Consider the following 56176-nt stretch of genomic DNA (forward strand, 5'->3'; position numbering starts at 1 on the left):
CGATATACAACACGATGAGACCGCACCTGAGTTTAAATATGGAAACGCCCAATCAGGTGCATAATAGAAAAGGCCAGCTACTGGAGCTGGCCTAAAAACCGTCAACCTATTTTAGGACGGGTCATGCTATTTGGCTTTAATCTACCTTATGTTGAAACAAGCTGGTTTGATTACGCCCGTTATGCTTGCTTTGATACAAGGCTTGGTCGGTATTTGCTAACCAATCTTTCGCACTTGCAGTTTGGTCGTCAAGTTCTGCGATACCAAGGCTAACGGTAAAGGGAATCTCAGTGCCACCAACAACCGGTTTTAAATCCTCTATTGCGGAACGTATTCGCTCGCAAAATATCTTGGCGTGCTCAGCGTCGGTGTCAGTTAATATTACCCCGAATTCCTCTCCGCCGTAGCGGCCGGCTATATCGGTTTTACGCATTACTTTTCGTAAGGTATCACCCACTAAGGTAATAATTTTGTCGCCAGCAGGGTGGCCATAGGTATCGTTAACTTTTTTAAAGTGGTCGATATCAAACATGACTAACGAACTTGGTGCTGTGCTGCGAACAAAGCGATTAAACTCTTGGTCCAACCTGTCTTGCCAATAGCCTCTATTATATAGCTGCGTGAGTTTGTCGGTGCGACTGAGCACTTTCAGCTCTTCGTTTACTTTATGTGCCTCAAGTTTATTCACTGCGTTATCGGTCACATCGTAAATAATCAAACTAATGTGAGTCACAATGCCGGTTAACGAGGTTAGCGGAATAATGGTGATGTTCTGGTACATGAAATCAACGGTACCAGTGATTGGCCGATAGTTTTTAAATGGAAATACGTGGGGGCGTTGCTCCCAAGTGGTAAAGGCTCTGTTTTTTAGAAAAAACACCGAGTCCATTTTATGGCGTAACCAATCTTCAGGCAGGTTGGGGAATAGGGTAAACAACTCTTTCCCCTGAGCTTGGTCGGGGCGCAAACCACTATGGGTTTCCATAAAGTTGTTCCAAACCTGCACATTGTAATCTTTATCAAGCACCACCAAGCCGACATCGATAGTTTGTATCATGTCGAGCATCCAGTGGAACTCGTTCATCTCATTTTGGTGTTGGCTCATGATGCTCAAATAAATATGAAATTTTGTTATTAAGGGTCGGCAACGAATCTTCGGTAATCAGTAATAGCAGATCACATTGAATGTTATGCTTTTCAATAGTGTAGTTGATTTCTATTGCTAAAGTTTTTTGCCAACGATGGGTATTGTTACTAATTAAATCGCCAATATTACAGTGCTGACCTAACACTACCGGATGGCCTTGAGAAAAGCCTACATCTAGCTGATCAGACACGCCTTTTAAGCAAGCGCCGATTAAGATATTGGCAATGTCCATTAATACTTCTAACTGGCCGTTGTCATCCATCTCACCTTTGTACTTCATCAACTTAGACATATCGGCAAAGCTGGAATCGTGAAATAACAATAACGCTTCGCCGGCAATGCCTGAGCCTATAAAACCTTGGCAGACGGCAGACATTTCCTCGTTCTCTTCTACCGAGCTTAAGGCCATATGCAATTCACTGGTTTCCAGAATATTAACATTGGGGATCGGTAGTACGATGAAGGTATCAAGTAAGCGTGCCAGTAAATCTGCCGCACGACCCATTGCCACATTGGCAATCTCTTGATAATGGTCGCGAAAATCGACAATTTTAGGCGATAAAGTATCGTTAGCGGGCGCTGGCATTTTATCTAGCGCAGCTAAATCATTTTCTAATTCGAGCAGTTGTTGAGACTCAACAATGCCATAGGCCACTAATATCTCGCCAATTTTGGCTTTGTTGGTGGGTTTTTTAATGAAATCCAGAGCGCCAAGTTGTTTTACACGGTTGTAAGCTTCGGGCTGAACGTCTCCAGATACAACTATGATTAACGCGGGTAGATCATTCTTCTGAACTTCTTCTAGTACTTCATAACCATCCATCACTGGCATATTGAGATCGAGAAATACCACATCCCCTTTACCTGCGCGGATTAAGTCCACGCCCTCTTGGCCATTTTTAGCAAAGCTGATTTCTACGTCCCATCCGGGAGGGAGGCTGCGAGCCATTTGTTTTCTTGCGAGGTTAGAGTCATCGCAAATAAGAATTGGTAACGACATAATTTACTATTAACTCTCCTTGTTCGCTGACAGTATGAAGCCAAATGGCTGGCTTGCTAAGCAGGAAATGATAAAAATTACAATTAAGCTTGCGGCACTTTGAGGTGTTTCACAAAAACCACTTCGCTATCAGCTGTAAAGATAAGTTTAGTCGAGAAGTAATTGATTATTCGTTAAAGTTTCAAAATAGTACGCGTAGTCTGATAAGCTGTAATGTCAAACTAGAAAGCGAATAAAAATTTGCTTAGTTGCTAAAAAAACGGAAATGGACGATTTAGAGGATCTAAAGTGGAACTAGCTAGATGGATCAGGCAAGGAGTAGTGGCTGCCTGCGTACTGTTTTCGGTATGCGCTCAGTCTGCCTCGGTGCAGAGTAGAATAGAATATTATGATGTTAGCGCTCACGACTTAAATCAGCTGCGTAGTCAAATACAAGCACAAGGCCCTAAAAAACGGGGGAATCGATACAGCATTGCTGCGGAATATCACCTTAGTTGGACGCCAAAAGTACAGATTCGTAATGATCGCTGTGAAGCGTTGCAGCCAGATTTACAGTTGAGTGCCGATTTAGTGATGCCTCGTTGGATTAGTCAAAGTAAAGCTGACTTTGCTGTACAGCAATCTTGGATCAGCTATATTGCTGCTGCTCAGCAATACCATCAAAAAATCACCTTATTAATTGAGCAAAGCGTTGATCGCTTTGTACAACAGACACGAGGTTTAAACGCGGCCGAGTGCGATAAGCTAGAAGCGCTAATTAATGCCAAGGGCAGGGCGGCACTGGCGAGTGCTCAGCAAAAAGTGCGAACCTACCAGCGCCAAACCCGTTATGGTGAATCTTTAGGGCTAACGATACCTTAATTCTAATGGGCGCTTTTTCACTAAGCGCCTATTCCAAAAGCGATGCGGATGTAAACTACTCAAAGTGGATTGCTTAAGTGGCAGAGGTTCACCGCAAAGCTGAGCTGCCAATATTTCGCTGGCAAAAGGTGCGCTGGTGATCCCTCTTGAGCCGAAACCTACTGCCATAAAACAACGTTGGTAATAAGGTGGCGTTTGTTGCTGCCAGTTTTGTTGATAACCCTCCCTGTATATTTCCTCTATTTTGGGCACTTGCCCTAGAATTGGAAAGTGATCTCTAACGGCACAGCGAGTGGCGGCTCGACCTGGTAACTCAGCCAGTTGCATCTCGTTATTCCAAGCCTGAGGCTGACATTTACGCAGCGCGGCTAAGTTGTCTTCGGCTTCCTTGGCATCCATTTCAACATTTAGATTGTTACGCACATAACTCGCTCCAATACAGTGTTGATGGTGGCTAGCCGGGGTGAGATAACCTTCATAGCATAATACGGTAGTGAGTTTACTTAATTGCGAATTGGTGTTGATATGACTTACTTGGCCACGTACTGGCGTTAGCGGAAGTTGCTCGGTTTGCGGCAAGTTAAGTAGGCGGTGAGAGTGGCAAAAAGCGATGTTGTCGTGAATTTTATTTACGTCGCCAAAACTTAACACACAGCATTTATCATCTTGCTTAAATGCAGTTAGTTCATGGTCATAATGAATAGTTAATAAACCCGACTGCTCGGCAGACTCTAGCAAGGTTTGCACGCACTGCTTGGCATTTATCCAGCCCGCTAAAGGGTAATACAAGGCTTCGCTCTCGAGGTTTACCCCTGCTATGGTTGAGGCTTGCTCAGCTGACACCGGGTAAACCAGCTCTTTAGGATAATTTGCTTGGATAATATTGTGGTTTTTCTTCAGTGATTTTTCATCGTAGCCTAGTTGAATTAACCCACAGTATTCATGCTCTACGGTTAAACCTTGCTGGTCTAATTGCCCCATTATCTGACTATGGTAGTTAAAAGCATGCTGAAAAAAGTCACTCACGTTTGGCTGGTTTGGGCTTAATAAGGGATACACCGCACCTTGTCGGTTGCCTGACGCCTCTAATGCAGCTGCACCATTTTTTTCGTAGAGGCTGACTTTTACACCGCGCTTAACCAAGGCATAAGCTAGACTTGCGCCGGCAATACCCGCGCCGATAATGGCCATATCTTCGCCACGGCTGATACTTTGTCGTGAATATAAATGACTTTGCTGCTCATACTCCGGGGCAGTAGCTTGATAGCTCCCCACTAACATATCACGCTTTCGGCCGAAGCCTTTGGCTTTTTCGGTGGCAAAACCGGCGTCAATTAAGCCCCTGCGAACAAAGCCTGCCGCGGTAAAAGTAGCCAAGCTGGCATTGTCGGCCGAAATTCTGGCCATGCCATTAAACAATTGCTGAGACCACATATCGGGATTTTTACTTGGTGCGAAGCCATCTAAAAACCAGCTATGTACTAAACCACCTTTTACGTTCGGGACTTCTGGCAAGTTAGCGTGTACATCACCAATCCAAATATCTAAGGTGATGGGCACTGGAGTGCTAAACTCAATACGATGACATCCAGGCGTCATAATCTTTGGATAGCGTAACAGCAGTTGCTGGCTAAAAGGCATAAGCTCAGTCCACTGAGAGAGGGCTTGGCTTAGATCCCTTAGTGCTAAAGGGTGCTTTTCAAAGCTAATAAAATGTAGTCGTTTTAGTTCGGTATCAGCGTGTTCGACTAAAAATTGTTGGTAGTGTTGCCAAGTAGCTAAAAAGTTTAAGCCAGTACCAAAGCCCGTTTCGGCAATAACGTAGCTGGCTTGCTTATGGCTATTCCAGCGCTCAGAGAGTTGATTTTGTTCAATAAATACATAACGTGTTTCAGCTAAACCGTTATCTACGGAGAAATAAACGTCATCATAATTGGTCGCTACTGGCGTACCTTCGGGATTCCAATGAACGGTGGCGGTTGTGGTGTTATTCACATTATCCGATGAAGACAAAATTTAACCTCGAGTTTTACTAGAAAATTTAAGCGTACACGTGTACTCTCATCCGACCAGATTAGGCTGCAAAATCGGTAACATAGCAGCAAATACAACCCGTGAGACCATCTGATGAAAAGAGCAGTTATCACCGGGCTAGGCATTATATCTAGTATCGGTAACAATAAAGAAGAAGTATTAGCATCCTTACAAGCAGGTAAATCGGGAATTACCCATTCACCTGAATTTGCCGAGCTAAATCTACGCAGCCAAGTATGGGGTGATTTAAAAATGACCCCTGCTGAACATGTTGATCGCAAAACAATGCGCTTCATGGGCGATGCTGCGGCATTTTCTTACCTTTCGATGCAGCAAGCTATTGAAGATGCAAAACTTGCAGAAGACCTAGTATCAAACGAACGTACCGGTTTGGTGGTAGGTTCAGGTGGTGCTTCTTCAAAGAACCAAGTTGAAGCCGCAGATATTTTACGCGCTAAAGGCGTTCGTCGCGTGGGACCGTATATGGTGCCAAGAACAATGTCGAGCACTACCTCAGCATGTTTAGCCACACCGTTTAAAATTAAGGGTGTTAACTATTCTATTAGCAGTGCTTGTGCAACCAGTGCTCATTGTATTGGTCATGCTTTAGAGCTAATTCAACTAGGCAAGCAAGATGTGGTATTTGCAGGTGGCGGTGAAGAACTTCACTGGACATTGGCAATGGAATTTGACGCTATGGGTGCTTTGTCGACTAAATACAACGACAACCCTGAACTCGCTTCGCGTACCTACGATGCAGACCGAGATGGTTTTGTTATTTCTGGCGGCGGCGGCATGGTAGTGGTTGAAGAACTAGAACATGCTTTGGCTCGCGGTGCAAAAATCTACGGTGAAATCGTAGGTTATGGTGCGACGTCTGATGGCTACGATATGGTTGCTCCGTCAGGCGAGGGCGCTGTACGTTGTATGCGCCAAGCTATGCAAGGCCTTAACGGTGACATTGATTACGTGAATACTCACGGTACTTCTACGCCAGTAGGCGACGTAAAAGAGCTAGGCGCTATTCAAGAAGTATTTGGTGGCAACAGCCCGCTAATTAGTGCGACCAAGGCGATGACTGGCCATGCACTAGGCGCGGCGGGTGTACATGAGGCGATCTACTCATTATTAATGATGGAAAACGACTTTGTAGCCCCAAGCATTAACATCAATAACTTAGATGAAAAAGCAGAAGGCTTGAACATTGTTGCCAATGAAGCGAAAAGCGCTAAGTTGAACCGTGTAATGTCTAATAGCTTTGGTTTTGGTGGCACAAATGCCACGCTTGTAATCGAGCGTTTCCAAGACTAAGTCAATTTTGTTTGAAAAAAGCTGCCTTTGGGCAGCTTTTTTTTTATGGAATTTATTACGCGTGTTAAGATTGCCGACCTTAAAAGTCAGCAGATTACCAATAGCGCAATCAATGAAAATAGTGGTAGACGAAAATATTCCCTTTGCTCAAGAGATCTTAAGCCAGCATGGGGATGTGATAGCGGTAGATGGCCGGACCATGCAAGCTGAGCAACTGATTAACGTAGATGCCCTGTTAGTGCGCTCTGTCACCAAGGTAAGCCCTCAATTATTAGCAAAAGCGAATCAGCTCAAGTTTGTAGGTACTGCGACTATCGGCACCGAACATATCGACCAAGATTATTTGCGCCAGCAGAAGATTGCCTTTGCTAGTGCGCCGGGCTGTAATGCTATTGCGGTTGGTGAATACGTAGTCACTGCCCTATTAGCCGCTGCTGAACATCAGCAACAACAACTAGCAGGTAAAACTATTGCTATTGTTGGTGCGGGAAACACCGGTAGCCAAGTAGCAAAGCGAGCGGCAGCTATAGGCATGCAGGTAATGCTTTATGATCCGCCGTTAGCCGAGCAGGGTTTATGTGAGGAATCGGTAAGCTTTGAGCAAGTACTGCAAGCCGATGTGATTAGCTTGCATGTGCCTTCGACTAAAATCGGTAAACACCCTAGTTACCATATGTTCAATTCATCGGTATTAGCCAAGCTAAAACCAGAGCAAGTATTACTCAATGCCTGCCGTGGTGAGGTAATAGATAACCAAGCATTACTAAAGCAAGCAGAGCAAGGGAAAGCCCCACTGCTGATTTTAGATGTATGGGAAGGTGAGCCAACTATTTTAACGCCTTTGGTAAAATATGCTTTTATTGCCACCCCGCATATTGCAGGTTATAGCCTAGAAGGGAAAATGCGTGGTACCAGCATGGTTTATCATGCAATGTGCCAAGCCTTAGCGCTAAAAGAAAATGATTTAAGCGAGCACTTACTACCCGAGGCTGAGTTTTCAAAAATCAGCCTTAATGGAGAAGTAAGTCAACCTCAGCTCACCAAGCTTACTCAGGTGGTTTACGATATTTTTGCTGATGACCGCCGATTTCGATTACATGGTTCAACCCCACAGGGCTTTGACCAACTTAGAAAGTTTTACCCGCAACGCCGTGAATTTAGGGTATTGCAGGTACTTAATCAACATAATCAAGCAGTGCTTAGCCAGCTTGGTTTTAACCTTTAAGAGAATACATAATGCAACAGTTTCATAATGTGGCAATCATTGGCGCAGAGAGCGAGCAAAGCCAACAATTGTTAACCTTGCTTGAGCAACGCGAGTTTCCTGCCGCACAAATATTCCCAGTGAATATTAATGCCCAAGATGATGAGGACAGCGATGAAGATCAAGAGGGAAGCTTAAAGTGGCAGGGTGAAACCCTTGATGTTGCGGAAGTAGACATGCTCAACTGGTCTGAGATTAGTGTCGCTTGGCTACTGTCTACTGATGAAAGTGCATTAGACATCGCAGAGCAAGCTCGCCAGTTAGGCTGTGTGATTATTGACATGGTAAACGCGAATGTTAATGCCTTAAGCTGGGTACACGCTGCCATCAACCCAGAGCAAATTGCCGAAGGTTTAACCGAACGTTGGTTAAATTGTCCAATCAGCTTGGCAGGTCAGTTATCTTTATTACTGCATATTATTCAACAAGATGTAGAATTAGAGCGGGTCGAAGTTACCGCCATGCTTAGTGCAGCCAATAAAGGCAAACCGGGTGTAGATGAGCTGGCAGGCCAAACAGCACGTTTGCTAAATGGTTTGCCGGTAGAACCAAAGCTATTTAGTCAGCAACTGGCCTTTAATGTTTTGCCAGAAGAAGCTGGCGAAGGACTAAATGGTGTCAGTAAGTTTGAAGCTGATTTAAACGAGCAATGCAAAGCGTTGTTACAAACGCCTGAACTTAACTTAAATGTGAGTGCTCAGCATGTGCCTGTTTTTTATGGCGACAGCTTAGCGCTGCATCTTTATGGAACTTACTCATTAGATTTACTGAGTATAAAAGAATGGTTGGGTCAGCATGACGCCTTCGAACTCGTTGAAGACGAAATCGTGACACCCGTGAGCAATATCGCCAATAACGATACTGTTGTATTGAGCCGTTTACGCCAAAACCCGAATACGGAAAGCGGTGTAAACCTAAGCTTAATGGCTAACAATCCTTTATCTGGAGTGGTAGCAAACGCGGCTCAAATCGCAGAAACGTTAATAAAACAATACATTTAAGCCAATTAGCGGTTTAGATTATTACCTAAGCGCCGATAACTCTAGTTGAGGAAAAGCGCAGTAAAATGCGATCTATGTGTAAACTGTTGCCTGTTTAGCTAGATCGCTGATTGTTAGCTGGTTATATTAAAACAATAACAATGGATTGAAGCTATTCAGTCTAAAGGAAGAACACAAGGAAAAACTATGGGGCGGAAGATTTCCCTCGTTGCATTGTCGGCTGTTTTATCGTTCACAACTTTCAATCCGGCCTTAGCTCAAGACAGCGGAACATTTTATGTTGAGCTAGTAGGGCCAGATGAAGTAGTTGGTGAACCAGAGCAACAAGTCTATGGACCCGTTCGCAGTAACGATACGCTGTGGGCCATTGCTAGTTTAAATCGACCATCCCGCTCTATTAGCGTCTATCAAATGATGTTCGCTATCTTAGAGAAGAATCCTCAAGCTTTTAATAACGGGAATATCAACTCGATTATTAATGGCAGTTTCTTGACCTTACCTACCACTCAAGAAGCTCAAGCCATAAATCACCAAACAGCGGTTAGAGCCTTAGCGCCTAAAAAGACAGTTACCGCAACGGTTGCTCAACCTGCGGCTGCAACAACCACAACCACCACCACAAAAGTACTTACGCCAAAGCCAGCTGCACCAGCACGAGCAGCGCTAAATTCAGAAGCCTTAGAGAAAACTCAGCAAGATCTAGACTCTCTACGCGATCGTTTAGAAACGCGGATTGACGAACTTGAGCAGCTTAAGCGCCAAGAGTTTGATGTTCTAAAAGAGCAAATGGATGAATCTAGCCAGCAAATGGTTGGCTTAGCTGAAGTTAATCACCGCATGAAAATGCGTATTCAAGAACTTAGTGATGAACTTGCCAGTATTCGCGAAGAACTAAATGAAAACCGCCGTAACCAAACTCAGATTTTGCAACTGCTTGAGAAACCTAAAGTAGAAGCCAGTGAGATGGAAAAAGACGGAGCGTCAGATTTTTTCTCTTCACCGCTTAACATTGGCTTAGCGATTTTCATTCCTATTTTGTTAATTGCTTTAGTGATTACCTTGTTATTCAGGCGCAAAGCTAAACGTGAGCTGGAAGAACAAGATAAAGAAATGGCTGAATCAACCGTCAGCTTAATGGATGATGAAAACGATGAGTTTTCTCAGCTCTTTAGTGACAATTTAGATCCAGAAGATGAGCAAGCGCCGGACTTAAACAGCGACTTTGAAGACGAACCAGATTTAAGTGTTGATGACATTGCTCCTGAGCCTGAAGTATTTGAAGATGATATTGATGACTTAGAACCGGAGATTGAAGAAGCTAGCTTCGAAGACTTTGCTGCAGCCCAAGAAGAACAAGCAAGTGAAATCTCGCTAGATGATAGTGAAATGGCGGCCTTAGACGCTTTTGAATCTGATGACTTAGTGCCTTCTATTGAAGAAGACGAGCCTGCTCAAGAAGATCCTGACGCCATCATTAGTGCAGACGATTTAGCTGCTGCGCTTAGTATGGAAGATGATCAAGATTTGTTTGACGTTAACGACGCCGAGCAGCTTGACGAGGCCGCAGAGTTATCTTTCGAGGATGCATTAAAACAGCAGCAAGAAATGGAAGCTGAGCTTTCAGAGGTTAGCGAGAAGGAAAAACTTGATTTAGACAATATTGATTTGTCGGGTGATTTAGATGAAGACCCGATTGCTGATTTAAGTGAAGAACCCGATGTTGTGGTTGAAGAGGAGCTTACTGCTTTAGATGAAAGTGTCGCGGATATTGATGAAGCAACCGCTGAACTAGAAGCGTTAAGTGAGTTAGAAGAGCCTGAATTAGCCGCTGAAGAGCCTGAAACAGACTCTGAGTTAGATGATTTTAATCTTGATGATGACTTAGTTGACCTCGGCGATTTAGATCTCGAAGACCCCACTTTAGTTGATGATGCAGAACCAGAAATAGACGAGCTTGCTGCGTTAAGTGCCGAAGCAGATAAGCTTGATGCTGAGCTGCCTGAACTTGAATTGGAACCGATTGTTGAAGTTAATGAACCTGCAGAAAGTACTGATTCAGATGAGCAGGAAGATGAAGTCTCAGATGATGACATCGATAATATGTTTGCTAGCTTTGGGTCTGAAGCGTTTAACGAAAATGCAGAACCAAGTGATGCTGAAGATTTACCTTCGCGCAGCGATATTGAAGAACGTGAGTTTGTTGACATTGATATGCTACTCAACGATGCCGATGAAGACGCTAACGATGAAGCCGATCCTTATGACAGCCCAAGCTTAGATGTAGAGTTGGATTCGTTCCCTGATGTATTGCCGCAAGATAAGCCGGTAGATGTAGACATTAACGCTGAACTTGCATCAAAACTTGATTTAGCCCGTGCTTACTTGGAGATAGACGACCAAGACGGCGCTAAAAAAATTCTCCAAGAAGTGATGGTGAGTGATGACCAAAGCTTGAAACAAGAGGCTGAGGAGTTGTTAGCGCGTTTTAGCTAACCCACGCAGTGTATTTTAAGCTTAAAAGGCAGTGACGAGAGTCACTGCCTTTTTGTTTGCTTGAATAAAATGAGACTGGCTTTGATTAGGCGGTGACAAGCAGGTCAGCTTTTTTTATCATACGCCGTTATTGTAATTATCTATGGTAGTTTATGCGCATCGCCTTAGGCATCGAATATGATGGTGCCGGTTATTTTGGTTGGCAACGTCAACGAGAAGTTCAGTCTATTCAACAAGAGCTAGAAGCTAGCTTGTCTATTGTGGCAAATAGTCCTATTCAAGTGCAGTGCGCAGGTAGAACCGATGCCGGTGTTCATGCTACGGGGCAAGTGGTGCACTTTGATTCGCCGGTTGAGCGTAAAATGGCCGCTTGGACACTGGGCGTAAATGCCAATATGCCTAATAACATTGCAGTTCGTTGGGCCAAACCAGTGAGTGATGAGTTTCACGCTAGGTTTAGCGCTACCGCCCGTCGTTATCGTTACATTATTTATAATGGCGGATTTAGGCCGGCTATTCTGGCGCAAGGCTTAAGTTTTTATCATCAAGAATTAGACATATCGTTGATGGAGCAAGCAGGGCAATCGTTCGTTGGCGAACAGGACTTTACTTCTTTTCGCGCGCTACATTGCCAAAGTAAAAGCCCGGTACGCAAAATCGAGCACTTAACCGTGACTCGATATAATGACTATGTTGTGGTTGACGTAAAGGCTAATGCTTTTCTTCACCATATGGTACGTAATATTGTGGGCAGTTTGCTTAAAGTTGGACAAAAAGAGCGTCCAGTTGAATGGATTGCCGAATTATTGGCGGTAAAAGATCGCGCGAAAGCGGCAGCAACGGCGAAAGCGGGTGGTTTGTATATGGTGCAAGTAGACTACCCTAGTGAATTTGAGATACCGCAGTTGCCAATTGGCCCTTTATTTTTGCCGGCAAGTTAAAAAAAACTGTACGATAATGAAGGGTTAGACCAGTTTTATCTAAAACATTGAGGCTAATTGTGGTTTAATTGCGGCCATTCAATGCATTCTGTTATCAAGGCGGATTTACCGCCTATTGAGAAGTAAGGTTCCCGATGAGTTGGTTAGAGAAAATTCTTCCGAAAAGTAAAAGTGCTTCTGGTAAGCGACGTAATATTCCAGAAGGTGTGTGGACTAAGTGTGCTTCATGTGAGCAAACCTTGTACCGCGCAGAGGTAGAACGTAACCATAATGTTTGCCCTAAGTGTGATCATCACATGCGTATTGCCGCTCGTGACCGCTTAGAAGCCTTCTTAGACCAAGATGGTCGCGAAGAGCTAGCGGCAGATTTAGAACCGCGCGACAAACTCAAGTTTAGAGACAGCAAAAAATATAAAGACCGCATTGCTAGTGCGCAGCGTAACACTGGTGAAAAAGATGCGTTAATCGTAATGAAAGGCGAGCTAAAGGGTTTACCTGTGGTAGCTTGTGCCTTTGAATTTGCTTTTATGGGCGGTTCTATGGGCTCGGTTGTTGGTGCTCGTTTTGTTGCTGCCGTTGAAAAATGTTTAGCTGAGAAGCGTGCCTTGATTTGTTTCTCTGCCAGTGGCGGTGCGCGTATGCAAGAAGCCTTATTCTCGCTAATGCAAATGGCTAAGACTTCTGCAGCACTTGCTAAAATGCGTGAGCAAGGCTTACCTTATTTTTCTGTATTAACTGACCCTACCATGGGCGGTGTATCGGCCAGTTTCGCTATGCTTGGTGATGTGAACATTGCTGAGCCTAAAGCCTTGATTGGTTTTGCTGGTCCGCGCGTTATTGAGCAAACGGTACGTGAAAAGTTGCCTGAAGGTTTCCAGCGTAGCGAATTTCTGCTCGAAAAAGGTGCCATCGACATTATTATTGACCGCCGCAACATGCGTGACCGTATTGCTGGCATGGCGTCTAAGATGATGGGCATTGTTACAACGGAAGTGGAAGTTGTAGTTGAACCTGTGGATTCGGATGAAGACTTAGGGGCTGCCATTTCGGCTAACGACAAAGACTAGCATGGCAACTGTCAAACCTTCTCAAAGCCGGTCTCTTGCAGACTGGCTTTGTTATTTAGAAAACCAGCACCATAGCGCGATAGACCTAGGACTAGAGCGAGTCGCTAAAGTGGCGCAAACCGGTCAGCTTACCCAGCTAAATGCGAACGTTATTACCGTGGCTGGTACGAATGGCAAAGGCTCTACTTGTGCCTTGCTTGAGCAAATTTTGTTAGCACTGGGCTATAAGGTGGGCGTGTATAGTTCACCACATATTCTAGATTATCGCGAACGTGTAAGAATTAATGGAGAACTTCCCCCTGCTAGTGATTTTTGTGATTCTTTTGCAGCTATCGAGGAACTACGTGCTGAAACCAGTTTAAGTTATTTTGAATTTGGCACTTTAGCAGCCATTTGGTTGTTTGCTCAACGCTCTTTAGATTATGTCATTCTAGAAGTGGGCTTGGGTGGAAGGTTAGACGCCACCAATATCGTAGAGCCTGATGTTAGCGTTGTTACAACTGTTGCTGTTGATCATGTTGATTGGTTAGGCAGTGATATTCAGCAAATAGGCCGTGAAAAAGCGGGCATTTTTCGCAACAATGGTAAAGCAGTCATTGGGGACCCCGCTATAGTAAGTAGCGTATTGGAATGCTCTAAGCAGCTTAATTGCCAACAACTTGCCGCGGGGCATGAATACTCTATATTACGTTCACAAAACACCTGGAGTTTTGAAGGTCAACGTTTGGTGTATTCCGCACTGCCGTATCCCCGTTTACCTTTATCTAATGCCGCAACTGTAATTGCAGTGCTAGAGCAGCTTGAGCTTAGCCCTGAGCCTAGCTTATTGGCTGATGCTATTAGCAGCTGGCAGCTGGCTGGGCGTTTGCAAACACTGTCGCAGCAACCGCTAGTCATTGCCGATGTTGCCCACAATCCACAATCTGCTGAATATTTAGCATCGCAGCTTCCCGAGTTAGCTCAAGGACGAAAAGTTGTCGCTCTATGTGCCATGTTAGGAGATAAAGATATGGCATCAACGGTACAACCTCTTTTAGCCTTGGTGGATACTTGGCATATTAGCGGTTTGAGCGGTCCTCGAGGCAATGATGGCAGCGCCCTGGCTCAGAGCCTATCAGTTGCAAAGGGGGTTTATAAGTACCCAACGTTAGCAGAAGCATATACAAGCGCACATAACAGTTTAGACGATGACTCGATGTTAATTGTCTTTGGTTCTTTTTTTACAGTTGCAGAGACATTAGAATTGTCAGCATCTCATCAGTAGCAGAGACTCAACATTGACCGCACAGTTTAAAAACCGCTTAGTGGGCACCATTATTTTGGTCGCTTTAGGTGTGATTATCATTCCCGACATTCTCGATGGTAAAAAAACGCGAGTAGAAGAAGAGTTCAACTCTATTCCGTTTGCGCCTAAGGTTGATTCTTTGCCTCCCTTACTTCTAGAGCTGCCTACTGATCAAGAAGCAGTAGATGTTGCTGACCTTGATGCTGGTGATGATGAGATTCCCAAAGAAGTTACTACTCCTTCAGAGCCTGTACCAACAAAGCAAGCTCTGGAATTTGATAAACCCGCTTACGTAGTGCAGCTAGGCACCTTTAAAAACGCCAATAATGTTACCCGCCTTGTAGCCAAACTGCGAGCTGCAGGCTTTCAAGCCCACTCTTTCCCAGAGCCAGCGGTAGAAGGAGAGTTAAATAGGGTATTTGTAGGACCTAATGTGTCTAAAAAAACGCTAGAGCAGCAGCAAGAAAAACTCAAAGAGTTAACCGGTTTGAGCGGCGCGATTCGCCAGTTCGACCCTTTATTTAAGTAGTATGAAAAAATACATAGACGCAATTTATATTTGTTTCTGGTAGAATTCGCAGCGTTTTTCAACAAGTAGAAAAATTTATGGCTTGGGTAGACTACGTCATTATTGGCGTAATAGTATTGTCGGCATTAATTAGCTTGGTTCGCGGCTTCGTTAAAGAAGCCCTGTCGCTGGTCTCTTGGGTAGCGGCTTTTTTCATCGCCAGTCAGTTTTATCACGACCTATCTAGTTATTTTACTCTTATCGAAAACCCCTATTATCGCAGTGGCGTGGCCATTGTTCTGCTGTTTGTCGCCACCTTAGTGCTTGGCGCTTTAGTCAACTATTTGTTTAGTCACCTGGTTAATTCCACCGGCCTTACTGGTACCGATAGGGTGCTGGGTATTTGCTTTGGTGCGATACGAGGGGCTTTAGTGGTAAGCGCTATGCTATTTGTATTGTCGTTTACTGGATTTCCGGAATCTTCGTGGTGGAAGGGCTCATTATTGATTCCCGAGTTCACCGTGATTGTTCAGTGGTTTTTTGAGTTTTTAAAAGATTCTTCTAGTTTTTTAGATAACTACCAATCTTAATAAGGAAAAGCTTCATGTGTGGTATTGTCGGCATTGTCGGTGCTAGTCCCGTTAACCAGGCGATTTATGATGCGCTAACTGTTATACAGCATCGTGGTCAAGACGCCGCGGGTATCGTTACTATTACCGAAGGCATGTTTAAACAACGCAAAGCCAACGGATTGGTAAGAGATGTGTTTGAAGTAAAACACATGCAGCGTTTACGTGGCAACTTAGGTATTGGCCATGTGCGTTATCCAACTGCCGGTAGCTCTAGCGCTGCCGAGGCACAACCTTTCTACGTAAACTCTCCATTTGGTTTAGCTCTCGCGCATAACGGTAACTTAACCAATGCAAAAGAGTTGCGTGAGCAAATGGCTAAACGCGCTCGTCGCCACATTAACACCACTTCGGATTCTGAAGTGTTGCTTAATGTATTAGCGCACGAGTTAGACCTTATCGTACAAGATGAGCTTTGCGAGAAACAAGTATTCACTGCTATCTCTGAAGTGCACAAGAAAGTTCGCGGTGCTTATGCTGTGGCAGCCTTGATCATTGGCCAAGGTTTAGTGGCATTTCGTGACCCGAACGGTATTCGCCCTTTGGTATTAGGCAAGAAAGTGAGCGACGACGATGCCTCTAAAATGGAGTACATGGTTGCTTCTGAGAGTGTTGCTTTAGATGCTGTTGGTTTTGAGTTTGTACGCAGCGTTGCGCCAGGCGAAGCTGTTTATATTACTGAAGATGGCCAGCTATTCACTCAACAATGTGCTGAAAATCCTGCTCATAACCCATGTATTTTTGAATATGTGTATTTTGCTCGTCCAGATTCTATTATCGATAAAATCTCGGTATATGGTGCGCGAGTTAATATGGGTACCAAGCTTGGTGAGAAAATTTCGCGCGAATGGGACGACCTAGATATCGATGTAGTGATTCCAATTCCAGAAACTTCATGTGACACAGCGTTGCAAATTGCTATGCACTTAGATTTACCCTATCGCCAAGGTTTTGTTAAAAACCGTTATATTGGCCGTACGTTCATTATGCCAGGGCAGACCCAGCGCCGTAAGTCAGTGCGCCGCAAGCTTAATGCTATTGACGTAGAGTTCAGAGGCAAAAATGTATTGCTGGTTGATGACTCCATCGTACGTGGTACTACATCTGAGCAGATTATTGAAATGGCCCGTGATTCTGGCGCAAACAAAGTCTATTTTGCTTCTGCTTCACCAGAGATTCGTTTTCCTAATGTTTATGGTATTGATATGCCATCAGCAAACGAGTTAGTGGCTCATGGTCGTGAAGTAGATGAGATTTGTCAGCTAATTGGCGCTGATGGTTTGATCTTCCAAGATTTGGATGATTTGATTGAAGCTTGCCGTCAAAGTAACCCTGAAATCCAAACCTTCGAAACCTCGGTATTCAATGGCAAATACGTAACAAACGACATTGACCAAGATTACTTGGATTACTTGGACCAGCTGCGCAACAATGATGCGCAAGCGATACAGGCTCAAGAAGAAGTGGCGAGTTTAGAGTTGCATAACGAAGACAGTTAACTCGAACTAGTTGCTGTTTGGATGATAAAAAAGCACCCCTTGGGGTGCTTTTTTGATAATTAGAATCTACTGACGTTTAGCGAGAAAATTCTTTCTTACTAAATTCGACTCGCTCGTCTGCGGTGCGGTTTATACCTTCGCTGATTTGCTGTTCTACCAACTTTAGGCGTGGCAATATACCTTCACCATTCGCAATTTGAATGGCTAATCCCGGTCGAGCATTTAGCTCTAGCAGCATAGGGCCGTTAGATTTATCTAACACCATGTCTGTGCCCAAGTAGCCCATTCCAGACATCTCGTAGCAACTCGACGCCAACTCTAACAAACGCTGCCAATGAGGCACAATTAACTCTTTAAGCGGGCGATCTGTATCAGGGTGTTTTTCTATCGGTCGGTCAAATTGTACAGCATGTAAAGCTTGCCCGGTTCCAATGTCTATGCCAACTCCCACAGCGCCTTGGTGGAGGTTAGCTTTACCGTCTGAAGCGGCAGTAGACAGGCGCATCATTGCCATTACTGGATAGCCTTGGAATACGATTACTCGTACATCAGGTACGCCTTCAAAGCTAAAACCTTCAAAGCAGGCATCAAATTCTATTAAGGCTTCAATAACCGCTACATCAGGGCTACCACCTAAAGAAAACAAACCTGCCAATATATTAGAGCAATGGCGTTTTACGTCTTCTTCATGAGTGGGGGCGCCGCTAGGTTTAAAAAACACCCCAGACTCTTGTTTAGTAATAACTAAAATGCCTTTACCACCAGAGCCTTTAGCCGGTTTAATAACAAAACCGGAGTGCTTTTGTAGCAACGGAATAATTGATTGAATATCGTGCTGAGTGCGTACCACACCAATTAAGGCTGGAATGGTGACATTATCGCGCTGGGCAATAATTTTGGTTTTAAGTTTGTTATCCACCAAAGGGTAGAGTTTACGCGGGTTGTACCGGCTAATGTAGCCGGTATTGCGCTGGTTCATCCCCATGATGCCCTTGCGGGCCAGCTTAAAAGGACTGGTGAATTGATTAAACATCAGTCCTCCTTATTCGCTAATGGTTGAAAGCGACGAAGTTCTAGTAAGCGGTAACCCGTGTAGTTACCCAAAATCAAAATAATGCCCAACACAATGAACTGAACGCCCATAAAGTTGAAGGTTAAATGACGAACGTATTCGTTGTTCATCGCTAAGAAGGCCAATACAGCAACCAGTAAGCTACCGCCACCTTGTAATACCACTTCTTTAGGGCCTTCTTCTTCCCATAACACTGACATACGTTCAATGGTCCAAGAAAGAATAATCATCGGGAAGAAGGTGATTTTTAAACCCTCGGTGAGTCCCACTTTAAAGCTCATGACACTAAAGATTGAGATGATGCCAATCACGGTGATAATTACTGCCGATATTCGCGAGACTAGCAGCAAATTGAGGTGGGAAAGGTAGCCTCGAATCACTAAACCAGTGCCCACTACAATAATGAAACCAATTAAGCCGGTCATTAATGAGGTTTGCATAAACGCCATAGCAATAAGCACTGGCATAAAGGTACCAGAGGTTTTTAATCCCACCAATACGCGAAGCAACACCACAATCAGCACCCCGATAGGGATCAGTAAAATGCCTTTAAACAAGGCTTGCTCTTCAAGCGGTAGGCTATCAATGGAAAAATTCAGAAAGTCAGCTTCGCTAATTTTGGGGGCGACTGCCGATTGGGCACTCTGCTCAACCAGTAGCATAGAGAAGCTCACTTTAGAGTCTTTACCACCAACAACTTCCAACATGCTGTTGCCATTGTATTCCCAAAGAAGCGTATTCTCAGGTCGGCCTTGGATACCCGTTTTCAAGTCGAAAATTTGCCAATCGTTCTCGTCTTTAAATACTTGAATATATTCAGTAATGTTTTGGCGACGTCGACCATCTTCTAGCTGCAAACCTTTAACAATTCGAGCCGGTACATCTGCGTTGTTGAGTAGATCTACCACCAATCGGTTTTTAGGTTTGTAATCTAAAATTAACCCGGTGTTTTGGTTGGTTGTTGCAGTATCACCCGTTAAGGCTTTAATTAGTTCACGAGTGAAGCTATATGCATCGGCAGATAAGCCTTCGGCTTGTTTTGCTAAGTGATTCGCTGCAGTGAAATAAGGTTCTGGGTATTCAACAAATGGTGTATCGGGCATTTGAGGCTGGTAAATGTCGGCTGCTTTAGGATCTACCAAAAAATCTACTTTATAGTACATCTCCTGATGGCCTTCGGCTTCTCGCTTGGTCCATATTGCACGAGGGTTATCTTGATCGTTAACGAAAGATAAGCCATAGGCTAGCGAGGCGGTCGACTCATGAATACGGGTGTAACCCTGTTGAGTCATTGGCAAAGCAAGTACGGTTTCTACACTTTCGCCGTTAGCATCAAATTCAACTTTGGCTTCAATGGACCATATCTGGCGCTTTTCGCCAGGGAACCAAGGCACCTCAAATTGAACGTGGCGATACATTGTCATGCTTATTCCTATCAGCATGCAAAGTGTTACGATGAAATAAAATATACTGCGAGAACTCATGGGCATTAATCCTTAAATGTCGGCTTCGCTTGTGTGAACTTTTGGCTTATATCAACCACGCTAATGTCTTTCAGGAAGCTACGTCCTAGTAACACCGGATAGCTTAGGTGGTTGCGGTCGGTAAGGGTAAATTGGGCTTTTTCTGAAATAGGCCCAAGTTTAACTAACATAGATACCACAGGGCGTTTATCTACAGTGTTGGTAGAGGCTTGAGTTACTTCAGCGGTTCTAATCACTGGGCGCTCTACAATAATGTCGGTATCAATGGTTTTGTGGCGTAAATTAAAGCGTACCCAGTTTTTACCGTCACGCTCAAATTTTACTATGTCAGTGGCATTTAATGATGAGGTTGCTGCACCAGTATCTATACGAGCTTGAAAAGCGTGCTTTTGACCTTGCAGGCTTACCCATTCAGATTCACCAAGTACAGTTTTATTGCCTAACTTGTATGATGCCTGCTTGCTACAACTAGGCGCGGTAGCTTTATTCGAAGAAACCGGGGCTGGTACAATGGCCACTACTTTTTCTTCTAATTGGTCAAAGCGTTGTTGTTGAGCCGCTAATTGTTCTGAGATTGACTCACATTGGCTCAATACAGATGTTTGCTGAGCAGAGAGTGCAGACAGTTGTTCTAGGGTTTCGGTGTTGGGCTGAGAGGCTTGTTGGTTTGCACAAGCACTTAGTGCTAGAGACAATGAAATTATTGAAAGCTTTTTCATAGTTCAAATCCATTAGGCAAAAGTAATAACTGCGGTTTTAGTAATTGTTTTAGCATAGCGTATGAAAACTGTTTAGTCTGGATTAATTGCAATTAAAACAGCACGTTTGGGAGCAGGTAGACCTTCTACAGTTTGGCTTTTGTCGTTTGGGTCTAAGTAGTCGTTTAAGGACTCATGGGTCATCCACGATGTACTGCGTTGTTCTTCGGTAGAGGTTAAATCAACGTCGACAACGCGTACGTCGATAAAGCCTACTTTTTCGAGCCAAAGTTTTAAGGCTGCAGTGCTAGGCAAAAACCAAACGTTTGGCATTTTTCCATAGCGCCCAGCTGGAACCAGTACTTGGTTTTCGTCGCCATCTACCACCAGTGTTTCTAGTACCAGTTCACCGCCTTTATGCAGTTGCTCTTTTAGTTGAATGAGGTGATCCATAGGTGAGCGGCGATGATAAAGTACTCCCATAGAAAACACCGTATCAAAGGCGCGTAATTTAGGCAGTTCTTGAATTCCTAAGGGCAATAAGTGCACGCGTTGATCGTTATTGGCAAAATTACGAATGGCTTCAAATTGCATTAAGAACAAGGTTGATGGATCGATACCGACAACAAACTCTGCATCATCACCAAGCATGCGCCACATGTGGTAACCGCTGCCGCAGCCCACATCTAACACATAACGGTGTTTTAAAGGGGAGATGTGTTTACGTAAACGTTCCCATTTCCAATCCGAACGCCATTCGGTATCTATCTGAATGCCGTAAATATCGAAGGGGCCTTTGCGCCAAGGGTGAAGGTGACGTAGCAAACTTTCTACTTTTTTACGTTCACCTGCGGGCATGTCTTCAGCTTTACCAATGCTCACTTTATCTTTGAGCTCGATATGTTTAGTGGTTTGCAGAGGGAGTTTATTGAGCACTCGCTGCCAGCGAGGAAAGTCGCCATGAGCATGCTCTTTTTGCCAATCGCCAAGCTGAGCGGGGAGTGTATACAGCCAGTGTTTTAAGCGGTTTTTGGCAATTAATTGGTAAAAATCAGAGAAGTCTATCATTGGTTACAAGAGCTTGATATTGCTTGAGTATATATAAGCTTGATTGTAGCAAGTTTTAGCTGGTTTTGGCGAGTAAGCGCTAAACAGAATCGCTATCTCAGTTGTTTATTGTTTTTCTGGCTCACTGGTTAAGGTCAACTTTCAACCAAGCAAGCTGATGCTGGCCATTTTCATTTAGAAAGCCGCTATCACAGACATTAAGATCTTTGCTTGCAAGTAATAGTGTTTGTTGCTGATGTAGGCGAAACCCCATGTTGTTTAGTTGCGAAATATGCTGATTGTTGACAGGTTTACTGCTGTTCAAAAACAACAGTAAAGGGCTGCGGTTAACTACAAAATCATCGTTTAAAACTTTAAGCAAATCTTGTGGTTCGTATACGCTAACGCTGGCTATAGCAAAGGTTTGTTGTTGGTAGCGTGCTAAAGCAAAAAATGGTGGCGGTTCTAGGTCACTCTGGTTTGAACTGTAAGCACTAAGCCATTCAAAACTTTTCTCATGCCAAGCGTAGCTATAACGCTTTGTTTTTGACCTGCTTGAGCTAAACGTGATGCTTTTGTTAGGAAACGCAGAATGACTATAGTTTTGCTTTGAAGCGTCGATAAATAAAGAGGGAAGGTTAGCCACTAAAATACTGTCTTGGACTATTTGCGAAAATTCAGCCCCCCAGCCACTTTGCTGGGCAATGCTAGCTGAGTTACTAACGCTGATAGTGGCCACAGATTGTGGGCAATCGTTGAGTAACAGTGAGTTAAAATCTAATTGTTCTACCTGAACCGCGGCTTTTACGGCAAAGCTTAAGCTCAAATAAACCAAAAATGTGCTGATAATTTTTAGATAAATCATAATTAGTAACATAGGGTTAGTAGATACAAACAAGATGCTAGCACATATTTAAACTAACAATCTTCAATGGCAAGTAATTAAAAGCGGGAAGCTAAAAGAGGGGTTTTTATGGGAAACATGTCGATTAAACAGCGTTTAATCTTAACTATTTTGATTTTACTTGCAGTATTGAGTGGCGTACAGGCTTGGTTTCAAGCTCGCACTTTGTCTCAAGAAACCCGCATTGATATTGCTGGGGATGCCAAGCAACTCGCACAAGCGGCAACTGACCAAGTAAGTTTGTGGTTTGATTCAAAGTTGGCGATTGCCAAAGGCATGGCGTCAGATCCCAAAGCCGCAGGGTTTGTGGCAGATTTAGTACAAGCTAAGCAAAGTGGGGATTTCATCTATTTTTACTTCGGTAGTAGCGAAGGGAAAATGACCATGCATGATCCTAATGAAACGCTGCCCGATGGTTACGACCCACGCACTCGCCCATGGTACAAAGGCGCGCAAACTAATGGTTCATTTGTGTCCGACCCATACGTAGATGCTACTTCTGGCCAAATGGTTATTTCGGTTGCGCAAAGGGTTAGTGGCGGAGTTTACGCAGGAGATTTAGGTCTCGATGTAGTGACCGAGCGGGTACTTAACCTTGCCAGCGAGCAGGTATACCCGGTTATCGTTGATAAAGAGGGCTTAGTGGTTATCCACAGTGATAAAGATTTGGTGTTAAAAAAAGCCAGTGAACTGTCGGAACAATTTACTGCGAGTTTCTTTTCTGCTCAAGCAAGCTCATCAGAAATGAGTGATTTGGTGGTTAGCGGTAAAGAAAGCTTTGTAAACGTTACTCCGATTGAAGGTACTGACTGGTATTTGTTGTTTGTCTATGACAAACAAATCGCGATGGCACCGGTAAGCGCCATGATGAAAAGCTCTATGATTTTTGCAGTGGTGCTATTTGTTATTATTGCGGTGGTGATGCTCAAAGTGATCAGTGCAATGCTAAAACCGATTGAGATTTTAGGTGGGGCGATTGAAAAACTATCATCGGGAGATGGAGATTTAACCAAGCGAATCAATTTAAACCGTAATGATGAAATAGGCTCTCTTGCCGCGGGTATCGACAAGTTTATCGATCAGCTACATGAGCTAATGAAAGAAATCGCTGAAGATGCCGACAGCTTGCAGCGTGCCGCTGCTTTAACCAATAGCTCTACTTCTGCTTCGAATGTTCAAATTGAACGTCAGCAGGGCGAAGTTACTCAGGTAGCGACCGCAGTGAATGAAATGGCTGCAACCGCAAATGAAGTGGCTAATAACGCCGAGCAAACCGCTGAGGCTGCGCGTGAATCAGCTGATTCTTGTGAACAAGGTAAGGTGCTAATAGGCCGCAACCAGCAACAGGTAAATAGCTTGGCTGGGCAATTAGATGGCGCCGCTGAAACGGTACAAGAACTAGAGCGTAATACCCAAGAAATTAGCGACATTCTTTCAACCATTCAAGGCATTGCTGAGCAAACAAATTTATTGGCCTTGAATGCAGCCATTGAAGCGGCTCGCGCTGGTGAACAAGGCCGAGGCTTTGCGGTGGTGGCCGATGAAGTACGTAACTTGTCGCAACGCACCCAAAGCTCAACCGAAGAAATCAAAGCGATGTTAGAACGGCTGCAGGGGAATACCCAAAGTACCGTTAAAACCATGGATGAAAGCCAACAGTTAGTGCAAATTAGCGTTGAAGAAGCCACGAAAGCGGCTGAGATGTTAGAGAATATCACTAACTCGATTACTCATATCAGTGATATGGCGACGCAAATTTCTAGCGCTGCTGAAGAACAACGCGCGGTAACGGAAGAAGTGGGGAGGAATACTCAAGGTATTCAAGATGCTTCGTTAGAGCTGGCGGAGCAGGCTGCGGGTAGTTCGCAGCGAGCCACAGAATTAGATGCTATTGCCGACAAACTGCATAAAGAGGTTGGCGCATTTAAGTTGTAATGGAATAACGTTTAATTAAAGAGCCTGCTTAGTGCAGGCTTTTTTATTTATGCCAGTAACAATATTCCCGCTCCCCCTAAGCTTAGTAACATGATGTAAAGAGGTAACTTCACGACTCGCAGTAAAAAGAACCCTAATAACGCTAGTACAAACTCTAGGTTCGAATGAATCGCGCTAGTGAATATTGGATTGTAAAGTGCCGCTATCAGTAAACCAACCACCGCTGCGTTAACCATTTGCATTGCTGCGGAAAACTTCGCTTTTTGAGCCAGCGCTTGCCAAGCATCAACAAAAGCCAGTACCAATAAAAAACCCGGTAGGAAAATGGCAATAGTTGCTAAGCTAGCGTAAACAAGAGGATTTTGTTGGCCTACCACTGCGCCTAAATAACTAGCAATAGTAAACATTGGGCCAGGTACTGCTTGTGCAGCAGCATAGGCGGTTAAAAACTGTTCTTGGTTTACATCCCCTGAAAGTGTTTGTTGCAGCAAAGGCAGCACGACATGACCGCCACCAAATACCCAGCTACCCGCTTGATAAAACTGGCTAAAACTGTGAATGAGAGGATTTAAGTTTAGAAAAGGCAAAAACAGTAGCGCAATAAATACAGCTAAATATCCAAACTTAATGCTACCGGTTTGGTTTGTGCTGGTATTGGTATTTGTAGGGGGATTCGGTACCAATAGCTTTTCATTTAGCGCTAAACCTATCAGTGCGGTAAGAGCCAAACAAACGAGTTGGGTACTAAGTTGTGGGAACAGCAACAAGCTGGCAGCAGTAATAAAACATGCTCCGCTTAAATACCGATTACTGCAAAACTGCCTATACATTTGTCTTACAGCATCAACCACTACTACCAATGCAGCAACTTTTAGGCCCGCGATTAATCCCATAACAAAGGGGTTGTTGTTACTGTAGTTGGCAGCCAACGCTAGTACCAGCATCAAGGCTGCCGAGGGCAAGGTAAAGCCAATAAATGCGGCTATTGCACCTAGTTTTCCTGCCCGGTGCAAGCCAATAGCAAAACCCACTTGAGAAGAGCCAGGGCCCGGCAAAAATTGGCTAAGCGCGACTAAATTTGCATATTCATGCTGGGATAACCATTGCTTGTTATCAACAAACTCTTGTTTGAAAAAACCTATATGGGCGGCTGGGCCACCGAAGCTTACTAATCCTAGGCGGAAAAAGGCGCTGAATACTTCAAATATTGCTGTCATAGTCTTTTGTAGGTAAAAGCAAAAAGGGCATTTTATGACGGTTTTGTTACAGTTGTATTGCGAACCAATCCCATTATTTTTTCTGTGTACAATAATGACGATGAATTGAATCCAGGGAGGGACAATGCCTAAACGGTATAAAGCTAATTGCCTAGTGGCAAACTTAAGTGCGTTGTTAACAGCCATGGTTTTGCAAGCATGCAGCATTTCACCTCAAAAGGTCGAGCCCTCCTGTGAGGTTATTTTAAGCAGTGTAGACACGCTGCTGCATGAGCATGTTGGAAGCTTAAAAGGGGAGAGGGTGCATAACCAAGCTTCTTTACGACATAATCGCTTCATACATTTTTTTATCGGCAATCAAGATCTTGCTGAGCCATCAGCGCCTACTCAATCTCAGCTCATTGATTATATGGGCGAACTAGCGGAGCAAGGTCTAAAAGCTGAATGGAAAACGCTTGATGTAGACATAGCCAATAAATGGAAAGCGGAATATCAAATAACTCAGCCAGAACAGACAATCGAACAGTGCATAAATGAATTGAATCAGCAGTTGCAAGGTCATTCACGGCAAACTGCTGAGTTGCTAGCCACTATTCCAATAGATAATGACTACTCTGCCACTGCTAAGGTGTTTGGATTATATCCACTAAGTTCGAAGGTATTTGCGAGCGCCATTGAGAAAGAACAACAACATTTAGCTGAGGGTTGGTTAGCTGCTAGTCGCTCATCGTTATCTGGATTTACCGCTAAACAAGCGGCCTTATATCTACCGGAGCCATCGTTAGCTAAAGTGAATGCCACAGATTTACAGCTTGATGCTTTTGGGCAACTCGCGAGTAAACAGCAACAAGTAACCTTACTTAAATGGTATGCACCGCAGTGGTTGGTTGAGAACAACACTGCAGACAATGTACCTGGCGTGCCGGTTTGGCAAAAGCAACAATTGGCTTTTGAACACAGTAAACCACTTAGTTTTTCGCATATTACATATGCTAGGCACAACAACCAAACTACTATCCAACTCAATTATATTTTATGGTTTAAGCAACGCCCAAAACTTAGCTCAGTAGATTGGGTAGCAGGAGAGCACGATGCTCTCATTTTTCGAATTCACCTGACTAATAAGCTAGAAGTCATTGCTTACGACAGCATCCACCTATGTGGTTGTTGGTATACTTTAATGTTGCCTCAACAGCGCAGTTATCATGCTATTCAGGACAGTAAAGTCGAAAGCGTACTGATGCATCGCGTTAATGCTGCGGATAAAGTGCGAATAAGTATTAGTGCCGATGCCCACCAAATAATTGATTTGCAGCCCACCGGCGACATTGCTGAAGTGGTGGCTAAAACCACTTATACTTTACAGCCTTGGCAGTCGCTACTTGCCTTAGAAAAAGGCCAAGGATATAAATCTATCTACGACTCTAATGGTTATGTGTGGGGCTCTGAACGTTTTGAACGCTGGTTCTTTTGGCCTATGGGGGTGAAACAGCCAGGAAGCTTGCGTCGTTTTGGTGACCACGCGATTAGTTTTGTTGGCGAGCGATATTTCGATCAAGTCCATTTGTTAGAAGATTTGGGTGTGCAATAATGCTGTTATCTTTAGTTACGTACCGACATTAAATCTATTGGGAATCAATGCTATGAGTTACGACAACAACAATATTTTTGCTAAAATTATCCGCGGCGAAATGGGCTGCCTTAAAGTATATGAAGATGACCATACCTTAGCCTTTATGGATATCATGCCACAGGCCGATGGTCACACTTTAGTATTACCAAAAGAATCTGCAGAAACGCTGTTTGAATTGTCGGAAGAAGGCGCAGCAGCTGTTATTAAAACCGTTAAAAAAGTTGCGGCGGCGGTAAAACAGGCGATGAACGCTGAGGGGATTAGCCTAGTGCAATTTAATGGGGCTGCAGCAGGTCAAACGGTGCCTCATTTACACTTTCATATTATTCCTGGCTCTTTAGCCGAAGCGCGTAGTCACGCTCGCGATATGGTTGATAGTGAAACTCTACAACCTTTTGCAGACAAAATTAAAGCGTTGTTAGCTAAGTAGGTATTGTTTCGTAAAAAAGGCGAGCACTATATAGCGCTCGTCTTTTTGATTCTGTGTATCTAGAGACTACTTTATAGCGACCAATGAGCCGAAGTTAAAACACTGAAACCACAGTTCGCTAGCACTAAAGCCGGCTTCTTTAAATCGTTGCTTGTGTTGCTCAATAGTATCGGGCACTAGTACGTTATCTAAAGAGCTCCGCTTTTGGCTAATTTCCAACTCGCTGTATCCGTTAGCACGTTTAAAATCTAAGTGTAATTCGCTAATTAGACTCTGAGTAGTTGGTTCAGCGAAATGAAATTTTTCACTCACTATCAATAAACCGCCTTTAACCATTCCGTTGTAGATCTTTTTAATCAAGGTTAAACGCTGTTCTCGCGCAATAAACTGCAGGGTGAAATTGAGCACGACCACTGAAGCATTGCTGATATCTACGTCGCAAATATCATCACAGATAAGCGTTACTGGCACTGAGCCACGAAAAGCATCTAGGTGTTTTTGACAACGTTCTAACATGGCGGGGGAGTTATCTACTGCAACAATTTCTACATTGTTGTGCTTAACTCCGCGGCGCATAGCTAAAGTCGCTGCGCCCAAAGAGCAACCTAAGTCGTATAACTTAGTGTCGGCTTGATGAAATTGTTCAGTTAAGTGGCCAATGGTGGAAACAATGTTGCTGTAACCTGGCACTGAGCGTTGAATCATATCGGGAAATACTTCGGCCACTTGGTCATCGAAGCGAAACTCACCCAGTTGGGTAATAGGTTGGGAAAATAGTTTATCTTTGCCTTGCATGGCTAGTTCTCGTGCGGAAAATTCTATGATAATGAGCCAGTAATTGCTCGGTGGGTTATTGTAACCAGCTAAAGCGAGCTTGTCTTTGGCTATTTTAGACGCTTCTATAGATTTATTGCTCTATCGCTATTCTTATTTGTAGCTGCTTTCCTTTATACTATCGCCCTTTCACTAAATAATACTGCATAGCTGATTATTATTTAGGCTGAACATTCATTGAATTTTAAAACGTAAAACGGGAAAGGCCAAATGCGCACTGTTTACTGTGGACAAGTAACCAAAGAGTTAGTTGATCAAGAAATAAATTTAGTTGGTTGGGTAAATCGCCGCCGTGATTTAGGTGGCGTTATCTTCATTGATTTACGTGACCGCGAAGGCATTGTGCAAGTGGTTTTTGACCCAGATCGTAAAGATGTATTCGCTACCGCCAACAGCTTGCGTAATGAATTTTGTGTCCGCCTTAAAGGCCGCGTTCGTGCGCGTCCAGACAGTCAGGTTAATGCTGACATGACCACGGGTGAAGTTGAGCTACTTGGCTTAGAGCTAGAAATCTTAAATCGCTCTGCGCCACTGCCGTTGGATAACAATCAAGATAACTCTGAAGAGCAGCGTTTAAAATACCGCTATTTAGATTTACGTCGCCCAGAAATGAGCCAGCGTATGGTGTTTCGCGCCAAGGTAACGGGTTTCGTTCGCCGTTTTATGGAAGACAATGGCTTCTTAGACATTGAAACGCCAATTCTTACCAAAGCTACGCCAGAAGGTGCGCGCGATTATTTAGTGCCTAGCCGTACTCATAAAGGTCAGTTTTTTGCTTTGCCGCAATCACCACAGATTTTTAAACAATTACTTATGATGTCTGGCATGGATCGTTACTACCAAATCGTTAAGTGCTTCCGTGATGAAGACTTACGTGCCGATCGCCAACCAGAGTTTACTCAAATTGATATTGAAACATCATTCATGAGTTCTGACCAAGTAATGGCCGTGACTGAACAAATGGTTCGTGAATTGTTTGTCTCAATGTTAGACGTTGATTTGGGTGAATTCCCACAAATGACTTACGCTGAAGCGATGCGTTTGTATGGCTCTGATAAGCCAGATTTACGTAACCCAATGCAATTAGTTGATGTTGCTGACTTGCTTAAAGACGTAGAGTTTAAAGTATTTTCTGGCCCAGCTAACGATGAGAAAGGCCGCGTAGCAGTGTTACTTGTACCGGGTGGTGCAAAGCTTTCTCGCAAGCAAATTGATGACTACGGTAAGTATGTAGGTATTTATGGCGCTAAGGGCTTAGCATGGATGAAAGTGAATGAAGTCGCTGCAGGCGTTGAAGGTCTTCAATCACCAATTCTTAAGTTCCTAAATAAAGACGTTGCACAAGGCATTGTTGAGCGCACAGCTGCACAAGACGGCGACTTAATTCTTTTCGGCGCAGATAAAGCGAATATTGTTTGCGAAGCGATGGGTGCTTTACGTTTGAAAGTAGGCGAAGATCTTGGCCTAGTATCAGATGAGTGGCGACCGCTTTGGGTTGTTGATTTCCCAATGTTTGAAGAAGTAGATGGTCATTTCCATGCCATTCACCATCCATTCACTGCGCCAGTTGAAGGCGTGAGTGCTGGGGACTTAACCGCTTCACCAGAAGGTGTGTTATCAAACGCTTACGACATGGTGCTAAACGGCTGTGAATTAGGTGGTGGTAGCGTACGCATCCATAAACAAGATATGCAAGCTGCTGCGTTTAAAGTACTCGGCATTAGCGATGAAGAAGCTCAAGAGAAATTCGGCTTCTTATTGGAAGCGCTTCAGTATGGTGCTCCACCACACGCGGGTTTAGCGTTTGGTCTAGATCGCTTAGTAATGTTGATGACTGGTGCAAGCTCTATTCGTGACGTAATGGCGTTCCCGAAAACAGCCACTGCTGCATGTCCGTTAACCAGTGCGCCAAGTGCAGCTAACCCAGTGTCTTTAACTGAATTAGCCTTAAGCGTTAACTTACCAAAGTAAGCGTGCTTTGAATGGCAAAAAGGCGAGCATTAGCTCGCCTTTTTTAATGCTGTAGATAGACTTATTCAACTAGTGATTGCCATTAGAGTGAACATCTGTTTGAGGAATATGAAACAGCGGGTGCAAGTGAATAATGTTGCCACTTTGATCCAATAGCGCGCCTTTATCATTGCAACGCAAATAGAACTCTAATGCCGCTTCCTTAGTGACCGGACGACCAAAGAAGTACCCCTGTACTTTATCAAAGCCATTTTGTTTCAACCAATTAGCGTGTTCAAGAGTTTCTACGCCTTCTACTAAAATCTCGTAATCTAAGGTGTACATTAGCTTGCGCATGCTCAGTACAATGTTTTGAGTTGCTACCGAGGTAATGGCATTGTGGCCAAATTCTCGATCAAATTTAATCTTATCGCAGGCAAGGTTGCTAAGGTAGCTCAGTGAAGTAAAGCCTTTACCAAAGTCATCAAAGGCAACTCTGATGCCTGCTCCTCGGATTTCGTTTAACTGGTTTTTAACTTGCTGATAGTTTTGTACGGCGACACTTTCGGTGATTTCCAGCTCTAACAGATTGCTACCGATACTAATGGTTTTATATTTGCTGATCAGTTTTTGAGCGAAGTTTTTGTCTTCAAACTGACGGCCACTAATATTAAATGCGATGGTTAAGCCACTGTAACCTTTAGTATTTAACTCTTCTAATAACGCTAATGATTTATCTATCACCCAATAACCTAGAGGAAGGATATGGCGGCCTGATTCAACGGTATCGAGAAACTGACCAGGGTTCATTAAACCTTGAGTAGGGTGATTCCAACGTAGTAGTAATTCAAAGCCAGTGACTGCTTGTTGTTTCATAGACACTTGCGGTTGTAAGTATAGTTCTAGTTCGTTGTTACTCATGGCATTTTGGAACTGGTTTTCAATGGTGAACACCATGTCATTCTGACGGGCTAACTCGATATCGAAGTGAGTACAGCAATTACGCCCCTTACGTTTAGACGAGTACATTGCTAGATCAGCATATTTAACTAACAACTGCGGCTCGTACTCGGCTTGTTTTGCGGTAGCGATACCAATACTGAGTGTCACCTTCATTGAAACTCCAGAGATGGTAATGTCTCGAGAAATTTCTTGCGCGAGGCTATAGGCAAAACCGAGGACGCTGTCTTTGTCTTTTTTGTTAATCAGTAGCGTGAACTCATCGCCACCTAAACGGAAGGTGCTAGAGGCAAACTCGCTTAAGCGCATAATGCGTTTAGCGACTTGTACCAGCAGTAAATCGCCAAAGTCATGACCTAAGGTATCGTTAATGGTCTTAAAATTATCTAAATCAATGTAGATAAGGCTTAACTCGTCGCCTTGGCGTTCTGCTTCTTTTAGCGCTTTACTGAGTTGTTCGAGAAAAGCGGTTCGATTTGGCAGTTCCGTAAGTGGATCTTCCATCGCCATTTTCTCCAATACTTTGGTATTGGCGGCAATGCTCGATCGCATTTCAGAGAAACTATCGGCTAGCTCGATAGAAATATGATCAAGTGAATCAAATTCGTCATTAAATAGATGCAGGTTGTTTTGCGGTTTGTAGCTCTCATCTTCTAATATCGTTGGCAAGCTGGCAGCGTGATAACGAAGTTTATTTAAGGGACGGCGCATTAGCATTAAGCCAATAGCAATGCTTAAAGCCATAGTGAGTAGCAATAAAATAGAAAGCTGATTTTCGAAGCGGGTTTGCAGCTGTATTTGGTCGCTCCAGTCTTTAAGAATAACCAGTTTTAAGGTGCTGCTAGCACTGTTCTTAATGGGATAAAGTTTACCGACAATGGTTTTGTGTTCAACCTGAAACTCCATATTGGCATGGTGGCGGTACTCAATAGCGCTATCAAACCATTGTTGGCTAAGGGCTTGAGTATTGGTAGCCAGTAAAATGCTTTTATATAAGGGGCGATCTAAATCGACGATGGCTAGTTCAATGTCATCTCTCTGGGTTACCTTGATTAAGGCATCTGCTAACTCAAGTTGAAACGCTAAAATGCCTTGTTCTGAACTACGGGTACGAATAGGCAAAGAGATCCACAAATAGCACATCTCGCTGCATTGTAATAATTGCATGGGTTTAGAACGCAGTGTTACCTGCTCTAATAGCTCTTTGGGGGGCGGAGAGTCAGAGGCGCTGCAGGTGTAATTGTCTACCTCAAAAACCGTACAGCCATTCACTATAGGTAATAACCATTGCAGCTCTGGGAGTTGGCGAGTGAGGTACTTCTCTAATTCACTCATATTCTCCGCTTTACTAAACAGAGTTTGGGCTTCGAACAAGTAGGTAATGCTGTCACTTAATCGTTCTATTTGGTCATTAAATTCTAGCGCGTAGTTGTCTAGGTAGCTGAGTTTAAGTTGTGCTTGCTGATTCTGGTAATGCTCCATTGCAGTGAAACCGAAGATGGAAACAACAAAGCCCGCAGCTAGCACAAGTGCAACGGTCATTTTCAAACGGACGCTAATATAACGTTGTTTTAAATTGATTAAGGGGAACTTACTTAGCTTCATTGGCTATCCCAAGGTTAGTACTTACAGCAACGAAACATTAATAGATTCATTATTAGTTAAGCATAGAGCGATTTATTAAAAGCGGTAGCTAAGTTGTAAGGCGAACAAGCGCCAGTATCGCTCAGGGTTATTGTTTCGCTGTGGATTTAAGTCGTTTACAGGGGGGAGCATTGAGGTACCAACAAACCAGTGATGCTCAAATTTGAGTTGGAAATTTTGATGAAAATTCCAAGTCGCGCCAATGGCGAAATCTTCTAGGTCTCGTAAGTTCTTTTCTATATCGTCGTCGATAAAGTGGCTGTTATCGTAACGAGCTAGTAGGTTCCATTGTTGGTTGATAAGGTAAATCCCTTGAACATAGTAGGCATTCATATCGATGCTACCGTCAAACAATGGCTCGAGACCTTGAGCTGGTTGGTTTTTCCCTTCTGCATAGGTGCCACCGCGGCGCAGAGTAATTTCACTGGTTATTTCAAATTTCTGTTGAGAATACTGCAGAGAACCAATGTATTGGTCAGTATCAATAGTAAAATCTAAGGGGAGGTCTATCGGGCTTGGGTTTAGTGAATCCTCTAGGTGCATTTTTAAGCGGCGATATTCTAAACCTACATACCAGTTTGCTGTTGGGCGCATAGAGAAATGCAGCGATGTATTCCATTCGCTTTCAAATGTCCCTTCTTGGTCTTGACCAAAAAAACGGCGACTAAAGCTTTCATCAAAGCTTTCCTTACCTATCGACGCGGCAAATTTATATTCTTGACCGCCCAACGAAAAGTAGTCGATGTCCATACGTAATCCGTCGGCTCGCAAGCTTTGCTCTTTCAATATATGTGGGTATACCGACAAAGGTAATACAATGCTTGGTCGCGTAAAAGGCACGTCACGTGTTTCTCCATAGATGCCATTGCTAATTTTGAAGCGCCCGAGCTTAAACCCAATATCCCAATCTTCATGGCTAGGGATTTTGTAATTTAAGCTGAGGTAGTCAACTTCAATGCCTGACTCAAACCAATCTCCGGTTTCTTGAGCTATGACCAAGCCTGACACCGACCAGTTTCTATTGATTAGCCAATAGCCACGTAACCCTGCTTCTAATAATGGGCCGCTGTCGCCTGAGTTGTATCCGTAGTAATTATTGGCGTTTACCCCAATATAACTGGCAGAAACAAATCCGCCCCAAGATACTTTGCCTTGGCCGTATGCAGGAACTGCGATGGTGGATAAACTAGTCAACAATAATAGAATGAAGGTCTTCATTGTTCACCTCTTGGCTGACATATCCAATTGCGTTGGGGTTTTTAATAATGGTATCGAGCATTTCTTGTTCGGAATCTACGATGGTGGGCGCAATAGCGGTACCCGTGTATATTTGGCGTTCCCAAATTCGGCTGAGCTGGTAGGGGAAAAGTTTAAGCGCGTCTAAGCAAAACTGTTTATGCAATTCACTGTTATCTTTCATCACGACCAGTTCAATAACTTGTCCGTCGGGCCAATTTTTTTCCCTTAGTGAAAAGATCGAACGAATTTGCTTACTGCTCAATTCAGCTTGTTTTTCTGCATGACTTATCACCCACACCTGTGCGTGCATGGGTATGCTTAAAATGAGTAAGAAAAGAAGCACAGTGATTTTTTTGAGGCTTGAGTTAAGCCGCAACAAGCTAAGTAAACTGTGCCAATAAATTACAATCATAGCCTTCCGTGGTTAGCTTATAACTATTGATAAAATGTTAATTCTCTTAAATATAGGCCAATTTTTTCAATAAGTTAAGTGAAATCATCTTTTGTTTAATATTGCCTAAATATTCGGCGGGGAATTATCCTTAATCGTTGATATTTAATGTAATTATCAATAGTGGTGAGGTTTTGGTGTCTTCTGGGTCTTAGATATTTATGTAATATTATTGAATCCAGCTCTATGTTGTGACTAATTGCTGATGTTTTTGTTATTTTTTATGTGGGGAGATCGTAGAGTTATTTCTAAACAAAGATGTAACAAATTGATATAAGTGAACTTATGTTAAAAGATCGAGATCATTTATCAAACAGATAGTGCTAGGCTTGGTCGCTTCTTAACGTTTATCATCAATCAATAAGCATTTATTGGAGAACGCCATGGCAGGTCATAGTAAATGGGCCAATATTAAGCATCGTAAAGCGGCTCAAGATGCTAAAAGAGGCAAGATTTTTACTAAATTTATTCGAGAACTTACGGTCGCAGCCAGAGAAGGTGGCTCAGATCCAGATGCTAATCCTAGATTGAGAGCCGCTATTGATAAAGCCTTATCTAATAATATGACACGCGACACGGTAAATCGTGCGGTACAGCGTGGAGCTGGAGAGTTGGATGGGCAACAGCTAGAAACGGTGATTTACGAGGGATATGGACCCGGTGGCACAGCGGTTCTTGTTGAAACGATGACCGATAATCGAAATCGTACCGTATCTACTGTAAGGCATGCCTTTTCCAAAAGCGGTGGCAACTTAGGTACTGATGGCAGTGTTGCTTATCTATTCGAAAAGAAAGGTATTATTTCTTACGCCGCGGGTAGCGACGAAGAACAAGTAATGGATGCAGCCCTAGAGGCTGGTGCTGATGATGTTATCTCTCATGAAGATGGAAGTGTTGACGTTTATACTTTGCCTAACGATTTTGGTGTAGTGAAAGACGCCTTAGATAAGGCGGGTTTGGAGGCGGTTAATTCAGAAGTTACCATGATTGCCTCTACGCAAGCCGAGTTAGATCTAAGCACTGCTCCAAAGTTGTTACGACTTATTGATATGCTGGAAGACGATGATGACGTGCAAGAGGTGTATCACAATGGTGAAATATCAGATGACATTGCTGAGCAGCTGTAAATTTTCGTGAGTATTATTCTAGGCATTGATCCGGGCTCACGGATCACCGGTTACGGTTTAATAAAGCAAGCCAATGGACGAATCGAGTATTTAGGCAGTGGCTGTATTCGCACTAGCGAAAAAGAACTGCCGTTACGTTTGAAGCAAATTCACGCTGGTGTTAGCGAAATTATTGCCCAGTTTTCTCCCGATGAATTTGCGATTGAACAAGTGTTTATGGCTAAAAACGCTGATTCGGCACTCAAGTTAGGGCAAGCCCGAGGGGCTGCGATTGTATCTGCAGTAAGCCAAGATTTACCCGTTGCTGAATATTCAGCAAGGCAAATAAAGCAAGCGGTGGTTGGCACTGGCGCGGCCGATAAAAGCCAGGTCCAGCATATGGTGACTCAGTTGTTGAGCTTGTCAGCGAGCCCACAAGCCGATGCTGCCGATGCTTTAGCGGTGGCGCTTTGCCATTGCCATACTCGTCAAAGCCTTATTGGTATGGCGGGGAAAGTGAGAGGCACAGTAAGACGACGTTTACGCTAGTTATTGCCTAAATAAACAGCAGCTAAGTGATTTTTTTTTATTAATTGCTTAACACGAATTGAAACCAGAAAGTTTGACCCAATATATTGCTGATAGAGTTTATTAGCTAAGGTAAAGAGGACGACATGACCTTAGAGCGTTCAGAACGTTTTGAAATTCCCGTATTACCCTTGCGCGATGTTGTGGTTTATCCGCACATGGTCATTCCTTTGTTTGTTGGTCGTGAAAAATCGATTCGTTGCTTAGAAAGCGCGATGAGCCAAGACAAGCAAGTATTATTAGTCGCGCAAAAAGATGCCAGTAATGACAATCCACAAGTGGAAGATTTATACACTGTGGGTACTGTGGCTAATATTCTGCAACTATTGAAACTGCCAGACGGTACAGTGAAAGTGCTGGTCGAGGGCAGCCAGCGGGCTAACCTTGAAGAAATTATTCAAGAGGATGAGTATTACATTGCTGCTGCAGAGTATGTAGTGTCTGCTCAGCCAGATGAAAAAGAACAAGAAGTCATGGTTCGTTCAGCAATAAGCCAGTTCGAAGGCTATATCAAGCTGAATAAAAAGATCCCGCCGGAGGTGCTTACCTCGGTGTCTGGTATAGACGATGCCGCGCGCTTAGCTGATACCATGGCTGCACACATGCCGCTTAAGCTTGAAGATAAGCAGTCGGTGCTAGAGTTAGCCAGTATTCCTGAACGTTTGGAATACTTAATGGCGATGATGGAATCTGAAATCGATTTGCTGCATGTGGAGAAAAAAATCCGCGGTCGCGTTAAAAAGCAAATGGAGAAGAGCCAGCGCGAGTACTATCTCAACGAACAAATGAAGGCGATTCAGAAAGAGCTAGGTGAATCTGAAGATGGTCAAGACGAGTTTGAGCAATTGTCTCAACGTATCGACGAAGCCAAGATGCCAGAAGAAGCTAAGGAAAAGACCTTAGCTGAGTTAAATAAACTCAAAATGATGTCACCAATGTCTGCTGAAGCGACCGTTGTACGTGGTTACGTAGATTGGATGTTGAGTGTGCCGTGGGTTAAACGCTCAAAAGTGAAACGTGACCTCGCCAAAGCAGAGCAGGTGCTTAACCAAGATCACTACGGTTTAGAAAAAGTTAAAGAACGCATTTTAGAATACTTGGCAGTACAAAGCCGAGTAAACAAATTAAAAGGGCCAATACTATGTTTAGTTGGTCCTCCAGGTGTCGGTAAAACCTCGCTGGGTCAATCAATTGCTAAGTCTACTGGGCGCAAATACGTGCGTATGGCCTTAGGTGGCGTAAGAGATGAAGCCGAGATCCGCGGCCACCGTCGTACTTACATTGGTTCAATGCCGGGTAAGTTGATTCAAAAAATGTCTAAAGTCGCGGTTAAAAACCCTCTATTTTTGCTTGATGAAATCGACAAAATGGCTTCAGACATGCGTGGCGACCCTGCCTCTGCACTGCTAGAAGTATTAGACCCAGAGCAAAACAACAGCTTTAACGACCATTACTTAGAAGTTGATTACGACCTCTCTGATGTGATGTTTGTGGCTACCTCAAACTCAATGAATATCCCTGGTCCTCTATTAGACCGTATGGAAGTAATTCGTTTATCAGGTTACACCGAAGACGAAAAACTAAACATTGCTAAGCAACACTTAATTAGTAAGCAAATTAAACGCAATGGTTTAAAAGAGCATGAGATTGCTATTGAAGACAGTGCCATCATTGGCATTATTCGTTACTACACTCGCGAAGCGGGCGTGCGAAGCTTAGAGCGAGAGATCTCTAAGTTATGTCGTAAAGCAGTAAAAGAAATTTTGCTGAACAAAGACACGAAGAAAGTTGAGATTAGCCAAGACAACCTCAGCCATTATTTGGGTGTGCAACGTTGTGATTATGGTAAGGCGGATGAAAATAACCGCGTTGGTATGGTGACAGGTCTAGCATGGACCGAAGTTGGTGGTGATTTACTCACCATTGAAACAGCCTCGGTACCGGGTAAGGGCAAGCTTAGCTATACCGGTTCTTTAGGCGACGTTATGCAAGAGTCGATTCAAGCTGCGATGACCGTGGTAAGAGCACGCGCCGATAAGTGGCGTATCAATAACGATTTTTACGAGAAGCGTGATATTCATGTTCACGTACCTGAAGGCGCAACACCTAAAGATGGTCCAAGTGCAGGCATTGCCATGTGTACCGCTTTGGTGTCGAGCTTAACGGGTAACCCGGTTAAGGCTGAAGTAGCGATGACCGGTGAAATTACCTTGCGTGGTGAAGTTCTGCCCATTGGTGGCTTGAAAGAAAAGCTGTTGGCGGCGCATCGCGGTGGTATCAAAACGGTTCTTATTCCGCAAGAGAATGAGCGAGACTTAGAAGAGATACCAGAAAATGTTATTGGTGACCTAAAAATCATTCCAGTTCGCTGGATTGAACAGGTTCTAGAAGCGGCTTTAGAGCAAAATCCTGAAGGCTTTGAAGTAAAAGCTTGAGTCAATGCAAATAAACGATATTCAATCGTAAAATAGTACTTGCCAGCCTTGTTCAAGGGCTATAGCCTAAGGCTGGCAAGGAAGCCGTTGATAATTATATTGATGGTGAAAAATTAACTAAATGTAGACTGACGAACCTCATTCTGAACCGTAATAATAGGGAAGCTTTCCTGCGGTAAAAGGAAAAAGGAATAACAACAAGGGGAACCAATTGTGAATAAAGCTCAACTCGTAGACAAAATTGCTGAAGGTGCAGATATTTCTAAGGCCGCTGCCGGTCGTGCACTTGATTCTTTCATCGATGCCATTTCTGATACTTTGAAAGACGGTGATAATGTTGCCTTGGTAGGTTTCGGTACTTTCCAAGTGAAAGAACGTTCTGCCCGTACTGGTCGTAACCCTCAGACTGGTGCTGAAATTCAAATTGCCGCTGCTAACGTACCATCGTTCAAAGCCGGTAAAGCGTTAAAAGACGCAGTAAACTAAACAGTCAGACGCAATTGCGATCTGTCAAAGGCGCATCCTCTGATGCGCTTTTTCATTATTTAATGTGGTAAAGAGTAATTAAGCATGTTGGAAAAGCTCCGTGAAGGAAGCCAAGGTCCGGTAGCCAAAATCATCCTCGGTCTGGTCATTTTATCTTTTGCTCTAGCTGGTGTAGGTAGCTACATAGCTACACCTAGTGAGCAACTCGCTGCTGAAGTTAATGGCGAGTCCATTAGCCGTGCTGAATTTGATCAAGCCTATCAAAACGAACGCGGACGATTAGAAAGCCAGTTTGGCGCTGCATTTAGCCAACTAGCGGCTGATCCAAGCTATATGGCACAGTTCAGAAATAACGTTCTAGAGCGTATGATCGGAGAGCGCTTGCTTGACCAAGCTGCCGAAAAATACGGTTTACGCGTGAGCGATGAGCGAGTTAAATCGCAAATCTTAGGTATGCAAGAATTCCAAGTAGACGGTAAGTTTGACAACGAACGTTACCTTGCAGTGCTTTACCGCGCGAATCTTCAGCCGAGTCAATTCCGCGATATGATTCGCAACGACTTAACCCGTCGCCAGTTACAGCAAGCCTTGTTAGGTAGCGAGTTTGCGCTTCCAAACGAAGCTGAGTTGTTGGTTAAACTCAATCAGCAAACCCGAGACGTACGTTATGTAACGGTTCCGGTGGCTAATTTTGCCGCTCAAGAAGTGCCAACAGACGAAGAATTAAAAGCCTACTACGAAGAACGTAAAAACACCTTCAAAACTGAAGAGTCAGTAGACGTTGAATTCATTGTGGTAGACGCTGCCAAAATTGCAGACAGTATTGTTGTTGATGAGCAAGATATTCAGCAATTCTACGAAGCTAACAGCCGAAGCTATACTCAGCCGGAAAAACGTAAAGTTGCGCATATTCTGATTGGATTTAGTGACGATGAAGCTGCCGATAAAGCGAAAGCTGAAGCCTTATTAGCGAAAGTTCAGCAAGGTGAAGACTTCGCTACTTTAGCGGCTGAATCATCAGACGACACTTTTAGTGGTCAAGAAGGCGGTGAGCTAGATTGGTTTGAGAGTGGCGTAATGGCGCCTGAGTTTGATGCTGCTGCTTTTGCCTTGGCCGATAAGGGCGATGTAAGTGAGTTAGTTAAAACTGAGTTTGGCTTTCACTTAATTAAACTGATTGATGTGCAAACAGCGCAAGTGAAACCGCTCGAAGACGTGAAAGAGCAAATTAGTCAGCGTTTACAACAAGAACAAGCTCAAAATGCATTTTATGAGCAAGCTCAACGCTTAGCTGAAGTGTCTTTTGAAATTCCTGACTCTCTCGTTGATGTAGCCAGTGAAACAGGGCTAACTGTTGAAACCGTTAAAGGCTTAACTCGTTCAAGCGCTAACGCGATATTGAGCCAACCTCAAGTGCTTAGCCAACTGTTCAACTTAGACTTTATTGCTGAAGGCTTAAACAGTGAAGCCATTCAACTTGCGGATGATAGCTCGGTAGTGGTGCGCGTAATGGCTCATAAAGCTGCCGAAGTTAAACCATTCGAAACTGTTGAATCGCAAATTGCTAGTGATCTAACACTTTCTCGCTCTAATCAAGCTGCTCAAGATTATGCTGATAGCCTAATCGCCGCCCTAGAGTCTGGAGAAGGCTTAGACGGCTTGCTTTACGAGCAAAACCTAACTGTAGACTCTAAAGTGAAAGTTGCTCGAGATAGCCAAGACTTTGAACCACAAGTGGTTCGTCATTTATTCATGATGGCTAAGCCTACCGAGCAAAAAGTAGCGAGTCGTATCGCCACTATGAATGGCGATCAGTTGGTGATTCAAGTCACTGAGGTGAATGAATCTAGCTCAGTGGATAGCAGTGAAGCCGATCGTTGGTTAGAACAGCTTAGCAGCGTAAAAACTGAAGCTAGTTATCAAGTATTGATTGATGTCTTAAAAAGCAAAGCAGAAATCCAAAACTTGTTGTAAGCTTATCTCTTACGTAAGATACTGAAAAAAGGACGTTTTACGTCCTTTTGTAGTTTTGGGAGATTGTCTTGAAAAAGTCCTTGGTATTAATTATTGCCTTATTTGGAATCTGCTTAGGCGTGTTGTCTTTCGTTTACTTTACTTATCCTGAGCTCATAGGCGTGCAGCGAGAAGTTAAAGTAAATCCGATTGTTGGTGCTTGGGAGTCAGAACATGCTTTCTATGGCAAGAAAGAGCGATTAGTATTCACTGATGATGGTCAGCTTAAATCTGGCAGCAGAGTAGCCACCAAGTACAAGATAAATGGTAATAAAGTCATTGTTACCTCAACCGATAGAGTGGTTGAATATCGGGTCTCTAAAGATGGTCAGCGTTTAGATGCATATTTGCCAAGGGTTGGCAGAGTTCGTTATACCAAAGTAAATTCCAGCCAACAAAATTCAAATCAAAGCCAATAAAAAGGCCTCAAAAATAGAGGCCTTTTAATAATAGTTGTTCTGAGTTAATTAGATGGCTTTAACGTCGAATGGAACTAAAGTATCTACGTCTGCATCATAATCAACACCTTCCACCCCAAACCCAAACAGTTTTAAGAATTCAGCCTTGTAGTACTCATAGTCAGAATGCTGTTTAAGGTTTTCAGTGGTAATTTGTGGCCACAGATCAACACAGGCTTGTTGAATGTCGTCACGTAGCTCCCAGTCGTCCAAGCGTAAGCGATTGCTTTCATCTACCGCTGGCGTAGAACCATCATTACGGTACAAACGTTCATCGAATAAACGATAGATTTGTTCCATACAGCCTTCATGTAAACCATGTTCTTTCATGATTTTGAATACCATTGATATGTACAAAGGCATCACTGGAATAGCTGAACTCGCTTGAGTGACCACACTTTTAAGTACCGCTACATTCGCGCTACCTTGTTTAGTGCTTAGCTTTTCATTTAGAGCGCTGGCTGCTCGGTCCAAATCCATTTTGGCTTTGCCTAATGCGCCATCCCAATAAATAGGCCAGGTAAGTGCGGTGCCAATGTAGCTGTACGCAACAGTTTTACAGCCTTTAGCAAGTACACCTGCTTCGTCTAATGCCTTAATCCAAAGCTCCCAATCTTCGCCGCCCATTACCGTTACAGTATCAGCAATCTCTTGCTCGGTTGCGGGTTCAATGCTGGCTTCGATAATAGTATCTTTGTTGGTATCTACAGCGGTTGCTGTGTAGGTATTACCAATAGGCTTTAAGCTCGATCGGATTAACTCACCGCTATCAGGTAATTTGCGTACCGGAGAAGCGAGTGAGTAAACCACTAAGTCAATTTCGCCTAAGTCTTGTTTAATTAACTCAATAGCGGCTTCTTTTGCCTGATGAGAAAATGCATCACCATTAATGCTTTTGGCATAAAGGCCTGCTTCGTGCGCTTTTTGGTCAAACGCTGCCGCATTATACCAACCTGCAGTGCCGGTTTTACGCTCGGTTGCTGGTTTCTCGAAAAAGACACCAATGGTTGCAGCGTCACTGCCAAATGCAGCGGCAATGCGTGAAGACAAACCGTAACCGCTTGAAGATCCTACCACCAATACACGTTTAGGGCCGTCTGTAACTTTGCCTTTTTGCTTGGTGTAATTAATTTGCTCTTGCACGTTGGCTGCGCAGCCTACCGGATGAGTGGTTGTGCAAATAAAACCACGGATCTTTGGTTTGATGATCATGCTAATTCCTTAAACTTGGCCAAATAGTTAGCGCTAAGTATATTGTTGTTTCAACGCTAAAAAACGCAATGATTCTAGCATGTTTGCTATTAAAGTGGCATTTAGCCTAGCTGATCAGAGCAGTTTATTGAGCACTCTATTTAAAACCCGTTATTCTTAAGTGATAGCACAATCAGATTTGCTTCTAGCGCCGCCATTAATGGGTGTCGGTAGAATTTTACTGGCTAGCCTTGGCACTTTTCTGATATAAACTTAATATCAAATTAGCAAAACATTATCCCATAGAGATAGTGGCTATACTAAACGCGATGCTTATTAAGCAACTATAAAAACACTTAAGGGAATAAGGGTTAAGCTTTTGAAAAACAAAATACTTCCGACCAGTATTAAAGGAAAAGTAGTTGGGTTACCTACTAGCAAAACAACCCAACATGCCGCCCAGAAAAAAGCGGCTGAAATTGCCAAACACTACGAGACTTATTTTCAACCATTGGTTGCACTCAGTGATGAGGATGTGGCCAGTGTTTACCGTTTGCGCCACGATGTTTATTGTGAGGAGTTAGGTTTTGAACCAGTAAACCCCGAGCAGGTAGAACGTGACGAGTTTGATGATTATTCTGATTATTGCTTGGTTCGCCATTTATCGTCTGGAACTTATGCTAGTACCGTACGAGTGGTATCGCCAACGGGCGACCAATTGCTCCCATTGGAAAAGTATTGTGAGGGAGCGATTACTGACGACGATCTACACCCGCAAAATTTCGCTAGAGAAGACGTATGTGAAATATCACGTTTAGCATTACGCGCTACTTTTAGACGACGTAAAACTGATAAGTTTGTTGATTCAGCTACCGGTGGCATTAACGTAGCCGAGCTTTATGAAGAAGAGTTGCGTTGTTTCCCGTTTATTACTGCAAGCATGTATTTAGCCGCTACGGTGTTGGTTGAGAGGCATAATATTAAACATGCATATGTGATGATGGAGCCTAGGTTAGCGCGCAGTACTGCCTTATTAGGGATTAAATTTCAGCAAATTGGTCCTGTGGTTGAGTATCACGGTCAACGTGCGCCTTATTATATTACTGCAGAGAAAATCCGTAGCGATTTACCGATTACGCTTAAGCCTTTGATGGATATGATTGAAAGAGAAGTTAATTTATCACTTTCAATGAGCTCCGTTGTAGGGGCGCAAGAGTCAATTTTGTATCGTGGTAACTCATAAAATTATCGCGATGTTATTTACGGAAAGCATCTTGGTAGGCATTTAATAAACGTTGACTCAGCTCGTGTTCGGGCTGAGTAAAAAATAGCTCCGTTGGCCTGAATTCAACGGCTTTTCCTTGCTGCATTACCAATACTTTATCGGAAAAGTGACGTACCAACCCCAAATCGTTAGAGACGAAAACATAGCTGATCGCAAAGCGTTGTTGTAATTCAATTAGCAAGTTAATTATTTGCGCTCTTACCGATACATCGAGTGCCGCAATACTTTCGTCAATAACAATAATCTTCGGACTTAAAATCAGCGCTCGAGCTACCGCTATGCGCTGTTTTTGACCACTCGATAGCATGTTGGGATAAAATTCAGCATGTTCTTCAAGTAAACCTACCAGTTTCAAAGTAGCTACAACCTTTTGTTGTTGCTCCTCGGTGCTTAGGCCGGTATTTAACATTAGTGGTGCAGAGAGGATCCGGCCAATGTTAGAACGGGGGTTTAAAGAGCTGGTAGGGTCCTGGAAAATCATCCTTATTAAGCGGCAGCGGCGAGTATAATCTCCATACTTTAAGGCCTCGCCATTTACAAAAATATCACCGCTACTGGGTTTATTAATGCCGGCGAGTACTTTGGCCAGGCTAGATTTCCCAGAGCCTGATTCACCTATAATTGCCAAGCTTTCACCCATATTGAGGTCAAAGCTAATATCATCTATTGCAGCAAAACGTTGGCGACTTAACCAACCTTTATGCACATACACGTGCTGCGATAAGTTTTTAACGTGTAAAAGGTTAGCCATTCACAGTGACCTTTTTTTCAATATTGAGCGGGTAGTGGCAAGCATATTGATGGCCTTTTACTTTCTTTAATTTAGGTTGAGTTACGCATTTACGTTGGGCTTTAGGGCAGCGGGGGCCTAGCCGGCAACCAATAGGCAAATGCTGCAATGCTGGAATAGAGCCAGGCAACCCTGGGAGTAGAGCTTTTCTATCGAAAGGTTGGCTGAATTTAGGTGCGGAACTAAGCAAAGCATTGGTATATGGATGGTGACTATTGCCTACCACTTGTTCTGAGCGTCCAACCTCCACCATTTGGCCACAATAAATCACGCTAATTGTATCGGCTAAATCGGAGAGAGTATTCAAGTCATGGCTAATTAACAAAATAGCCGTATTGTTAAGCTTATTGAGTTTGTGCAGCAAGCGAAGAATTTGGCTGGCAGTAGTGACCTCCATCGCGGTAGTTGGTTCATCAGCGACTAACAGCTTGGGTTGCCCAGCAATGGCCATGGCAATCATTACTTTCTGGCATAAACCATCAGACAGTTCATAAGGATAACTGCGCATTACTTTATGGTGGTCTTTAACGCCTACCTTATGCAACAAGGCTTGCGCCTGTTTTTTCCGCCATTGAAAACGGCGCCAAAACCCCCCTTTGATATTGTGGCAAGGGATCGCTTCTTCAATTTGTTTACCCACTTCTTCTGAGGGATCTAAACAAGAACTCGGTTCCTGAAAGATCATCGCTATTTCGTGACCGAGTACCTTGCGCCGTTGCTTAGTGGTGAGCTGAAGAAGGTCTACATCACCTAGGCGCATTCTGTCAGCTTTTATAGTCCAGCTGGGTTTGGTGACTCCTAGTAAGGCTTTAGCAATTAAACTTTTACCAGAACCTGACTCACCCACTAAAGCTTTAATTTCGCCTTCAGCCATTGTTAAGCTAACGCGATCTACTGCCTTAACTTTGCCGGTGGGAGTATCAATTTCGATAGTCAGGTTACGAATGTCTAGTAAGGCCATTAGTCGACTCCTTCTAACATCGCTTGGCGTAAACCTTCGCCTACCATGTTTACACTTAAGATACTGGTCATAATAACAAAGCCGGGTAGGGTAACGGTCCAGGGGGCTGAGAATAGTAAATCCTTACTCCCCCCTAACATTGCACCCCACTCGGGCAGTGGAGCTTGTGCGCCAATGCCAATAAAACCTAGGGCGGTAATATCAATTAACGATGAAGAGAAACTACGGCTTATTTGAAACACGATTGAGTCAGCAATATTGGGTAATACGCCGTGTTTTAAAATTCGATAGTTGGTCGCACCATCAAGTCTAATTGCGGTAATGTACTCTTTTTGAATTTCGGTAGAAACCGCAATGTAAGTGAATCGAATAAACTGGGGAATTTGTGCTAAAGCGATAGCGATTAAGGTGTTCTCTAAACCCGTACCCAAAAACGATACCACCATAATGGCAATAAGCAGCGAAGGTATGGATAAGGCCGTGTCCATCACATGGTGTAAAACGCTAGATTTTACGCCACGGCTCATGCCTGAAAAGATGCCTAAAGGAATTCCAATTAGCGCCGCAAAGGTAACAACAATTAAGCCGCCACCAAAGGTGAGCTGGCAGCCGTAGATGAGGCGGCTTAAAACATCACGACCTAAATCATCGGTGCCAAAAAAATTATCAACGTGACCGCTTTGATTCCACGAAGGCGGCTGTAATAAATTATCACTTTGAAAATCTAAGGTATAAGGCGCAATCAGCGGGCCAAACAGCGCTAAGGCAACAAAACCCAGCAGTACCCAAAAGCCAATCATTGCAATGGAGTTATCTTTAAAACGCTCTAATACACGTTGGAGAGCGCTAGAGATGGTCGTTTCTGCAAATACATTAGTGTTGAGCATAAACTTCTCTTCGGCGTAATGGGTGTATTAGCGCGGTAAACAAATCGGTGAGTACAAAGGTAATAATTACCAAAGTGGCAACAGCTAACATGCCACCTTGAATCGCCACATAATCTTGCTGGTAAATACTGGATATTAACCAACGTCCGATGCCGGGCCAGGCAAACACCACTTCAAGAACCATTGCCATGGTAAGCACGTTACCAAATTGAAGGCCTAAGCTGGGTAAAATGGGTGGTAAGGCATTATGTAAAGCGTGGCGTGTCACTATTTGCCATTTTGATAGCCCTTTGGTCGCTGCAGCTTTAATATAGTTTTCGCTCATCACCTTCGCCATTGAGTTGGATAACTGGCGTATTACTTCTGTTGTGGGCACTACCGCTAATACAAGAGTAGGTAAGGCTAAATGGCTAACGATGCTCATTAAGGCTGGCCAACGTGCTTGAGGTTCTAACCACATGACATCGATGATGCCAAAACCGGTAATTTGAGGGATCTCTAACAGTAAATCGTAACGACCAGATACCGGGAACCAACCCAATAACAGTGACGAGTTCATCACCAATAGTAAGGCTAACCAAAATACCGGAATGCTGTAGCCCACCATTGTAACGCTAAGGATTAGGTTTCTAATCCAGTGTTGGTGATAAATACCTGCTAACGTACCCAGTGGAATACCCACAATAAAAGACAGCAAAAAAGCAGAAAAGCACAGCTCTAAAGTGGCGGGTAAAAAGCTAATCAGTTCATCGAATACTGGTTTGCCGGTAATGCTAGATACACCCAAGTCGCCGTTGAGGTTATTCCAAACAAAGACTAGGTACTGGCTTAGCCAATTACCGTCTGTTTCAATAAAGATGGTTTGATTCTTCTGAAAGAAAAAAGCAATTAAGTTGATGATTAAAAAGGTAATCACCAGTAGGTTAATTCGACGAATAAAGTAACGTAACATGGCTTACTTCCTATAGGCGCTGCTAAAAGAAACGCCTCCGTATGGATTCCATGTAATACCACTGACACTGTTATTATACGAATACATTTTAAGCGCATGGGTTAAGGGAAGTACGGGCACATCTTGCTCAATAATTTCTTGAATTTTGTAGTAACTTCTCACGCGGTCCGCTAATCGCGGTGAGGTGGTGGCAGCATCGAGCAGCTGTTCGAAGTGCCCATTACACCAACGGCTATAGTTGTAACCTTGTTCTACCGCTTCACAAGCAAATTGTTGACGGAAAAAATCATCGGGGTCGCTATTATCGGTAGACCAACCCACTAGCAGCATATCGTAGTTAACACTTGGAGCCAGTAAGTAACGGCGAAGCACTTCCCAATCAAATAATCTAACGTTTACTTGGTAACCATCTTTCACCAAGTCATTACGTATTAGTTCTGCGGTTTTGTGGGGCTGTGGGTTATAACTTTTCGCTTCATTGAGTACCCACAATTCAATCGGTTGTTGTTTGGCTTTTTCGATATAGGGGTATACCAAAAAATCTTGCTCTGGTGAGCGAGCTTGGTGGCGATAGGCCCAAGAAGAAGCGGATAACATTCCATCGGCAATTTCAGCGGTATTCAAATAAACGGAATCTACAATTCGTTGTTTGTTGATTAAGCCTGCTACATTGCGCCGAACACGTACATCGGCAAACGGTGGCTTTTGAGTATTAAAGGCCAAATAAGAGACATTTAATCCCGCCTGAACCGACACCAACAAGTCATCACGTTCTTTAAGTACTTCTAATTGATTGGCTGCTGGTTGAGCCATTATGTCGCATTGGCCTGTCAGTAATTTGGCCAAACGAATAGAAGAGGTAGGAGTGATATCAAATACCAATTGCTGCATGGGCGGAGCACCGCGCCAATGCAGCCAATGGCGGTAGTAACGAATAAAGTGATCTTTACGTTGGCTGGCGTAATAAAATGGGCCGCTGCCAATCGGTTGCTGATCGAGTAAACCTAGCTGATTTTTGTCATTCAGCTGTTGGGCGTACTCTGCGGACAAAATAACCGCGTAATCGCTGGCCAGATTTGCCAAAAAAGCTGCGTCAGGTTTTTTTAGTACAAATTCGATGCTGCTATTTGATAGCTTGTTTAAGGCTTGAATATTGTTGCCAAAGCCAATGTTATTGAAAAACGGATAATCGCCATTGGCTAAGATATAAAGCGGGTGCTCAGAATTTAAAATTCGCTCAAAGCTAAGCATTACATCATCAGCATTCAAATTACGGCTTGGAGAGAAGTAATCGGTTTTATGAAAATGAATACCTTGGCGTAAGTCGAAGCGATAATGTAAGCGGTCTTCACTAATGTGCCAATTGTTCGCCACGCCACCTACCAGTTGCTGAGTGATAGGGTCTACTTCAATTAGGCGGTCGTATAAATGCCGAGAAGTCACCGCAATAGCATTCATAGAACTTTCTAACTGAGGGTTAAATGTGTGCGGAGCGGTCTCGGTGCAATACACCAAGCCGAGTTTTTTTACATCTTGTTGCTGTTCACAACCAAGCAGCAAAAAACTTAGACACATCATTGTGCCGAATGAGAATGCATTCATGTGAGGCTGATATCCTGATAACTGCTTGATAATTTAACATTAACCATCTGCTTATCTCAACCAATGATGGACTTAGCCTTGGGTATTAATTTGATGTTTCTTGATCAAACCCCTTAGTTGATGGTAGCTGATCTCTAAGGCTTGAGCGCAAAGGGTTTGTTTATAATGGTGTTTTTCTAAGGTATCGATAATAAGTTTTTTTTCAAACTCAGCGACTTGCTGCGTAAAACCTAAGTGCGAATGGACAACTTGGCTTTCATTGTTTGGCTCTGCAACTGGGCGCCAAGGTGAAGCAAAAGGGTCAACGTTAATCGCCTCTACTTGCCCCTTAGCATTGCTATTTTCAACTACGGCGCGCTCTATTACATTTTTTAACTCGCGAATATTACCTGGCCATGAGTAGGCTTCGAGTTGTTGTTTAACCTGTGTAGTGAAACTAACTCGATTGTTTAAGTTAAGCTCGTGGGCAATTTTTTGAGCGAAGTGTTCGGCTAACAAACAAATGTCTTCGGCTCTATGACGCAGTGGCGGCAGGGTAATCACCGCAAAAGATAAACGGTCTAACAGGTCGGCTCTAAACTTACCTTGGGTGACCAAACTGGGAAGGTCTTGGTTAGTTGCACAGATTAAGCGTACATCAACATCTATGGTTTTATTACTTCCAAGACGTTCGATTTGATTGTATTCAATGGTGCGTAATAATTTTTCTTGCACCTCAGAGGGCATGTTGGCGAGCTCATCTAAAAACAAGCTCCCTTTATCTGCTTGCTCAAAACGCCCGATACGTTGCTGAGCGGCACCGGTAAATGCACCAGCTTGATGACCAAATAGTTCAGACTCAATCAAATTGGGATTTAAACTAGCGCAGTTTAGGCTTAGGTAGTGCTTGTCCCAGCGCTCAGACAAATAGTGTAAACGCGCTGCAATTAGCTCCTTACCGGTCCCACGTTCGCCAATGACTAACACTGGGCGGTTAAGTGGGGCAAGCAAAGACACCTTATCAAGTACTTCTAAAAAGCTGGGAGCATTACCTAGTAAACTTGGGCTTTTCATTGGCTATATAGACTAACTATTGGTTAATTTAACTATAACTTCGGCTGGGGAATTTGTCACTTTTCATCTAAACATATAGATATCATAAGCTTACATAGTTGGCACAAGAGTTGTTATAGCTAGTTAGTCAATCTATAACACTTAGCCGTAATGATTAACGGTTTAACTTTTAGTCGTAAGGGGAAATACCATGGGAATGTTCACTCGTTTAGCTGACATCATTAACGCTAACATCAGTGCCATGTTAGACAAGGCGGAAGACCCACAAAAAATGTTGCGCTTAATCATTCAAGAAATGGAAGATACTTTAGTTGAGGTGCGCGCCAGCACGGCCAAAGTACTTGCCGATAAAAAGCAGCTGATTCGCAAAATCCAAATCTTAGAGCAGCAAGCTGATGATTGGCAGGGGAAAGCTGAGTTAGCTCTTAGTCGTGAGCGTGAAGATTTAGCGCGTTTAGCCTTAGTAGAGAAAAAGCACATTCAGGAGTCTATTAAGATCCAGCACCACGAGCTCAGCTTAGTAGACGATAGCTTGCTACAGTTACAACAAGAGATAGAACAGCTTGAGTTAAAACTTACCGAATCTCGAAATCGTCAAGCTGGTTTACTCGCAAGACAAACCACGGCTAAAAACCGTCATGCAGTAAGACAGCAACTTGATAACGAACGCGTTTTAAAAACCCGTGAAAAATTTGAGCAATTTCAAGCTAAGATTGATCAACTAGAAGCAAAAGCAGAAGTATTGGGTAACGATGGTAATAACCCAGACTTAAATAAACAGTTTGCTGAGTTGAGCGCTGATGCTGAAATCGCAGAAGAACTGAGTAAATTAAAAGCTAAGTTAGAGCAACAATAGGAGAGCATATGCTTACTGTATTGGTAACCCCGTTAATATTGTTTATGGCGATTGTGGCTCCTTTGTGGCTGATTCTGCACTACAAAAGCAAGCGACAAGTTGAACACGGCATTAGTGAGCAAGAGCGAGAGCAATTAAACGCCATCGCTACACGCGCCAAAGATATGTCTGCTCGGATTCGTGCTTTAGAGAGCATTTTGGATGAAAGTGTACCGCATTGGAGGGATCGCTAATGTTTGATAAACCTTTATATCGCGATCCTCGTAAAGGAAAAATAGCGGGGGTATGTGCCGGATTAGCGCATAGCCTTGGCGCAGAAACGTGGTTAATTCGCATTATTGCGGTTACCGTTGCCATTACTAACTTAGGTTTGTTTCTGATTATCTATGGTGCCGCTTGGCTGTTTATGGACAAGCGACCTAGTAACCAAGAAAGTGACGAATCAGTGACAATTAAATCAAAAGTGTGGCAACGAGGGGAAACGCCAAGCCAAGCTATAAATGAACTTGAGCATCAATTTGATGGCTTTGAGCAACGTTTACGCAAAGTTGAGAAGGTGGTTACCGCGCGTGATTTTGAACTTCATAGTCAGTTCAAAAACTTATAAGTTAAACGTGAAATAAATTTGTTCAGTTCAAAATAACTCAAGTGAATGTTAAATGACGCTTGGGTTATGTTGGCTTTTTTGGTTAGACTAAAGAAGCTTCGATAGATTTCGAGCTGTAATAAGTTGCTCAATAGGAGAGTTTTTTGCGTTTAGTATGGATTGTAGGAGAGGGCGGTATGTGGTGCAGCTGTGAGTTTTTGCAGGCACTCCAGTTACTGTCTCGGTCGCTAAAACTAAAAGCAGGCGCGTTATGCGCATAGAGCTAAACTGTGAGCAAAACACCCAAGTTTTTAGCGCAGTATTGGCTGTACTGGTTAAACATGGCTTGGCCCTGCAAGCGATGCAAAGTGTAGATAGTGGGCATTTATTCCTCCACCTTACTGAACTTGAACTTCCCCTTACTCAACAATTACTTAGTGAGTTTCGCTACTTAAATGGTGTATCTGATGCACGAATCGTATCGGCCTTACCCTCAGAAGTAGAGCATAAAGAAGTACAAATTCTGCTCGATAACGTGCCGTATCCGGTGGTGCTTATCGACAAACTTGGTCAAATTCGTCAATTCAATCAAGCCTTTGAGCAATCTTGTGGAGATACCCAACAGCCTTTATCTAATAGCGATATTAGTAAGTTTTTGCGCGGCTTTAGTGTACAGCGCTGGTTTGGCAGTGGATCAGGCAAACGCGAATTAGTAGAGATCCAGCTTAGCGGTCGAGTGTATATGGCTGACATTATCCCTCTCTCAGAAACTGCATTATTCTCACATCTGCCTGGCGCTATTATGCTGTTTAAGTCAGCGCATTGGTTAGAAGCTAGCTTTGATTTATCACAAATTGAACTAGGCATTAGCGAAGGCCGCTTAGTGGCCAGCAGTGACGAAACCAATAATGTTCTTAATAGTTTAAAACGTTTAGTTGACCACCCTATGCCCACCTTATTGTTTGGTGAAGCAGGCGTTGGTAAACGCTTTTTAGCGCGTCTACTCAATGAGCTTTCCATGGGCAGTGACGAACGTTTTTATTCTGTTAGTTGCCATAGCCAAGAATACAGTCTCTCTGAACAGTTGGCTGAAATAGCCGCCGAGCAACCTAATACAGTTCTGCTCACTAATATTGAACGTTTGAAAAGTAATGAGATAGAAGACGCAGTTAGTTCACTCACTGCGCCGCAGCTCGGTATAAAACACTTGTTGTTTTCAAGCCGCTATAGCCCAGAGCAATTAGCCGCGTTGTGGGGGGGCGATTATTATTATTCGATCATCAAAAACAGTATTAGTGTGCCTCCATTACGACAACGTAAAGAAGACATTGTGCCCTTGGCGCAGTCTTGGTTAGATTTCCAATCAGCTAAGCATCAAGAAGTGTCTCCTCCATTAGGGCGCGAGGTAAAGCGTTACTTGAGTTCCTTGAGTTGGCCGGGCAATATTCCGCAGCTATACCAAGTATTACAAGACTCTTTAGAAGTAGGCAGTTTAAAGCGCTGGCAAGTGAGTGATATTAAGTATCATCATGAAAAAGTGGTGGATAACGTCAGTATAGAGAGCTTGTTGCAGCAAGACTACCACTCAGCAATGGGCGAGTTTGAGCACCTTTTACTGAGTTATCATTATCCACAGCACCCAAGCTCACGACTGCTGGCCAAAAAACTGGGTCTTTCGCATACCGCAATTGCCAATAAACTTCGTGAACATAATATTCGTAACAAAACTGATTTAGATAACTAGTTTCGCCAGAATCGCAGCTGAAAAGCTCGATCTGTGGTTTACCCTTGCGCTGGTTTTGCTATGATGCGGCAATCAAAAAAATAAACTAATGCAATGGAGACGCAAACACAATGAAGAACTATAAGATCGCCTTATTGGCCGGCGACGGCATCGGTCCTGAAGTAATGAAGCAAGCGGTCAAAGTACTTAAAGCGGTTGAAGCGCGTAACCCAGAAGTAGCATTTGAACTTAACGAAGCCTTGTTTGGTGCGGTTGCCTACTTTGAAACGGGTAAATCTTTCCCTGCTGAAACCATCAAAATTTGTGATGAAGCTGATGCCATTCTTAAAGGCACTATTGGCTTAAATCATGAAGATTCAAAGAAAATCCCAGTAGACGAACAGCCAGAGCGTGGCGCTTTACTGCCGCTTCGTCGTCGTTACAATACCTACGCAAACTTCCGCCCTGTTTACCTTCCAAAAGAACTCGCTCACTTTTCACCTCTTAAACAAGAAGTGATTGGCGAAGGCATCGACATCATGATCATTCGTGAGTTAGTGGGTGGTTTGTACTTTGGCGAGAAAGAAGTGGGTAAAGACGAAAATGGTCAGCGTTACGTGCGTGAAGTGCTTGAGTATGATGAAGGCCAAATTCGCGACATTCTAAAAGTAGGTTTTGAAACTGCGCAACGCCGTAAAAAAGTAATGCACAATATCCATAAAAGTAACGTATTGAAATCAAGCGTACTATGGAACGAAATTTTAGAAGAAGTTGCCGTAGATTATCCAGATGTAGAAGTTAAGCACATCTTGGTAGATGCAGCAGCCACCTACCTATGTTTAAACCCAGGTATGTTTGACGTAATGGTGATGGAAAACATGTTTGGTGACATTTTAAGTGACCAAGGCGGCGGTATTTTAGGTTCGTTAGGCCTTATGCCTTCAGCGTGTATGGGTCCTGATAAGTCTTACTACGAGCCATCTCATGGCAGTGCTCCAGACATTGCGGGCAAAAACATTGCTAACCCTTACTCAATGATTGGCTCAGTAGCATTAATGCTAGAAATGAGCTTTGGCATGGAGCAAGAAGCTAAAAATCTTTGGCATGCAATGAAGTCGGTATTTGCCAATGGTTACGGCACGCCAGACTTGGCAAAAGGCGAAGATGCTAAACTTATCGACACTGACGCCTTTGGCGATATGGTAGTTGATGAGCTAAATAAAGCCCCTCGCGTTTAATTGCCAATACCCTTAATAACCAGCCTACGGGCTGGTTTTTTGTTGCTGCTACTCGGATGTCTTTATGATGAAAAAATCAACCAAAATTGTCAGTGCTGGACGCGATAAAAAATGGACTCAAGGCCTTGTAAATCCGCCGGTTTCTCGCGGCTCTACGGTTGTGTTCAACAGCGTAAAAGAGATGAAACAAGCAACCGCTAAACGTCACGATAAAACCCTGTTTTATGGGCGTAGAGGCACTCAAACTCATTTTGCTTTTCAAGAAGCAATGGTAGAGATTGAAGGTGGAGAAGGTTGTGCGCTTTACCCTTGTGGAACGGCTGCGATAAGTGGTGCATTGTTGTCGTTTTTACAACACGGCGACCACCTGCTGATGGTGGATACTGCTTATGAACCTACACGAGATTTATGCGAGAAGTTGCTAACTCGCTACGGTATTGAAACCACCTATTACGATCCCTTGATTGGTGCTGGTATTAGTGCACTTATTCAAGCCAATACCAAAGTCATCTTTCTAGAATCCCCTGGCTCTCTCACTATGGAGGTGCAAGACTCACCTGCAATAGTGGCAGCAGCACGCGCCGCAGAGCAAAATATTGTGGTGATGCTTGATAATACGTGGGCATCACCACTTAACTTTAGTCCTTTTGATTTTGATATTGATATCTCTATTCAAGCGGCTACTAAATACATAGTGGGCCATTCTGATGTAATGCTAGGTACAGCCGTTGCTAATAAGCGCTGTTGGGACCAACTTAGAGAGAACTCTTATTTATTAGGGCAGTGCACCTCGCCTGATGATGTTTATTTGGCCATGCGCGGCATGCGCACCTTAGGTGTTCGTTTAGCTCAGCATGAGAAAAATGCTTTAGAAGTAGCCAATTGGCTGGCTACCCGTGAGGATGTTGATCATGTTCGCCATCCGGCATTAGCAAGCTGCCCGGGGAACGAGTTTTTCAAGCGTGATTTTCAGGGTGCTTGTGGTTTGTTTTCTTTTGTTATGAAAGGAGGCAATCAAGCAGCCTTAACGGCATTACTTGATGGAATGGAACACTTTAAGATGGGCTATTCTTGGGGTGGATATGAAAGCTTAATAATGGGAGTTAATGGCGTTGATAAGCTTCGCACTGCCACTCAGTGGCATGCGAGTGGCACCTTAATCCGTGTTCATATTGGTCTAGAAGACACCGCTGATCTTATCGCCGATTTAGAGGCTGGCTTAGCGAGATTTAATGCTCAGCTGTAAATCGAATGATTGTGATAAAAAGCCACCCTCCTAGGGTGGCTTTTTTATTTGTAGTTGTCCCGTCCGGAAATAGGTTGACATAAAGAGGACGTCTTTATGACAACACCCATTAACTCAAGCCGTAAGCGCACACAACGAGATTACACCTTAGCCTTTAAATTAGGTGTTGTAGCGCGCATCGA

At 43.6% G+C, this 56176-nt stretch carries 49 protein-coding genes; 29 read left to right on the forward strand and 20 right to left on the reverse strand.

The features are described from left to right. Positions 1-136: 136 nt before the first annotated feature. The gene (locus FFR00_RS19995; RefSeq protein ID WP_137675188.1) at positions 137-1105 is read right to left on the reverse strand and encodes a GGDEF domain-containing protein; all 969 of its coding nucleotides are present in this window, start codon (positions 1103-1105) and stop codon (positions 137-139) included. Further along, complete coding sequence (locus FFR00_RS20000) at positions 1086-2147, reverse strand: response regulator (protein WP_137675189.1); 1062 nt, start codon at positions 2145-2147, stop codon at positions 1086-1088. The genes FFR00_RS19995 and FFR00_RS20000 overlap by 20 nt, the downstream gene beginning before the upstream one ends. 288 nt (positions 2148-2435) lie before the next feature. Between FFR00_RS20000 and FFR00_RS20005 the strand changes: the two genes are divergently transcribed. Next, positions 2436-3008 carry a DUF922 domain-containing protein gene (locus FFR00_RS20005; protein WP_137675190.1) on the forward strand — a complete coding sequence of 191 codons (573 nt, stop codon included), beginning with the start codon at positions 2436-2438 and terminating at the stop codon, positions 3006-3008. Here FFR00_RS20005 and mnmC read toward each other — a convergent pair. Next, a complete protein-coding gene (gene mnmC, locus FFR00_RS20010) occupies positions 2994-5021 on the reverse strand; it encodes a bifunctional tRNA (5-methylaminomethyl-2-thiouridine)(34)-methyltransferase MnmD/FAD-dependent 5-carboxymethylaminomethyl-2-thiouridine(34) oxidoreductase MnmC (protein WP_161985213.1) in 2028 nt (675 codons plus the stop codon). The two genes, FFR00_RS20005 and mnmC, sit on opposite strands and share 15 nt — an antisense overlap. Positions 5022-5135: 114 nt before the next feature. On the opposite strand from mnmC, the gene fabB reads away from it, so the two are divergent. The 10 genes from fabB to purF all read left to right on the forward strand — a co-directional run bounded on the left by fabB (position 5136) and on the right by purF (position 17040). Further along, positions 5136-6353, forward strand: coding sequence for a beta-ketoacyl-ACP synthase I (fabB, locus tag FFR00_RS20015; RefSeq protein ID WP_137675192.1), 1218 nt, complete (start codon positions 5136-5138; stop codon positions 6351-6353). A 112-nt stretch (positions 6354-6465) separates the two neighbouring features. Then, on the forward strand, positions 6466-7578 hold the full coding sequence (locus FFR00_RS20020; protein WP_137675193.1) for a 4-phosphoerythronate dehydrogenase: 1113 nt from the start codon (positions 6466-6468) through the stop codon (positions 7576-7578). 11 nt (positions 7579-7589) lie between these two features. Beyond that, positions 7590-8618, forward strand: coding sequence for an Asd/ArgC dimerization domain-containing protein (locus tag FFR00_RS20025; protein WP_137675194.1), 1029 nt, complete (start codon positions 7590-7592; stop codon positions 8616-8618). A 186-nt stretch (positions 8619-8804) separates the two neighbouring features. Then, positions 8805-11111 carry a FimV/HubP family polar landmark protein gene (locus FFR00_RS20030; protein WP_137675195.1) on the forward strand — a complete coding sequence of 769 codons (2307 nt, stop codon included), beginning with the start codon at positions 8805-8807 and terminating at the stop codon, positions 11109-11111. A 152-nt stretch (positions 11112-11263) separates the two neighbouring features. Further along, entirely contained in the window at positions 11264-12052 is a 789-nt protein-coding gene (truA, locus tag FFR00_RS20035) for a tRNA pseudouridine(38-40) synthase TruA (protein WP_137675196.1), read from the forward strand. A gap of 134 nt (positions 12053-12186) precedes the next feature. Beyond that, the gene (gene accD, locus FFR00_RS20040; protein ID WP_137675197.1) at positions 12187-13119 is read left to right on the forward strand and encodes an acetyl-CoA carboxylase, carboxyltransferase subunit beta; all 933 of its coding nucleotides are present in this window, start codon (positions 12187-12189) and stop codon (positions 13117-13119) included. 1 nt (position 13120) lies between these two features. After that, the gene (gene folC, locus FFR00_RS20045; RefSeq protein WP_137675198.1) at positions 13121-14383 is read left to right on the forward strand and encodes a bifunctional tetrahydrofolate synthase/dihydrofolate synthase; all 1263 of its coding nucleotides are present in this window, start codon (positions 13121-13123) and stop codon (positions 14381-14383) included. Between the two features lie 13 nt (positions 14384-14396). Continuing rightward, positions 14397-14933, forward strand: a complete 537-nt coding sequence (locus FFR00_RS20050) for an SPOR domain-containing protein (protein ID WP_137675199.1) — start codon at positions 14397-14399, stop codon at positions 14931-14933. 77 nt (positions 14934-15010) lie between these two features. After that, positions 15011-15502 (forward strand): CvpA family protein, encoded by a 492-nt coding sequence (locus tag FFR00_RS20055; RefSeq protein ID WP_137675200.1) that lies wholly within the window; start codon positions 15011-15013, stop codon positions 15500-15502. Between the two features lie 14 nt (positions 15503-15516). Continuing rightward, positions 15517-17040 (forward strand): amidophosphoribosyltransferase, encoded by a 1524-nt coding sequence (gene purF / locus FFR00_RS20060; protein WP_137675201.1) that lies wholly within the window; start codon positions 15517-15519, stop codon positions 17038-17040. Between the two features lie 76 nt (positions 17041-17116). On the opposite strand, the gene FFR00_RS20065 is transcribed toward purF, so the two are convergent. From FFR00_RS20065 to FFR00_RS20085, 5 genes are all read right to left on the reverse strand, one after another. Beyond that, complete coding sequence (locus FFR00_RS20065) at positions 17117-18073, reverse strand: alpha-L-glutamate ligase-like protein (RefSeq protein ID WP_137675202.1); 957 nt, start codon at positions 18071-18073, stop codon at positions 17117-17119. Further along, on the reverse strand, positions 18073-19596 hold the full coding sequence (locus tag FFR00_RS20070) for an inactive transglutaminase family protein (RefSeq protein ID WP_161985214.1): 1524 nt from the start codon (positions 19594-19596) through the stop codon (positions 18073-18075). Before FFR00_RS20070 ends, FFR00_RS20065 begins: the two co-directional genes overlap by 1 nt. A gap of 5 nt (positions 19597-19601) precedes the next feature. After that, positions 19602-20315 carry an ATP-dependent zinc protease gene (locus FFR00_RS20075; protein ID WP_137675204.1) on the reverse strand — a complete coding sequence of 238 codons (714 nt, stop codon included), beginning with the start codon at positions 20313-20315 and terminating at the stop codon, positions 19602-19604. 72 nt (positions 20316-20387) lie between these two features. After that, complete coding sequence (gene cmoB / locus FFR00_RS20080) at positions 20388-21362, reverse strand: tRNA 5-methoxyuridine(34)/uridine 5-oxyacetic acid(34) synthase CmoB (protein ID WP_137675205.1); 975 nt, start codon at positions 21360-21362, stop codon at positions 20388-20390. Positions 21363-21483: 121 nt separating this feature from the next. Next, positions 21484-22206: a hypothetical protein gene (locus FFR00_RS20085; protein ID WP_137675206.1), complete on the reverse strand. Its 723-nt coding sequence runs from the start codon at positions 22204-22206 to the stop codon at positions 21484-21486. Positions 22207-22314: 108 nt separating this feature from the next. Here FFR00_RS20085 and FFR00_RS20090 point away from each other — a divergent pair, with 108 nt between their 5' ends. Then, positions 22315-24180, forward strand: a complete 1866-nt coding sequence (locus tag FFR00_RS20090; protein ID WP_137675207.1) for a methyl-accepting chemotaxis protein — start codon at positions 22315-22317, stop codon at positions 24178-24180. A 47-nt stretch (positions 24181-24227) separates the two neighbouring features. Here FFR00_RS20090 and chrA read toward each other — a convergent pair whose 3' ends face one another. Beyond that, entirely contained in the window at positions 24228-25397 is a 1170-nt protein-coding gene (gene chrA, locus FFR00_RS20095; RefSeq protein ID WP_201798782.1) for a chromate efflux transporter, read from the reverse strand. 124 nt (positions 25398-25521) lie between these two features. Here chrA and FFR00_RS20100 point away from each other — a divergent pair, with 124 nt between their 5' ends. Then, a complete protein-coding gene (locus tag FFR00_RS20100; RefSeq protein ID WP_137675208.1) occupies positions 25522-26988 on the forward strand; it encodes a hypothetical protein in 1467 nt (488 codons plus the stop codon). Positions 26989-27040: 52 nt separating this feature from the next. Next, positions 27041-27460: an HIT family protein gene (locus FFR00_RS20105; RefSeq protein WP_137675209.1), complete on the forward strand. Its 420-nt coding sequence runs from the start codon at positions 27041-27043 to the stop codon at positions 27458-27460. 66 nt (positions 27461-27526) lie between these two features. Here the strand turns inward: FFR00_RS20105 and cmoA are convergent, their stop codons facing one another. After that, on the reverse strand, positions 27527-28255 hold the full coding sequence (gene cmoA, locus FFR00_RS20110; RefSeq protein WP_137675210.1) for a carboxy-S-adenosyl-L-methionine synthase CmoA: 729 nt from the start codon (positions 28253-28255) through the stop codon (positions 27527-27529). 249 nt (positions 28256-28504) lie between these two features. Here cmoA and aspS point away from each other — a divergent pair, with 249 nt between their 5' ends. Continuing rightward, the gene (gene aspS / locus FFR00_RS20115; protein WP_137675211.1) at positions 28505-30265 is read left to right on the forward strand and encodes an aspartate--tRNA ligase; all 1761 of its coding nucleotides are present in this window, start codon (positions 28505-28507) and stop codon (positions 30263-30265) included. A 69-nt stretch (positions 30266-30334) separates the two neighbouring features. Here the strand turns inward: aspS and FFR00_RS20120 are convergent, their stop codons facing one another. The 3 genes from FFR00_RS20120 to FFR00_RS20130 all read right to left on the reverse strand — a co-directional run bounded on the left by FFR00_RS20120 (position 30335) and on the right by FFR00_RS20130 (position 34397). Next, a complete protein-coding gene (locus FFR00_RS20120; protein ID WP_137675212.1) occupies positions 30335-32809 on the reverse strand; it encodes a bifunctional diguanylate cyclase/phosphodiesterase in 2475 nt (824 codons plus the stop codon). Between the two features lie 75 nt (positions 32810-32884). Continuing rightward, positions 32885-34066: a hypothetical protein gene (locus FFR00_RS20125; protein WP_137675213.1), complete on the reverse strand. Its 1182-nt coding sequence runs from the start codon at positions 34064-34066 to the stop codon at positions 32885-32887. After that, entirely contained in the window at positions 34035-34397 is a 363-nt protein-coding gene (locus tag FFR00_RS20130; protein WP_161985215.1) for a substrate-binding domain-containing protein, read from the reverse strand. The genes FFR00_RS20125 and FFR00_RS20130 overlap by 32 nt, the downstream gene beginning before the upstream one ends. A gap of 524 nt (positions 34398-34921) precedes the next feature. Between FFR00_RS20130 and FFR00_RS20135 the strand changes: the two genes are divergently transcribed. The 6 genes from FFR00_RS20135 to FFR00_RS20160 all read left to right on the forward strand — a co-directional run bounded on the left by FFR00_RS20135 (position 34922) and on the right by FFR00_RS20160 (position 41585). Continuing rightward, entirely contained in the window at positions 34922-35665 is a 744-nt protein-coding gene (locus tag FFR00_RS20135) for a YebC/PmpR family DNA-binding transcriptional regulator (RefSeq protein ID WP_137675215.1), read from the forward strand. Between the two features lie 6 nt (positions 35666-35671). Beyond that, a complete protein-coding gene (ruvC, locus tag FFR00_RS20140; protein ID WP_137675216.1) occupies positions 35672-36193 on the forward strand; it encodes a crossover junction endodeoxyribonuclease RuvC in 522 nt (173 codons plus the stop codon). A 125-nt stretch (positions 36194-36318) separates the two neighbouring features. Beyond that, entirely contained in the window at positions 36319-38667 is a 2349-nt protein-coding gene (gene lon, locus FFR00_RS20145) for an endopeptidase La (RefSeq protein WP_137675217.1), read from the forward strand. Between the two features lie 213 nt (positions 38668-38880). Then, a complete protein-coding gene (gene hupB / locus FFR00_RS20150; RefSeq protein WP_137675218.1) occupies positions 38881-39153 on the forward strand; it encodes a nucleoid-associated protein HU-beta in 273 nt (90 codons plus the stop codon). Between the two features lie 84 nt (positions 39154-39237). After that, complete coding sequence (locus tag FFR00_RS20155; RefSeq protein WP_137675219.1) at positions 39238-41127, forward strand: SurA N-terminal domain-containing protein; 1890 nt, start codon at positions 39238-39240, stop codon at positions 41125-41127. Between the two features lie 68 nt (positions 41128-41195). Next, positions 41196-41585 carry a DUF2850 domain-containing protein gene (locus tag FFR00_RS20160; protein ID WP_161985216.1) on the forward strand — a complete coding sequence of 130 codons (390 nt, stop codon included), beginning with the start codon at positions 41196-41198 and terminating at the stop codon, positions 41583-41585. Positions 41586-41633: 48 nt separating this feature from the next. On the opposite strand, the gene fabV is transcribed toward FFR00_RS20160, so the two are convergent. Then, the gene (gene fabV / locus FFR00_RS20165) at positions 41634-42836 is read right to left on the reverse strand and encodes an enoyl-ACP reductase FabV (RefSeq protein ID WP_137675221.1); all 1203 of its coding nucleotides are present in this window, start codon (positions 42834-42836) and stop codon (positions 41634-41636) included. A gap of 358 nt (positions 42837-43194) precedes the next feature. Here fabV and FFR00_RS20170 point away from each other — a divergent pair, with 358 nt between their 5' ends. Next, on the forward strand, positions 43195-44058 hold the full coding sequence (locus tag FFR00_RS20170) for a PEP-CTERM/exosortase system-associated acyltransferase (RefSeq protein WP_235836271.1): 864 nt from the start codon (positions 43195-43197) through the stop codon (positions 44056-44058). 13 nt (positions 44059-44071) lie between these two features. On the opposite strand, the gene FFR00_RS20175 is transcribed toward FFR00_RS20170, so the two are convergent. The 6 genes from FFR00_RS20175 to pspF form a co-directional block, all read right to left on the reverse strand. Then, positions 44072-44851, reverse strand: a complete 780-nt coding sequence (locus tag FFR00_RS20175) for an ATP-binding cassette domain-containing protein (protein ID WP_137675222.1) — start codon at positions 44849-44851, stop codon at positions 44072-44074. After that, positions 44844-45851, reverse strand: a complete 1008-nt coding sequence (locus tag FFR00_RS20180) for an oligopeptide/dipeptide ABC transporter ATP-binding protein (protein WP_137675223.1) — start codon at positions 45849-45851, stop codon at positions 44844-44846. The genes FFR00_RS20175 and FFR00_RS20180 overlap by 8 nt, the downstream gene beginning before the upstream one ends. Further along, on the reverse strand, positions 45851-46738 hold the full coding sequence (locus FFR00_RS20185) for an ABC transporter permease subunit (protein WP_137675224.1): 888 nt from the start codon (positions 46736-46738) through the stop codon (positions 45851-45853). Before FFR00_RS20185 ends, FFR00_RS20180 begins: the two co-directional genes overlap by 1 nt. Then, the gene (locus FFR00_RS20190; protein ID WP_137675225.1) at positions 46725-47690 is read right to left on the reverse strand and encodes an ABC transporter permease subunit; all 966 of its coding nucleotides are present in this window, start codon (positions 47688-47690) and stop codon (positions 46725-46727) included. Before FFR00_RS20190 ends, FFR00_RS20185 begins: the two co-directional genes overlap by 14 nt. A 3-nt stretch (positions 47691-47693) precedes the next feature. Beyond that, complete coding sequence (locus FFR00_RS20195; RefSeq protein WP_137675226.1) at positions 47694-49292, reverse strand: ABC transporter substrate-binding protein; 1599 nt, start codon at positions 49290-49292, stop codon at positions 47694-47696. Between the two features lie 72 nt (positions 49293-49364). Beyond that, entirely contained in the window at positions 49365-50345 is a 981-nt protein-coding gene (gene pspF / locus FFR00_RS20200; protein ID WP_137675227.1) for a phage shock protein operon transcriptional activator, read from the reverse strand. A gap of 190 nt (positions 50346-50535) precedes the next feature. On the opposite strand from pspF, the gene pspA reads away from it, so the two are divergent. From pspA to FFR00_RS20235, 7 genes are all read left to right on the forward strand, one after another. Beyond that, on the forward strand, positions 50536-51201 hold the full coding sequence (gene pspA / locus FFR00_RS20205; RefSeq protein WP_137675228.1) for a phage shock protein PspA: 666 nt from the start codon (positions 50536-50538) through the stop codon (positions 51199-51201). Positions 51202-51209: 8 nt separating this feature from the next. Then, positions 51210-51434 carry an envelope stress response membrane protein PspB gene (gene pspB / locus FFR00_RS20210; protein WP_137675229.1) on the forward strand — a complete coding sequence of 75 codons (225 nt, stop codon included), beginning with the start codon at positions 51210-51212 and terminating at the stop codon, positions 51432-51434. Continuing rightward, positions 51434-51808 carry an envelope stress response membrane protein PspC gene (pspC, locus tag FFR00_RS20215; protein WP_137675230.1) on the forward strand — a complete coding sequence of 125 codons (375 nt, stop codon included), beginning with the start codon at positions 51434-51436 and terminating at the stop codon, positions 51806-51808. The genes pspB and pspC overlap by 1 nt, the downstream gene beginning before the upstream one ends. 250 nt (positions 51809-52058) lie before the next feature. After that, positions 52059-53531, forward strand: a complete 1473-nt coding sequence (locus tag FFR00_RS20220) for a TyrR/PhhR family helix-turn-helix DNA-binding protein (protein WP_137675231.1) — start codon at positions 52059-52061, stop codon at positions 53529-53531. Between the two features lie 110 nt (positions 53532-53641). After that, on the forward strand, positions 53642-54748 hold the full coding sequence (leuB, locus tag FFR00_RS20225) for a 3-isopropylmalate dehydrogenase (RefSeq protein WP_137675232.1): 1107 nt from the start codon (positions 53642-53644) through the stop codon (positions 54746-54748). A 67-nt stretch (positions 54749-54815) separates the two neighbouring features. After that, positions 54816-55994 carry a cystathionine beta-lyase gene (locus FFR00_RS20230; protein ID WP_201798783.1) on the forward strand — a complete coding sequence of 393 codons (1179 nt, stop codon included), beginning with the start codon at positions 54816-54818 and terminating at the stop codon, positions 55992-55994. 96 nt (positions 55995-56090) lie between these two features. Then, on the forward strand, positions 56091-56176 hold an 86-nt coding region (locus FFR00_RS20235), incomplete at its 3' end, for a valyl-tRNA synthetase (protein WP_137672878.1).

The organism is Agarivorans sp. Toyoura001 (assembly GCF_005405585.1).
Classification (GTDB): Bacteria; Pseudomonadota; Gammaproteobacteria; order Enterobacterales; family Celerinatantimonadaceae; genus Agarivorans.

Bases quoted from the DNA above. Each gene is read 5' to 3' on its own strand.
- FFR00_RS19995 (WP_137675188.1), bottom strand. From the start codon at position 1,105: ATGAGCCAACACCAAAATGAGATGAACGAGTTCCACTGGATGCTCGAC.
- FFR00_RS20000 (WP_137675189.1), bottom strand. From the start codon at position 2,147: ATGTCGTTACCAATTCTTATTTGCGATGACTCTAACCTCGCAAGAAAA.
- fabB (WP_137675192.1), top strand. From the start codon at position 5,136: ATGAAAAGAGCAGTTATCACCGGGCTAGGCATTATATCTAGTATCGGT.
- FFR00_RS20020 (WP_137675193.1), top strand. From the start codon at position 6,466: ATGAAAATAGTGGTAGACGAAAATATTCCCTTTGCTCAAGAGATCTTA.
- FFR00_RS20025 (WP_137675194.1), top strand. From the start codon at position 7,590: ATGCAACAGTTTCATAATGTGGCAATCATTGGCGCAGAGAGCGAGCAA.
- FFR00_RS20030 (WP_137675195.1), top strand. From the start codon at position 8,805: ATGGGGCGGAAGATTTCCCTCGTTGCATTGTCGGCTGTTTTATCGTTC.
- truA (WP_137675196.1), top strand. From the start codon at position 11,264: ATGCGCATCGCCTTAGGCATCGAATATGATGGTGCCGGTTATTTTGGT.
- accD (WP_137675197.1), top strand. From the start codon at position 12,187: ATGAGTTGGTTAGAGAAAATTCTTCCGAAAAGTAAAAGTGCTTCTGGT.
- folC (WP_137675198.1), top strand. From the start codon at position 13,121: ATGGCAACTGTCAAACCTTCTCAAAGCCGGTCTCTTGCAGACTGGCTT.
- FFR00_RS20055 (WP_137675200.1), top strand. From the start codon at position 15,011: ATGGCTTGGGTAGACTACGTCATTATTGGCGTAATAGTATTGTCGGCA.
- purF (WP_137675201.1), top strand. From the start codon at position 15,517: ATGTGTGGTATTGTCGGCATTGTCGGTGCTAGTCCCGTTAACCAGGCG.
- FFR00_RS20065 (WP_137675202.1), bottom strand. From the start codon at position 18,073: ATGTTTAATCAATTCACCAGTCCTTTTAAGCTGGCCCGCAAGGGCATC.
- FFR00_RS20070 (WP_161985214.1), bottom strand. From the start codon at position 19,596: ATGAGTTCTCGCAGTATATTTTATTTCATCGTAACACTTTGCATGCTG.
- FFR00_RS20075 (WP_137675204.1), bottom strand. From the start codon at position 20,315: ATGAAAAAGCTTTCAATAATTTCATTGTCTCTAGCACTAAGTGCTTGT.
- cmoB (WP_137675205.1), bottom strand. From the start codon at position 21,362: ATGATAGACTTCTCTGATTTTTACCAATTAATTGCCAAAAACCGCTTA.
- FFR00_RS20085 (WP_137675206.1), bottom strand. From the start codon at position 22,206: ATGATTTATCTAAAAATTATCAGCACATTTTTGGTTTATTTGAGCTTA.
- FFR00_RS20090 (WP_137675207.1), top strand. From the start codon at position 22,315: ATGGGAAACATGTCGATTAAACAGCGTTTAATCTTAACTATTTTGATT.
- chrA (WP_201798782.1), bottom strand. From the start codon at position 25,397: ATGACAGCAATATTTGAAGTATTCAGCGCCTTTTTCCGCCTAGGATTA.
- FFR00_RS20100 (WP_137675208.1), top strand. From the start codon at position 25,522: ATGCCTAAACGGTATAAAGCTAATTGCCTAGTGGCAAACTTAAGTGCG.
- FFR00_RS20105 (WP_137675209.1), top strand. From the start codon at position 27,041: ATGAGTTACGACAACAACAATATTTTTGCTAAAATTATCCGCGGCGAA.
- cmoA (WP_137675210.1), bottom strand. From the start codon at position 28,255: ATGCAAGGCAAAGATAAACTATTTTCCCAACCTATTACCCAACTGGGT.
- aspS (WP_137675211.1), top strand. From the start codon at position 28,505: ATGCGCACTGTTTACTGTGGACAAGTAACCAAAGAGTTAGTTGATCAA.
- FFR00_RS20120 (WP_137675212.1), bottom strand. From the start codon at position 32,809: ATGAAGCTAAGTAAGTTCCCCTTAATCAATTTAAAACAACGTTATATT.
- FFR00_RS20125 (WP_137675213.1), bottom strand. From the start codon at position 34,066: ATGAAGACCTTCATTCTATTATTGTTGACTAGTTTATCCACCATCGCA.
- FFR00_RS20130 (WP_161985215.1), bottom strand. From the start codon at position 34,397: ATGCACGCACAGGTGTGGGTGATAAGTCATGCAGAAAAACAAGCTGAA.
- FFR00_RS20135 (WP_137675215.1), top strand. From the start codon at position 34,922: ATGGCAGGTCATAGTAAATGGGCCAATATTAAGCATCGTAAAGCGGCT.
- lon (WP_137675217.1), top strand. From the start codon at position 36,319: ATGACCTTAGAGCGTTCAGAACGTTTTGAAATTCCCGTATTACCCTTG.
- FFR00_RS20155 (WP_137675219.1), top strand. From the start codon at position 39,238: ATGTTGGAAAAGCTCCGTGAAGGAAGCCAAGGTCCGGTAGCCAAAATC.
- fabV (WP_137675221.1), bottom strand. From the start codon at position 42,836: ATGATCATCAAACCAAAGATCCGTGGTTTTATTTGCACAACCACTCAT.
- FFR00_RS20175 (WP_137675222.1), bottom strand. From the start codon at position 44,851: ATGGCTAACCTTTTACACGTTAAAAACTTATCGCAGCACGTGTATGTG.
- FFR00_RS20180 (WP_137675223.1), bottom strand. From the start codon at position 45,851: ATGGCCTTACTAGACATTCGTAACCTGACTATCGAAATTGATACTCCC.
- FFR00_RS20185 (WP_137675224.1), bottom strand. From the start codon at position 46,738: ATGCTCAACACTAATGTATTTGCAGAAACGACCATCTCTAGCGCTCTC.
- FFR00_RS20190 (WP_137675225.1), bottom strand. From the start codon at position 47,690: ATGTTACGTTACTTTATTCGTCGAATTAACCTACTGGTGATTACCTTT.
- FFR00_RS20195 (WP_137675226.1), bottom strand. From the start codon at position 49,292: ATGAATGCATTCTCATTCGGCACAATGATGTGTCTAAGTTTTTTGCTG.
- pspF (WP_137675227.1), bottom strand. From the start codon at position 50,345: ATGAAAAGCCCAAGTTTACTAGGTAATGCTCCCAGCTTTTTAGAAGTA.
- pspA (WP_137675228.1), top strand. From the start codon at position 50,536: ATGGGAATGTTCACTCGTTTAGCTGACATCATTAACGCTAACATCAGT.
- pspB (WP_137675229.1), top strand. From the start codon at position 51,210: ATGCTTACTGTATTGGTAACCCCGTTAATATTGTTTATGGCGATTGTG.
- pspC (WP_137675230.1), top strand. From the start codon at position 51,434: ATGTTTGATAAACCTTTATATCGCGATCCTCGTAAAGGAAAAATAGCG.
- FFR00_RS20220 (WP_137675231.1), top strand. From the start codon at position 52,059: ATGCGCATAGAGCTAAACTGTGAGCAAAACACCCAAGTTTTTAGCGCA.
- leuB (WP_137675232.1), top strand. From the start codon at position 53,642: ATGAAGAACTATAAGATCGCCTTATTGGCCGGCGACGGCATCGGTCCT.
- FFR00_RS20230 (WP_201798783.1), top strand. From the start codon at position 54,816: ATGAAAAAATCAACCAAAATTGTCAGTGCTGGACGCGATAAAAAATGG.